Raw genomic sequence first — 57,671 nt, forward strand, 5'->3', positions numbered from 1 at the left:
GGCTGTGGGGGAGCATCGCAAGGCGGAGCGTCGCCCGCGTACTGGATGTACTCGGGTGATGCGACAACGCAGCGAGGTGCCGTGCCGGGCGTCGCGAGCCGGTGAACCTTTCCGGTCACAGCACTAGCTGCGGACCGTGAAGTGCAGGGCGTCGTCGAGGAACGGGATCTCCAGCCACGGCCTCGGCTGGGCCATCAGCGCCAGCAGGACGATCACACCGCCCAGCACGGCGTAGGTCACGATGTCCGTGAAGCGGGAGCGGACGGCGAGCATGCCGACGCGGGGCAGGAGCCAGCGCATGCCGGCGGCTCCGAGCAGCGCGACGCCGATCAGCAGCAGCCCGATCCGGAAGGCGTCGAACGCGGTCAGCAGCAGGCCGAGCCCGACCGCGGACAGCACGGCCAGCAGGGGCCACTGGCGTGCCGGGGCCGGAGCGTCGCCGGGCGCGGCCCGGCCGCCGCCCTCGGGGCGCGCGGTGTCCCTGGTGAACAGCGGGAAGCGGCGGGTGATCCGCCGCGGCCTGCCGTCCGCGTCCGGCGCCGAGACGGCGTCACGCACCTCGATCCCGGACTCCGGGGACCCGCTCTCCGCCGCCTCGTGCTCCGGCGACCCGGACTCCGGGGACCGGCTCTCCGACGCCCCGGACCCCGAGGAGCCGTGCTGCCCCGACGGCTCACGCTCCGGCGACCCGGACTCCGCAGGTCCGCGCTCCGGCGACCCGGGCTCCGCGGACCCGGCGCCCCGCCTGCCGCGCTCCGCCTCAGCCGACACTGCGCTCCGCCGCCTCGACCACGTTGACCAGCAGCTGGGCGCGCGTCATCGGGCCCACGCCGCCCGGGTTCGGGGAGATCCAGGCGGCCACCTCGGCCACGTCCGGGTGGACGTCGCCGACGATCCTGCCCTCGGCGTTGCGGGAGACGCCGACGTCGAGGACGGCCGCGCCCGGCTTGACGTCCTCGGCCCGGATCAGGTGCGGCACACCGGCGGCGGCGACGATGATGTCGGCCCGCTTCAGGTGGGCGGACAGGTCACGGGTGCCGGTGTGGCACTGGGTGACGGTGGCGTTCTCGCTGCGCCGGGTCAGCAGCAGCGGCATCGGGCGGCCGATGGTGACGCCGCGGCCCACGACCACGACCTCGGCGCCCTTGATCTCCACGCCGTGGCGGCGCAGCAGGGTGATCACGCCGTTGGGGGTGCAGGGCAGCGGGGCCGGCTCGTTGAGCACGAGGCGGCCGAGGTTCATGGGGTGCAGGCCGTCCGCGTCCTTGTGGGGGTCCATCAGCTCCAGGACGCGGTTCTCGTCGATGCCCTTGGGCAGCGGCAGCTGGACGATGTAGCCGGTGCAGGCCGGGTCCTCGTTCAGCTCGCGGACGACCGCCTCGATCTCCTCCTGGGTGGCGGTGGCGGGCAGCTCGCGCTGGATGGAGGCGATGCCGACCTGGGCGCAGTCGCGGTGCTTGCCGGCGACGTACTTGTGGCTGCCGGGGTCGTCCCCGACGAGGATCGTGCCGAGGCCGGGCGTGACGCCCTTCTCCTTCAGCGCCGCCACGCGGGCGGTCAGATCGGACTTGATCGCGGCTGCGGTGGCCTTGCCATCGAGAATCTGGGCGGTCATACCCCCATCCTCCCGGATGACCCCGGGCGGGTTCCAATCGGCCCTGTGACATCCCGCCCGCCCCGGGGCGGGCGGGACGCGATGGGAAGATCGTGCAGATTGCGACTGCACAACACCTTATTCCGGCGACTGGACAAAATATCGCCCCTCCTAGAACGATGAGCGGCGCAATGCTGCGGTTCTTGTTCGGGGGGCAACCGCTCAAAAGGTGACGTTCCTCCGCGCTGTCCGCTTCGTCCCCGCATGCGCAACGGAGGAAACCGGTCATGAGTTTCGGCCCGCCCGACAACCCCTACGGACAGCCGCAGAACCCCCAGCAGGGTTACGGATATCCCCAGCAGGGCCAGCCCGGCTACGGCCAGCCGCAGGCACCGGGCGTCCCGCCCCAGGGCGGCGTCCCGCCGCAGGGTGTCCCGCCGCAGGGCTACGGATACCCCCAGCAGCAGCCGAACTACCCGGGTCAGCCCGGCTACCCGGGCGGCCCCGCCCCCCGGGTCGCGTCGATGGGCCGCCGCTTCGGTGCCCGGATGATCGACGGTGTGGTGTTCGGCGTCGTCTACGCCGTCCTCGCCGTCGCGGGTTTCGCCGGCGCCGCCGACACGGCCCGGAACTGCGACCCGAACGCGGCCGACTACAGCACCTGCATCAGCAACGCCAGCTCGGGCCTCGTGGGCAAGATATACGCGGTGATCGGCGTGCTCGCCGTCATCGGCCTGCTCTACGAGTGGCTGATGGTCGGTCTGGTGGGCCGCACCCTGGGCAAGATGGCCGTCGGCCTGCACGTGGTGAACGCCGAGACGGGCGGGAAGCCGGGCCTGGGCAAGTCGTTCATCCGCTGGATCATCCCGATGGTCGGCTCGGTCGCCTGCGGCATCGGCCAGCTCCTGGTCTACCTCTCCCCGTTCTGGGACAAGTCCGGCCGTCAGCAGGGCTGGCACGACAAGGCCGCGGGCACCATGGTCGTCCAGAACTGACCGCCCGGTACTGACCACTTCACGCCATTCATCCCAAGGGCCGTGTCTCACCCCGTACAAGGGGGGACACGGCCCTGGTGCGTCGCCCTAGGCTGGATCCGGTAGCCGTCAGGCACGGGGAGACGCACCTTGTACAGCATCATCGTGGTACCTCCGCCGACCCCGGGGGACGAGCGGCGCGACGGCCGGCTGCGGCTCGCGCCCGGGGAGCGGCTCGCCTTCGGGCGCTCCGCCCCCGACAACGACCTGGTGATCACCCACGACGGCGTGTCCCGCCGGGCCGGTGAGATCACCGCCCAGGGCGCCTTCTGGATACTCAGCAACCTCTCCGCCCGCCACACCTACGTCGTGGAGAACCCGGAGGGCGCGGGCGAGCACATCAAGGTCGCCCCGGGGCGGCTGGACGCGCCGGTCCCCTTCGAGTTCTCCCGGATCGTGCTGCCCGCCGCGGGCGACCTGCTGACGATCGACGTCTGGGCGCCCCGCCACGACTACCTGCACGGCGCGGGCGGAGCGGACGGCGAGCCCACCGCGCCCGCCTTCTCCGTGGACCGCAGCAAGCGCTACTTCGCGGTGCTCGCCGCCCTGTGCGAGCCCCGGCTGCGGGGCGACCCGCACGCCCCGCCCCCGACCGTCGACCAGGTCGTCGAACGGCTGCGCCCCGCCTGGCCGGCCGCGTCCCGCACGTCGGTGCAGTGGAACATCGACTACCTGGCCGTGAAGCTGCGCCTGAAGCCCGGCCCGGAGAACGCGGAGAGCGGACCGCGTCTGCACGGCAAGAAGGAGTCGCTGGTCTCGCTGGCGCTCCGCTTCGACCTGGTACGGGAGGACGACCTGGCCGTCCTGGCCGCGCCGCAGGGCCGGGCACCCCGGTGACCGGGCCCTGGGCCGTCCCGGTGCCCCGCGGCTACCGGGTCGGCGTCTGGGAGGTGCGCCGGCCCATCGCCACCGGCGCCTTCGGCAGCGTCTACGAGGCCCGGCGCACCGGCGGGGACCCGGCACTGCCCGCCTCGGCGGCGCTGAAGTTCCTGCCGACCGGCACGGGCACCCCGCGCCATCTGGCCCACCTGCGCGAGCTGGCCGACCGTGAGATCGCACTGCACCGCAGGCTGCGGCGGCCGCGGCTGATCCGGATGTACGAGACGCTCACCGTCGACGACCCGGTCCGGCCCGGCCTGGACGGGGCCACCGTGCTCGTGCTGGAGCGGGCGCGGGACTCGCTGGCCGGCCTGCTGGAGGTCCGTCCGCGCCCGGCCGACGGGCCGGTCCTGCTCGCGCAGGTCTGCGAGGGCCTCGCACAGCTGCACCGGGCGGCCTGGGTGCACGGCGACCTGAAGCCGGCCAACGTGCTGCTGATGGCGGACGGTTCGGCACGGCTCGCCGACTTCAACATGGCGGCCGAACTGGAGGGCACCCACGCCTACACGCCGGCCTTCTCCACCCTCGACTACACCCCGCCCGAGCTGCTCTGGTCGGAGATCGGCGAACGCGGGCGCCGGATCCGGCCGTCCGCCGACGTGTGGGCCTTCGGCGTGCTCGCCCACCTCGTGCTCACCGGCTCCTTCCCGCTGCCCGGGGGCACCCCGACGGCCCGCCGCGACGCGGCCGCCGCCTACGCCCGCGGCGCGGACGAGCTGCGTCTCTCCCCCGAACTCACGGACGCCTGGCGGGAGATCGTGCAAGCCTGCCTCACCCGCACGCACGCCGGACGGATCGGCACCGAGGCGCTGCTGCGCCGGTCGCAGGCCGCGGCGGGCGCCGGACGGTCCCCGGGCGGCACGCTGCTGTCCCGGCTGCGCGGGGCCGTGCTCCCCCGCGGGCGCCCGCGGGGGCGCCGGGCCGGGATCGCGCTCGGCGCGGCGGCCGCCACGGCGGCACTGGCGGCGCTCGGCCACGGCGTCGGCGTGCGGGTCTGGCCCGGCGCGGGCGCCGGGAGCACCTCGGCCGCGGAGCCCGACGGGATCGGCGCCGCCGTGTACGGGGCCGCCGACCTGCGCACCGACCGGGGTGTGCCGCCCGCCTACCGGCTGCTGATCGTCCGCACGGCGCACGACTGCGGCCGGCCCGGGGTGACCCCGCCGCTGATCGCGGCGATGCTGAAGGTGGAGAGCGACTTCGACCCGGACCTCACCGACCCCGCCAAGGACGAGTACGGCATCGCCCGCTGGACGCCGAGCGTGCTGCGCTGGTGGATGCACCCCGACGGCACCCCCGCGCAGAGCGTCCCCGAACCCCCGTTCCCACCCGCCGAGTCGATCCCGGCCATGGGCCGCTACCTGTGCTGGATCGAGCCGCGCCTGGACCCGGGGCTGCCCGGCGACCTCCGGGTCCTGATCGCGGCCGCCTACCGCACGTCGTACGCGAAGGTGAACGACGCCCACGGGGTCCCCCCGAAGTACCGCGGCTACGCCGGACACGTCGCCCACTACCTCCAGGAGTACACGCCCCCGAGGAGGAGGTGACCCTGGGAGTTGCGAGGTACCCCCGCCCGCACGGCCCTGCCACGGTGGGACCGCACCGCTTCGGCGGTGGCAACAGATCCGCGCATCACCGTACTTGGGGGAAAGTCAGTGAATATGAAGAAGTCCGCCGCATTGCTCGTCGCGGCCACCGCGCTGATCGCCGGACCCACGCTCTCGGCCGCCTCGGCCCAGGCCGCGGACAACGCCGCCCGGACGCAGACCACGACCGCCGGCGCCGCGAACGTGCAGCAGCGCGTCGACGCCGTCCTCGCCGGACACACCGGCGGACGGCAGATCTCCGCCAACAAGGTCCACTTCGACGGCCTCGACGTCACGGTGTACCCGAAGGACCAGGCAGGCAAGGCGAAGGCGGCGGCCCTGAACTGCCGTTACGGCTATCTGTGCATCGATGTCCGGGGCACCGTCTTCAACTACTACAAGTGCCAGCTGTGGACCGTCTCCAACTGGTACGGCGACGGCGACTTCGTCAACAACCAGACGCCCGGCACCGTCGCCCGCTTCTACAACAAGGACGGCAGCCAGCGCTGGACGTCCACGGCCTACCAGGCCGGCCGTGCCACCTGGGACCCGATCTACTCGCTGCGTCCCTGCTGATCCGGCACGACCGCGGTCTCCGGCCCCTCCCGGGGGAGGGGCCGGAGACCGCTCGTCCGCGGACCGCTCAGTGGAAGAAGTGGCGGGTGCCGGTGAAGTACATCGTGACGCCCGCCTTCTGCGCGGCCTCCACGACCAGTTCGTCCCGGACCGAGCCGCCGGGCTGGACGATCGCGCGGACCCCGGCGGCGACGAGGATCTCCGGCCCGTCGGGGAACGGGAAGAACGCGTCGGACGCGGCGAACGCGCCCCGGGCCCGCTCCTCGCCGGCCCGCTCGACGGCCAGCTTGCAGGAGTCGACCCGGTTGACCTGGCCCATGCCGACGCCGACGGACGCGCCGTCCTTGGCGAGCAGGATCGCGTTGGACTTCACCGCCCGGCACGCCTTCCAGGCGAAGGCGAGCTCCGCCAGCTCCGCCTCGGACAGCGCCTCACCGGAGGCGAGGGTCCAGTGGGCCGGGTCGTCGCCCTCGGCCTGCAGCCGGTCGGCGGCCTGGAGCAGCGCACCGCCGTCGACGGGCTTGACCTCGACGGGCGCGGCCGGGCCCTCGGGGCAGCGCAGCACCCGGATGTTCTTCTTCCGGGTGAGCGCCTCCAGGGCGCCGTCCTCGTAGCCGGGCGCCACGACGACCTCGGTGAAGATCTCCGCGACCTGCTCGGCCATCTCCTTGCTGACCGGGCGGTTCACGGCGATGACACCACCGAACGCGGACAGCGGGTCGCAGGCGTGCGCCTTGCGGTGCGCCTCGGCGACGTCCGCGCCGACCGCGATGCCGCACGGGTTCGCGTGCTTGATGATCGCGACGCACGGCTCGTCGTGGTCGTAGGCGGCACGGCGGGCGGCGTCCGTGTCCGTGTAGTTGTTGTACGACATCTCCTTGCCGTGCAGCTGCTCGGCGACCGCGAGGCCGGCGCCGCTGCCGTCGGTGTAGAGCGCGGCGGGCTGGTGCGGGTTCTCGCCGTAGCGCAGGGTGTGCGCGCGCTCCCAGGTGGCGCCGAGGAAGTCGGGGAACTCCGAGTCGTCCACGGGGGCGTAGGACGAGGCGAACCAGGACGCCACGGCGACGTCGTAGGCCGCGGTGTGCTGGAAGGCCTCGGCGGCCAGCCGCTTGCGGGTGGCGAGGTCGAAGCCGCCCGTCTGTGCGGCGTGCAGCACGTCGGCGTAGCGGGCCGGGCTGGTGACCACGGCGACGGAGGGGTGGTTCTTGGCCGCGGCGCGGACCATCGACGGGCCGCCGATGTCGATCTGCTCGACGCACTCGTCGGGCGAGGCGCCGGAGGCGACGGTCTCGCGGAACGGGTACAGGTTCACCACGACGAGGTCGAAGGGTGCGACGCCCAGCTCGTCCAGCTGCCGCCGATGGTCCTCCAGGCGCAGGTCGGCGAGGATGCCGGCGTGGACCTTGGGGTGCAGGGTCTTCACCCGGCCGTCCAGGCACTCCGGGAAGCCCGTGAGCTCCTCGACCGGGGTGACGGGCACGCCGGCCCCGGCGATCTTCCCTGCGGTGGAGCCGGTGGAGACGAGTTCGACCCCGGCCGCGTGCAGCCCGCGCGCGAGCTCCTCGAGACCGGTCTTGTCGTAGACGCTGACGAGCGCGCGCCGGATGGGCCGCTGGTTGCTCTCGGCGGTCACTGGATAACTACCTTTCGTCCCTCAATGCGGTAGCCGTTGCGGGCGAGGCGCCCCACGACCTCGACGAGCAGCCTTCGCTCGACTTCCTTGATGCGCTCGTGCAGCGCGCTCTCGTCGTCCTCGTCCCGGATCTCCACCACGCCCTGCGCGATGATCGGCCCGGTGTCGACGCCGTCGTCGACGAAGTGGACGGTGCAGCCGGTGACCCTGGCGCCGTACGCGAGCGCGTCCCGCACGCCGTGGGTCCCGGGAAAACTGGGCAGCAGGGCGGGGTGGGTGTTCACGGTCCGTCCGCCGAAGCGGGCGAGGAACTCCTTCCCCAGGATCTTCATGAACCCGGCGGACACCACCAGGTCGGGCTCGTGGGCCGCCACGGCCTCGGCGAGGGCGACGTCCCACTCCTGCCGGGTCGCGTAGTCCTTCACCTTCCGCACGAAGGTGGGCAGCCCGGCGCGCTCGGCGCGCGCGAGTCCCTCGATGCCGTCGCGATCGGCTCCGACGGCGACGATCCGGGCGCCGTAGGCCTCGGCTCCGGCCTCGCCGATCGCGTCGAGGAGCGCCTGCAGGTTGGTGCCGGATCCGGAGACCAGCACGACGAGGCGCTTGGCCACGGGCTTGGCGGCCACGGTGGGGCCCTTTCTCACAGGGAAGCTGTTTGTACGGTCGTACGAATGCTTCGCGCCCCCGGATACGGGGAAGCCTACGAAGCGGCCGACCGCGGGCAACGATACCGGCACTCCGGACGGCCCCCGTGGGACGGGGGCGTGGCCGGCAGGTAGCGTCTGGGGAGAGCTGGTACGGGAACGCACTGCGCACACCGTGCGTTCATGGGGGGACGGGCCCCGGACCCAGAGCGTTCGGGCGTCCCCGGTCTCCCGTCCGCGGGGGCTCCCGACCCAGTCGCGACTCACCAAGGGGAAGACACTCACTTGATGCCGGACCGCCTGCGACTCCTCACGCTCGCCCCGCACCCCGCGCAGGGAGGCGAGCGCGGCGCCGTGCTGCTGCGGGAGCGCCCCTCCTCCCCGCCGGACGCGCCGTCGGGCGGGCGGAAGAGCGACGGACGGGGCGGCGGCCGGGGCGCCGAGGACAACCCCTTCGCCCCGCCCCCCGAGGGCACCCCGGACAGCCCGTGGCGCCCCCGCACCCCCGCGGACGGCGACGGCAGCGACGGCGACGGCGAGCCGGGCGGCTCCGAGGGCGACGGGCACTCCCCCTGGGGCCGCCAGTGGAGCGACCGGCAGCCCGGCCGGTCCCCCGGCGGCTTCGGCGAGCGGCCCCAGCGGCCCGGCGGCCCCCAGCAGCCGGGCGGCGGCCCCGGCCCCGGCCTGCGCTGGGACCCCACCGACCCGGCCCAGCGCCGTGCCCGCTACGCGCTGCTGTGCGGCATGTGGGCGTTCTTCTTCGCCCTCTTCGGCTGGGCGTACGTGGCCCTGCTGCTGGGCGCGCTGGCCGTCTACTGGGGCGGCAGCGCCCTGCGCGCCAAGCCGCGCGCCGGCGGCTCCCCCGGGCCCGCCCCCGAGGGCCGCCCGCAGACCACGGCGGCGATCAGCGGCCTGGTCACCGCCGTCCTCGCCATCGTCCTCGTCGCCGCGAACTTCACCGCGCAGATGGTCTACAGCGACTACTACACCTGCACCAACGACGCCCTGACCAACGAGGCCCGCCAGTCCTGCGACCAGCACCTGCCGAAGGAACTCCGCGGCGTCCTGGGCGTCAAGGGCTGACGACGCGTCCCCCGGGCCGCCGCCGCTCCGTCCCCTCGCCTACTCCGGGGGTTCGCCGGGCGTCTCGGGGTCCCGGTTGTCCGGGGTGGCCGGGGGTTTCGGGGATTCAGCGGGCTCGGCGGGCTTCGGCGGGTTCGCGGGTTCCGGTGACCGAGAGGGCCGCCGGGTCCCGTCCCGCTCCGGGTGCTGCGGAGTGTCCCCGGAGGACGGGGAGTCCGGCCCGGCCGGGGTGGTGCCCGCCGGGGACCGGGTGTCCGGCCCGGCGGGGGTCGCGCCCGCGGCGGGCCAGGAGCCCCATCCGGCGGGATCCTTGCCCGCCGGGAACGCAGGGCCCGGCCCCGTGGGAGTCGCACCTCCCGGGGACGAGGAGTCCCGTCCGGTGGGAGGCGTACCCGCCGAGGACGGGGAGCCCGGTCCGGTGGGAGGCGTACTCGCCGGAGGCGGGGAGTCCGGCCCTCCGGCGGGGGCCGCGGCGGCCCCGGCGTCCGCCGCCGCCTGCTTCAGGGCCGCCCAGCGCGCCTCCCGGGAGGCACCTTCGAACCAGGGGGACGGGCCGCTGCCCGGGGTCTCCACGGGGAGCACGTCGTACGGCTCCAGCGTGGGGTCGTAGCGCTCCGGCTCCGAGGCGGGCCGGGCGACGCCCGCCGCCGGGACCGCCGACTCCGCCCCGGCGGACCGGTCCCGCCGCCACGGCAGCCGCAGCCTCTCCCGGAGCCCGCCGCCGCCCGGGCGCACGGCCTCCGCGTCGCCCTCCCGGGGCCGCGCGATCCGCCGCGCGGCCGCGACCGTCGCTGCGGTCGCGGCCGCCGCGGGCCGCGGGCCCGGTGCCCAGGGCGTCGGGCGCGGCCCGGCGGCCGGCTCCACCAGTGCCCGGCCGCCCCGGCAGCGCCACGCCCGCAGCGCCAGCGCCGTCGGCACCGCCACCGCAGCCGTCCACAACAGCGCGGCCGGTCCCACCTGCCACGCCACGGGCCCGAACCGGGCGAGCGCGCCCGCGCCCAGCGGGCCGCCCGCCGGCGCCGCGAGCAGGGCCAGCGCGGCCGCGCACAGCGCACACGCCAGTGCGGCGGCGCCCACGGTGCGCCGGCACGACCAGGCCACGCCCGGCCGCAGCACCGTCCCCTTGGCGCCGTCGGCGCGCCTCTCGCGCACCGCGGCCCCGGCGACGAACCAGCCCATCGTCAGCCCGGCCGCGACCGGCACGGCGGCGCACGCCCAGTTCGACGGCGTCCCGGGCCCCGCCCCCGGCACGGCGGCGAGCAGCGGGAACGGCGGCAGTTGCGGAGCCGGCGCGGAAACGAGTGGGTTCACCACATGGCCGGTGCCGAGCACGAACCCGGGCCCGAGGGAGTAGGCGACGGCCCACAGCAGCGCGTTGGGCAGCAGCGCCAGGCACAGCAGCAGCACCGCGAACCGCCCCGACCACCCCTCGGTCAGCCGCACGAACGCGGCCTGGGTGGCCGTGCCGTGCAGGACGAGCGACGCCCCGAGGACCACGGCCCCGCCGCCGAGGAACACCACGCCCCCCGCTCCCGCCGCCCGCGCGGCGGCACCGAGGCGGGCACGCGGACCGGTCCCCAGCAGCAGCCGCCGCGCACCGGGCGGGAGCCGGCGCAGCGCCCGGTCCAGCGGGGCGCGCGGACAGCCGTACGCCGTCCACACCCCGCTGCCGGCCGCCGCCGCGGCGACCAGGGGCGGGCAGAGGACGGTCGTCACCCAGGACGGGCGCAGCGGGCCGCTCTCCGCGTACGCCGCGGCCGCGGCGCCGACGGTGAGGTAGCCGGCGAGGACGCCCGCCCACGCGGTGCGCGCACGGACGAGCGGCCCGCCGTCGCCCCCGTCGGTCGCGTCGCGCGCCGCCCGGTGCAGCAGTGCGGCCGGCAGCGCCGGCAGGAGCAGCGGGATCACCCCGACGGGCGCGGGCACCCCGGTGAGGGTGTCGGTGCGCACCAGGTCGGCGCCGTGGGCGAGCAGCCAGAGCGACGCGGCGACGTGCAGCGCGCCGCCCGGACCGCTGTCCGGGTAGGGCGAACTGATCCACAGTCCGATGACGAGCACGGCGAACGCACCCAGCCCGAGCCCGGCCGCGATCGCCCCGCCGGCGAGCGCGGCGCCCAGGCCGGGCGAACGGTCCCGCACCCGGGTGCGCAGGGGCGGCAGCGGCGGACGTCGAGGGGGCGTCTGAGTCACGCCGCCATGCTCCCAACGACACGCCCCTTACCGGCGCAACAGGCGAACCTCCGTAGTGTCGCTCAATATACGTTTATGTACCTATTCACGCGAAGGGACGCATGATGAAGCGGACGCACCGTCAGGATGCATCGCGTCGACGCAAGCTGACGGGACGTCTGCCGAAGGCCACCGAGCCCGCCCCCCTGACCCCCGCTCAGGCCTTCGACGCGCTCTACGCCTTCTGCGCCCCCGCCCTCGTCCGGCAGTCCTACCTGCTCACCGGACGCCACGAGCGCGCGCGGGAGGCGGTGGAGCAGGCGTTCCAGCTGGCCTGGCAGCGCTGGCCGGAGGTGGCCCGCGACCGGGATCCGGCGGGCTGGGTGCGGGCGGTGACCTACGAGTGCGCCCTCTCCCCCTGGCACCGGTTCCTCCCCCGCAACCGGGTCCCCGACCCTCCTCCCGACCCCGCCGACCGCGCGCTGCAGTCGGCCCTGATGAAGCTTCCACCCCCGTACCGCCGGACGCTGGTGCTCTACGACGGTGTGGGCCTGGACCTGCCGGAGACGGCCGCGGAGACGGAGGCGAGCACACCGGCGACGGCGAACCGCCTCATGCACGCCCGTGAGATCGTCGCGGCCCGGCTGCCCGAACTGGCGGACACCGCGGAACTGCACCGGCGCCTGGTCCGGCTGGGGTCCGCGGACCGCTCCCGGGCACCGCTCCCCGCCACGGTGCGGACGGCCGGCGAGGCGCGGACCCGCTTCTGGACGCGCTCCGCGATCGCCTTCACGGTCACCGTCGTCGGCGCGACCGCGCTGACCCTGCGGATCGCGCCGACGCACTACGAGGCGCCGGTCTCACCGGGGCACATGGTGGCGGGCCTGCCGCCGCAGGGCGCGCTCGGGCCGCTGTCGCCCAAGGAGCTGGCCCTGCGCACGAGGCTGCGCGCGCAGGCGCAGAGCGGTCCGGAGCGGCTGCTGCCCCTGGCGCGGTGACTGCACCCGCGCGACGCGTGCGCACGCGACAGGTGCACGACAGGTGCACGCGGAAAAGGCGGTGGGCCCGCCCCCCAAGGGGGCGGGCCCACCGGCCTCGGTCGGTACCGCTCAGCCGGCGAGGATCTCGCGGGCGAGCTTGGCCGTCTCGGTCGGGGTCTTGCCGACCTTGACGCCCGCGGCCTCCAGGGCCTCCTTCTTGGCCTGGGCCGTGCCGGAGGAGCCGGAGACGATGGCGCCGGCGTGGCCCATGGTCTTGCCCTCGGGCGCGGTGAAGCCCGCGACGTAGCCGACGACCGGCTTGGTCACGTTCTCCTTGATGAAGGCCGCGGCCCGCTCCTCGGCGTCGCCGCCGATCTCACCGATCATGACGATCAGGTCGGTGTCGGGGTCGTCCTGGAAGGCGGCCAGGGCGTCGATGTGCGTGGTGCCGATGATCGGGTCGCCACCGATGCCGACGGAGGTCGAGAAGCCGATGTCGCGCAGCTCGTACATCATCTGGTACGTCAGCGTGCCGGACTTCGAGACCAGGCCGATGCGGCCCGGCTTCGTGATGTCGCCCGGGATGATGCCGACGTTCGACTGGCCCGGGGTGATGATGCCGGGGCAGTTCGGGCCGATGATGCGGGTCTTGTTGCCCTTCTTGCCGGCGTACGCCCAGAACGACGCCGAGTCGTGCACGGCGATGCCCTCGGTGATCACGACGGCCAGCGGGATCTCGGCGTCGATGGCCTCGTCGACCGCGTCCTTGGTGAACTTCTCCGGCACGAAGATGACGGAGACGTTGGCGCCGGTCTTCTCGATGGCCTCCTTGACGGTCCCGAAGACGGGTACCTCGGTGCCGTCGAAGTCCACGGACTGACCCGCCTTGCGCGGGTTCACGCCGCCCACGACCTGGGTGCCGTCACCCAGCATGAGCTTGGTGTGCTTCATGCCGGTGGCGCCGGTCATGCCCTGGACGATGACCTTGCTGTCCTTGTTGAGCCAGATAGCCATGGTGTGTTGGTGTCCTCGTCCTGAGTGCTTACTTGGCGGCGTGGGCCAGCTCGGCGGCCTTGTCCGCCGCGCCGTCCATGGTGTCGACGCGCTGCACCAGCGGGTGGTCGGCGTCCGTGAGGATCTTCCGGCCCAGCTCGGCGTTGTTGCCGTCGAGGCGGACGACGAGCGGCTTCTCGACCTTCTCGCCGCGGTCCTCGAGGAGCTTCAGCGCCTGCACGATGCCGTTGGCGACCTCGTCGCAGGCGGTGATGCCGCCGAAGACGTTGACGAAGACGGACTTGACGTCCGGGTCGCCCAGGATGATCTCCAGGCCGTTGGCCATGACCTGGGCGGAGGCGCCGCCGCCGATGTCGAGGAAGTTGGCGGGCTTCACGCCGCCGTGGGCCTCACCGGCGTACGCGACGACGTCCAGGGTGCTCATGACGAGACCCGCGCCGTTGCCGATGATGCCGACCTCGCCGTCGAGCTTGACGTAGTTGAGGTTCTTCTCCTTGGCGGCGGCCTCGAGCGGGTTGGCCGCGGCCTTGTCGTGGAGCTCCTCGAAGTCCGGGTGGCGGAACTCGGCGTTGTCGTCCAGGGAGACCTTGCCGTCGAGGGCGATGACCTCGCCGGAGGCGACCTTGGCCAGCGGGTTCACCTCGACCAGGAGGGCGTCCTCCTTGATGAAGGTGTCCCACAGCGTGATGAGGACGTGGGCGACCTTGTCCGCGACCTCGGCCGGGAACTTGGCGGCCTCGACGATCTCGCGGGCCTTGGCCTCGTCCACACCGTCGATGGCGTCGATCGCGATCTTCGCGACGGCCTCGGGGCGGGTCGCCGCGACCTCCTCGATCTCCATGCCGCCCTCGACGGAGGCGATGGAGAGGAAGGTGCGGTTGGCACGGTCGAGGAGGAAGGAGACGTAGTACTCCTCGACGATCTCCGGCGCGGTCTCGGCGATCATCACCTTGTGGACCGTGTGGCCCTTGATGTCCATGCCGAGGATGTCCGTCGCGCGGGCGACGGCCTCGTCCGGGGTGGCGGCGAGCTTCACGCCACCGGCCTTGCCACGACCACCGACCTTCACCTGCGCCTTGACGACCGACTTGCCGCCCAGCCGCTCGGTGATCTCGCGCGCCGCCTCAGGCGTGTCGATGACTTCACCGGCCAGCACCGGTACACCGTGCTTGGCGAAGAGGTCCCTCGCCTGGTACTCGAACAGGTCCACGCGCTTCCGTCCCTATCAGTGATCTCGCGGTTCGTTGGATGCGTGGGCGTGCCGCGAGGGCAACGTGACGTCCGCTCTGTGTCACAAGGGAGGCGCACACGGTGTCCGTACGCGCGGCATGTCCGTCTCGCAGGTTATCGCCGCTCCCCGGGCGGCTCTAAATCGCAGGTCACACCTGAGCGGTGATACCTGTCACATGATTCAGGCTACGTGCCGGGGCCGATCGGGGCGCGCAGGGCCTCACCGGGCTGGGGTTGGCCCGGTGAGGCCCCTCGTGCGCTCCGGGGAGGGCGACGCCGGATGCGCCGCCCCTTCCGGGTGCTGGGCCGGCCGGTCCCCACCCCAATGGGGACCGGCCGGCCCGGCCGCGGGGGTCCGGCCGGGCGGCCGAAAGGCTTTCGGCCGCCCGGTCCCGTCTCCTCGCGGAGTCCGCCGGTCACCGCTCGCCGGTCCCCGCCGGGGGACCTGCGTGCGGCTGCGCGTACGACTGCCCGCGCGGGGCCGCCGTACCGCAGGGTGCGTACGGCGGCCCGTCGGGGGCGCCGTACGGCTCGGGTGCGTACGGCCTCCCGCGCGGGGCCGTCGTACGCATCGGGCGCGTACGACCTCCCGGGCAGGGGCGCCGTACGCATCGGCGTCCGTGGCGTCCCGCTCCCGGCGGGCGCCGCGGACAGGGGGTCACACCCGGTACGGGTGCGCGTCCAGGGGGTGCTGCGCGTACGCCGGGGCGACCGCGCGGGGGACGCCGTCGGCGCCGGTGACGGCGTCCCCGGCGAGCGGACCCGCGCCGTCCGCGGCCGTGCCGGCCAGGTCGTGGACGAGGGGCACCGCCTGACCGACGGCACCGCGGCCGGCCCCGCCGGTCACCCCGCCGTCGAAGGACACCGTGCCGCCCGCGACACCGTGCGCGGTCGCCGTGGCGTGCCCGGCCACGTCCCGCACGACCGGACCGACGGCACCGTCCACGTTGCCGACCGCCATGTCGACGGCCGAGTGGGCGGCCGAGTGGACGGCGGGCCGCACGGCCCCGGCGACGTCGTACGCGGACGGCGGCACCCCGTGCGCCACCCCCGCCCCGAGCGACACCGCCTGCCCGGCGGCGCCCTGCGCGAGCGTGCCGCCGGTGACGGCGGAGACGGTGCCGCGCAGAACGTCGGCGACCCGGCGCCGGCCGACCGTCCCGGTGACGGTGCCGCCCGCCGAGCCGGTCGCGGTCGCGGTCGCGGTCGCGGTCGCGTCGGCGGCGGGCGTGGTGGCGTGCGCGTCCGGGACGGACAGCCCGGAGGCGGGCAGCTCGTCCGCGCCGGCCGCGGCGGAGCCGAGGGTCCGGGCACCGGTGACGCCGGCGGCGATGACGATCGAGCGGCGGAAGTTCTTGTTCATGCGTGGGTCAGGTCCTTCGGTGTCCGGGACGCCCGGCGGGACCTTCGCGGTCCGGGGCACCCGGTGAAGCGGTTCGGAAAGGTCCGGCGCCTGTCGCGGTCGAGGTCCGGCCCGGTGGTGCGGGGACCGGGGGACGCGTGTCACGGCTCCGGCGGGTCCGTCCGGGCGGCCACGGGAGGAACGGCGGCGCTCCGGACGGCGGCAGACCTGTCTCCGTCCCGCGCGGCAGTGTCCGGCGGGGCGGGCGGCCGGCATCCGCTAGCCGGGGAAGACGGGGATGGGCCGGTGCCGGTCCCGGGGCCCGGCGGAGTCGGCGGGAGCGGCCGCGCCGGGCAGCAGCGGCAGCGGGGCGATGCCGGCCAGGGCGACGGCCTGCGCGTCGGCGTACCGGGGCGCACCGTTGCCGACCGCGGACTGGGTGACCAGCGTGCCGTCCGGGCCGCCGGTCGGCGCCTGCGGCATCGGCGACCGGCCGGTGCCGGGGGCGCGGAGGTCCACGACGCCCGGCAGGGACACGAGGCTCACGGACCGCGGGCCGAACTCGGCGTCGGACGGCCGGTGTCCCGCCGTGACACCCGACCGGGAGACCGGACCGCGAACGGTGGGGACGGGCGCGGCGGCCGGTCCCGTGCGCCGTGCACCTCGCGCCGGGTCGGCGGGCGGCGGAGGCGTCTCGCCCGGCCGCCCTGACGCACCGGGCACGCCCGGAAGGCCGGGGAGTCCGGGTGCGGGCGCGGGCGCGGCGGGCGCGGGGGCGGCGGGAAGTACCGGGAGCAGAGCCGCCGGCGACACCGGCACCTGCGCCGCGGCCAGGTCCCGCGTCACCGAACCGACCAGGTCCCCGACGGGCCGCGGAACCAGTCCGGTCACCGTCTCCACGACGCCGCCGGCCGTCGCACGGACACCGGCGCCCCCGGCCCCCGCACCGTCGAGCACCGAGCCGCCGGACGCGGGGCCGCCGGGGCGCCGGGCGCCTACGGCATCGGGTGCGCCGGTGCGGCGCGTGGAGGCGGGGGCCGGTACGGCCCCGGCGGCCGCCGGGGCGTCTCCGGCTCGCGCGGAACCGCCCGGACGCGGATGGCCCACGCGGTACGAAGTGGCCTCCGGACGCGGAGCGCCCGTCGGAGACGAAGGGGCGTCCTGGCGCCGGGGGGCGTGCGGGCCGGCCACCGAGCGCGGGCCGTCCGCGGCGGTCGCCGACAGCGACGTCACCGCAGCAGTGGCGCCGCCGCTGGGACCCGTGGCACCGGCGGCACGAACTCCGGCGGCACCCGTGGCGCCGACCGAGGGCGCCGCCGGCCGGTCGGCCGCGTGCGCCTGCTCCCCGCAGAGGAAGCCGACGGTGAACAGGACGCCCACGAGCAGGCCCAGGTGCACCGCACGCCGGCAGGCCGCCGTGCGCATCACACGCAGGGCGGCAGCGGGCAGGACTGCGGGCCAGGCCAAGAGCGGGCGTCCTCCCGTGCTGCGGAACGAGTGCCGGTGCGGTACGCGTCGCCAGGGGTGCGACCGCGGTCCGGTGCGGCGGTGCACGCAGGCACCGCGATGGGACGCCGAATCCTCGCACGGGACTCCGGAGGTGGCGCAAGCCCCCTGTTACCGATGGGTAAGCATGTCCGTTTTGCCGGCTGCTCCCGTCGACAAGTCGTCAGCGGACCGCCGCTCGAACCCCGTTCGTCATACGGTGTCCGGTATCGGCAGCGGGCGCTTCTCCAGGGCCGCCGCCATCATCTCCGGGAACAGGTCGGGCGTGCAGGCGAACGCCGGTGCACCGAGCGCCCCGAGCGCGGCAGCGTGCTCCCGGTCGTAGGCCGGCGCTCCCTCGTCGGACAGCGCGAGCAGGGTCACGAACTGCACCCCCGACGCCTTCATCGCAGCCACCCGCTTCAGCATCTCCTGCCGGATTCCCCCCTCGTACAGGTCGCTGATGAGGACGACCACGGTCTCCGCGGGCCGCGTGATGCGGGACTGGCAGTACGCCAGCGCCCGGTTGATGTCGGTGCCGCCGCCGAGCCGGGTGCCGAACAGCACGTCGACCGGGTCGTCCAGCTGGTCGGTCAGGTCCACGACCGCCGTGTCGAAGACGACCAGCCGGGTGCTGATCGACCGCATGGACGCCAGCACCGCGCCGAACACGGACGCGTGGACCACGGACGCCGCCATCGAGCCCGACTGGTCGATGCAGAGGACGACCTCCTTCTTCACGGACCGGGACGCCCGGCCGTACCCGACGAGCCGCTCCGGCACCACCGTCCGGTACTCCGGCAGGTAGTGCTTGAGGTTGGCCGCGATCGTGCGGTTCCAGTCGATGTCGTGGTGGCGGGGGCGGTGGATGCGGGCACTGCGGTCCAGGGCGCCGGTGAGCACGGCCCGGGTGCGGGTGGCGAGCCGCTTTTCCAGGTCGTCGACGACCTTGCGCACCACGGCCCGCGCCGTCTCCCTCGTCGTCTCCGGCATCGCCTTGCTCAGCGACAGCAGCGTGCCGACGAGGTGCACGTCCGCCTCCACCGCTTCGAGCATCTCCGGCTCCGTCAGCAGCGCGGCCAGGCCCAGCCGGTCGATGGCGTCCCGTTGCATGACCTGGACGACGGAGGACGGGAAGTAGCTGCGGATGTCGCCGAGCCAGCGGGCCACGGCGGGGGCCGAGCCGCCGAGCCCGGCCGCACGCTCCCGCCCGGCCCGCGGGGCGTCCCCCTTTCCGTAGAGGGCGGCGAGCGCCCCGTCCATGGCGGCGTCCCGTCCGGACAGGGTGCATCCGGTGCCGTCGGCCGGGTCTCCGCCGAGCACCAGCCTCCAGCGGCGGAGCCGCTCCCGCGCCGCCTCGTCCCTCACCTCGCGCGCCCCCGTCCCCGCCCCCGTCTCCGTCATCGCACCGCTCCTTCCACGGCGTTCATCCGTACACCGCCGCCGTCCCCTGCGGCCCGTCTCCGCCCGGTCTCGGTCCCCGCCCGAGCCGACGGTGCCGACCCTGCCGTTGCCGCAGCCGTCCGGTCCTCCCCCACGCCGTGGCCGGCGTGCGTGCCGTGCACGCCCCGGGTGCCCTGAGCAGGGAGGTCCGGGTCCGCCGCCCCCGGAGCGTCCAGCCCCAACAGCAGCCCCAGCACCGGGAGCACGGCGTCCGCGCGGCCCTCGTCGAGGCCGGCGCCGAAGCCGGGCGGACCGGCGGACGGCGCGGTACCGGACCCGGCGCCACCGGCCGGACCGCGCCGCACGAGTTCGCCCAGCGATCTGCGCACCCCTGGTTCGTACGCCGCGAAAGTCCGGCGGAGCAGCGGCAGGACGTCCGTGAACGCCTCCGCGGGCACGCCGGTCAGCCAGGCGTCGACGAGGCCGAGCAGCCGCTCGTCGTGCAGGAGCAGCATCCCGCCGTCCCCGACGAAGCCCTCGATCCAGGCCGCCGCGTCCGTCGGCGGGGTGCCCGGGGAGAGCACCAGTCCCATGACCCGCGCCGCCCACTCCTGCTCCGTCCCCCCGTCGTCGAGCAGGAGGCGTGCCGCGCGCCCCCGGACGACGCCGGGAACGGTGTCCCGGTCCGCCAGCGTCCGCAGCACGGTGTGCCAGCGGACGCGCACGTCGCCGGGGCCGGGGCCACCGGGTGCCGCGGCGGGCGTGTCGCCGAGCAGGCCCACTGCGGTGTGCACCGCGTCCACATGACGGCGCATCTCCTGCGCCGCGTCCGCGTCGAGTCCGGCGCAGGCCGGGGGCAGGCCGACGAAGACCCGCTCGGCGAGCCCCGCGGCGACCTCGGTCAGGGCCCGGGTGGCCGTGCCGCGCACGTCGCCGTAGCGCAGCGCGCGGACCAGAGCGGGCAGTGCCTGAGCCAGGTGACCGACGTCGGCGTCCAGCGCCGCCCGGTCGGACAGCACCCGCATCACCACGGGCAGCGCGTCCGCGAGTCCGGCCAGGAGGCACTGCTCGGCGAGCGCGGTGACCGCGGCCAGGGAGCCGGCCGCGACCGCGTCCGCCTCCGCCTTGGCGGCCGCGGCGGCCGGCACGGTGGTCCCCCACCCGCCGGCCTCGGCGACCCGCACCGACAGCTCGGGCTCCCAGCGCAGCCGCCAGCTCTCCCGGAAGGTGCCCGTGGTGCCACGGGAGACCGCCGGCTCGCCCCAGGCGACGCCGAGCAGGCGCAGCCGGTGCAGCAGCCGGCTGCGTCCGGCGTCGGTCTCCTTGCGCAGGTCGAGCTCCACCTCCCGCTCCCGCGCCTCGGGTCTGAGCCGCAGCCGGCGCTGAAGCCGGGTCAGATCGCGCTGCAACGGCACCGCGGGGGCCGTGTCGGGGACCTCCCCCAGCACGTCTCCGACGACGAGCCGGTCGCGCACCAGCGCCAGCGGGACGTCCGAGCCGTCGCACATCACCGCGCGCACCGCCTCGGTGGTCTCGCCCAGTCCGGGCAGCGGCCGGCCGCGCAGGGCGGCGAGCGTCCCGGCCAGGCGGACCGCCTCGATGACATGCGCGGAGGACACGATCCGGTCCTCCTCGCGCAACAGCCCCGCGACCCTGGTCAGCCACCGCTCGACCGGCCGGTCCGGCGCGTCGAAGAGATGGGCGTACCAGCCGGGCGAGTCGATGCCCGCGCCGTAGCCGCTGCTGCGCGACAGCCTGCGGTGCGTCCAGGGCACCCAGGTCATGTCCGTCCTGGCCCTGGGCAGTCCCTTGAGCAGCGCCCGGTCGGCGGCCACGGCGGTCCTCCGGCGCAGCGCGGGCACGTGCCACGCGCCGCACACCACGGCGACGCCGTCGCCGAACTCGCGCCGCGCCGCGCGCACCCGGAGTCTCATGTGGGCCTCACGGACGAGGTCACGGGGGTCGCCCCCGGCGCCGCAGGTCTCGCGCAGCGCCTCCATCGCCTCCTCCAGGGCGGCGAACGGGGCGAACGGGTCCCCGGAGTCCGCGCCCCGGTGCTCGACGGCGTCCTCCCACCAGCGCTCGGGATCGTCGTACCCGGCGGCCCGGGCGAGGGCGGCGAGCGGGTCGACACGGACCGGGTCCGCGGCTGCCCGTTCCCCGGCCTCCGCGGCCGTCGTACCGGTCGTGTCCACCGCCTCCGCTTGGGCCGCTCCGGCTGCTTCGGCCGCGCCGCCGTCCTGCGGCTCCGCCTGCTCCGCCCCCGGCCCGGGCCGCGTCGGCGGATCGCCCGCCGCCCCGCCGCCGTCCGGTCCGGCGCCACCCGGTCCGGCGCCGATCGCCCCGGCGCCGTCCGGTCCGGGGTGCGTCCCGCCCGGGGGCTCGGCACGGATCCCGTCCGGTGCCGCGGGCGGTCCCCCGGTGTCCTCGGGCGGCCCCGCCAGGGTGTGGGCGGCCGGGAGGTCGATGAAGCGGACGGGGACCTCGTGCTCCAGGGCCCAGCGCAGGGCGACCCATTCCGGGGAGAACGCGGCCAGCGGCCAGAAGACCGAACGGCCGGGCTCGTCCACGGCGTGGGCGAGCAGGGCGACCGGCGGCCGCATGCCCGCGTCGGCGGCCAGCGGGACCAGCGCGTCCGCCTCCGGCGGGCCCTCGATCAGCACGGCACTCGGCCGGGCGGCCTCCAGCGCGGCCCGGACCGCCCGTGCGGAGCCGGGCCCGTGGTGCCGGATCCCCAGCAGCAGCGGCTCCGCGCCGGGCCCGCCGCCGGCCCGGTCAGCGCCCGCCACGGCGCCCCCCGCGGCTTCCCCGGCATCCCGCGCGGGCGCGGCGCCCTCCGCGGCCCCCCGTCCAGCCGGGGTCCTCGTCCCCGTGCCACCGCACCGCCGTGCCCTCCTCCTTGGGTCCGCCTGCAGGTCCGGTCGCCGTGCCGGCGGCGGGTGCGTCCGCCCGTCCGCCGCCGGTCATGCGCTCACCTCCCGGCACGCCCGGTAGAAGTCCTTCCAGCCGTCCCGCTCGCGGACCACCGTCTCCAGGTACTCCTGCCAGATGACGCGGTCGGCCGCCGGGTCGCGCACGACGGCGCCGAGGATGCCCGCGGCGATGTCGCCGGGGCGCAGGACGCCGTCCCCGAAGTGGGCGGCCAGCGCCAGCCCGCCGGTCACGACGGAGATCGCCTCGGCCGTCGACAGCGTGCCGCTCGGCGACTTCAGCCTCGTACGGCCGTCGGCGGTGATGCCGTCGCGCAGTTCGCGGAAGACGGTGACGACACGGCGGATCTCGTCGATGCCGTCCGGCGCGGCCGGCAGGTCGAGGGAGCGGCCGATCTGGTCGACGCGCCGGGAGACGATGTCGACCTCGGCCTCGGGGGTCTCGGGCAGCGGCAGCACCACGGTGTTGAACCGGCGGCGCAGCGCGCTGGACAGCTCGTTGACCCCGCGGTCGCGGTCGTTGGCCGTGGCGATCAGGTTGAAGCCGCGGACCGCCTGCACCTCGTCGCCCAGCTCCGGGATCGGCAGGGTCTTCTCCGACAGGATCGTGATCAGGGTGTCCTGCACGTCGGCGGGGATGCGGGTCAGCTCCTCCACCCGGGCCGTCGCCCCCTGCGCCATCGCCCGCATGACCGGGCCGGGCACGAGCGCCTCGCGGCTGGGACCGTGGGCGAGCAGCCGGGCGTAGTCCCAGCCGTAGCGGACGGCCTCCTCCGGGGTGCCCGCGGTGCCCTGCACGAGCAGGGTGGAGTCGCCGCTGACGGCGGCGGCCAGATGCTCGGACACCCAGGTCTTCGCCGTGCCGGGCACGCCGAGCAGCAGCAGGGCCCGGTCGGTGGCGAGGGTGGTGACGGCGACCTCGACGATGCGGCGCGGGCCGACGTACTTCGGCGTGATCACCGTGCCGTCGGGCAGGGTGCCGCCGAGGAGGTAGGTGGCGACCGCCCACGGGGACAGTCTCCAGCGGGCCGGGCGCGGGCGGTCGTCCTGCGCGGCGAGCGCCGCGAGTTCGGCGCCGAAGGCGTCCTCCGCGTGTGGCCGCAGCACCTGCTGCGAGCCCGCGGCGGGCCGGCCGGAAGGGCCCGCGACGGTGGCCGCGGACAGGCCCGCGGGTGTGGACGCGGAGTGCTTCCGACTCGGTTCGACAGACGTCGGGTCGACGGACACGGACATGGCTGAGGCCCCCTCCAGCTCGGCCGGTTCGGATCTGTCACCCACCGTGCACCACGGCACTGACAATGCGCTCCGACCTGCGAAAACTTGCTCGCCGAGTCGATTGTCAGTGGGGGCGCCTACCTTCGATCCCATGACACAGCAGGGGGTGCGCAGGACTGCGGACCAGGTGCTGGCGATGGCGCCTGACGACGCGTCACGCACGGCGGGCCGGAGGCTCGGCACGGCCGGGCCGTGGTCCGGCGCGGGCAGGGACGGCGAGGGGGCGGTGTGGGGGCTGTGCAGGGGCAGCGGCAGCAGGCCGTACCGGACGGCGGTGGACCTGGGGGACCCGGCCGGGCCGGCCTTCTCGTGCTCGTGCCCGAGCCGCAAGTTCCCGTGCAAGCACGCGCTGGGACTGCTGCTGCTGTGGGCGGGCGACGACGGCGCGGTCCCGTCCGGGCAGGCGCCGGAGTGGGCCGCGCAGTGGGTGGCCGGGCGGCGGGGCAGGGCGGAGACCAGGCACGCGGCGGCAGCCGCGGGTGCGGCGGGGGGCGGGCCCGCGCCCGCAGACCCGGAGGCCGCCCGGCGCCGGGCCGAGCGCCGGGCCGAGCGGATCACGGCGGGGGCGACCGAGCTGGAGCAGCGCCTGGCCGACCTGCTGCGCGGCGGCCTGGCCGCGGCCGAGCAGGCGGGGTACGGGCCGTGGGAGGAGGCCGCGGCCCGGATGGTCGACGCGCAGGCACCGGGGCTGGCCGCGCGGGTGCGGGAGCTGGGGGCGATCCCGTCGTCGGGGCCGGGCTGGCCGGCGCGGCTGCTGGAGGAGTGCGCGCTGCTCCACCTCCTGGACCAGGGCTGGCTGCGCCGCGAGGGGCTGCCGGAGGACCTGGCGGCGACGGTCCGGGCCCGCATCGGCCTGCCAGGCGGTCCGGACGGCCCTCCACTGCGGGACCGCTGGCTCGTCCTCGCCCAGTACGACACGGCGGACGCGAAGCTGACCACGCGCCGGATCTGGCTGCACGGCACCGCCTCCGCGCGCACCGTCCTGCTCCTGTCCTACGGCGCGGCCGGCCGCGCGCCGGCCCTGACGCTTCCGGTGGGCCTGGTGCTGGAGGCGGAGGTGTCGGCCCGGCCGGGCACCGGGGGGCTGCGGGTGACGCTGGGCGAGCAGCTCGTGCCCGCCGCACCCACCCGGGCCCGCCCGCCCGGGGAGCCGACGGCGCACGCGACGGCCCGCTACGGCGCGGCCCTGCGCACGGATCCCTGGCTGGACGCGGTGCCGGTGACCCTCGGCCGGGTCATCCCCGTGCCGGTGCCGGACGGCGACTCCTGGCAGCTCGCGGACGCCGACGCGGGCGGGGCGCTGCCGCTGACCGCGACGGCCCGGTCCCGGCCGGGGCTGTGGCGGCTGGTGGCGCTGTCGGGCGGTGCGCCGGTGACGGTGTTCGGCGAGTGCGGCCACCGCGGCTTCACCCCGCTGACCGCCTGGCCGGAGGGCGAGGGAGAGGCGGTGAACCTGTGCTGACCCCGGAGCGGCGGTGACTGTGTGCCGACCCGGCATCCACCTGCAGTGACGTTCGCCCGCACCCCGCCCGCCGGGGCGAGGGGGCACTCCCCCGCCGAGGCGTCCCGATGTCGCCCGTGCGCGGCGGACAGTCACCCGAGCGGAGCACACCGACCGGTGGGCGCCCCGCCGGAGGCGCACATTGGCAGCATCGGCGTTGCGCGCACCACCCGCCGCGAACGCCCCGGCGCGCACCACACAGGGCCCACCGATTCGCCCTTTCTCGTCCGATCCGCGCATTTGTTCCGCTCCACGGGAAACCCGGTTGCACGTGACCCTTCAACCACTCCCCGGCCCCCGGCTACGGAAAGGAAGCCCATGATCAGGACCTCCGCCCTCGAGGAGGCGCCCGCGTCGGGTGCCTGGGAGGAGTTGGTCACCACAGCCCTGCTGGGCACGGACCGCCGTGCGCCCCGAGGCGGGGCGGGCGGGGAGGCCCCGGCGGCCCTGCTGGACGCCGCGGCCCTGGCCGCGGTGCGGCGGCGGGCGGGGCTGCTGCCCGCCCCGGCCGCAGCGGGCCCGGCGCCCGCACCCGCCGACCCGCGTCCATCGCTGCCGGCTGCCGCCGCCCGCCGGCTCGCGATGCTGCTCGCCGAGCGGCCGGGCACCGGCGCAGGCGGCCGCCGGGGCATGGCCCCGGACCTGGTGGAGCTGCTGCCCCAGTGGCTCGCGGCTGCCAACGCGCGCGGCTTCGCCGCACCCCCGCAGGCGCTTCCCGCCCTGCTGGACGCGGCCCGCGGCCGCTCGGACCTGAGACCGGCGGCGCTGGCCTTCGCGGGCCCGCGGGCACTGTGGCTCGCCCGGCTCAACGGGGACTGGCGCTTCGCCCTGCGCGCGGCCACGGACGGCGGTTCCGGGCTGCCCGGCCCGGAGGACGCCGAGGCGGTGCGGCAGCTGTGGGAGGAGGGCCTGTTCGCCGAGCGGGTCGCCCTGCTCACGGCGGTCCGCGCGCACCGGCCCGCGGCCGCGCGGGAGCTGCTCGCCGCCACCTGGCCCGCGGAGCGTGCGGAGGACCGGCTGATGTTCCTGGACTCGCTGCGCTCCGGGCTGGGCCCGGACGACGAGGCGTTCCTGGAGCAGGCGCTGTCGGACCGCAGCCGCAATGTGCGGGCCACGGCGGCGGAGCTGCTGTCGGCGCTGCCCGGGTCGGCGCTCGCGGCCCGGATGGCGGACCGGGCCGGCGTCTGTGTGGCCCTGGACCGCACGCTCCCGGAGCCGGCGCTGGTCGTCGAGGCACCGCACGAGTGCGATGCGGGCATGGAGCGGGACGGCGTCGCCGCGAAGGCCCCGGCCGGCCGGGGCGAGCGGTCGTGGTGGCTGGGACAGCTCGTGGAGGCGGCACCGCTCCGGTCGTGGCCGGCACGGCTGGGCGGGCGGACTCCGCGGGAGATCGTGGCACTGCCGGTCGCGGACGACTGGCGGGCCGAGCTGCACGCGGCGTGGTGCCGGGCCGCGGTGCGGCAGCGGGACGCGGAGTGGGCGCGGGCGCTCCTCGGGGCTCCCGCCGCCCGTGACGCGAACGGGCCGGGCGCGGTGTCCCTGGCCGAGCGGGCCGGACTGCTCGGCACGCTGGACTCCGCGGAACGGGCCGACTGGGTGGCCGGTTTCATCGCGGCGCACGGATTGTCCGAGGCGTTTCAACTGCTCGGGGTGTGCGCGGTGCCGTGGACCGCACCGCTGGGACGAGCGGTGGTCGACGCGCTCAACATCGCGCGGGATGCGGGGAGTTACCCATGGAGTTTCAGTGGAGTGATGGGACTGGCCGAGCGGTGCCTGGACCCCGCGGAGGCGAACCGGCTGGACGGCCTGCTGGCGGTGCCGGAGGAGCCGGAGGACGCCTCGCCGGGGGCCGGCGGGTACTGGTCCGAGGCGTTCCAGCGCCTGGTGACGACCCTGCGGCTGCGCAGCGCGATGCTGGAGGAACTGGACGCGGCACCGCCCGGCTGACGGCCGGGGACGACCGCCCCCCGGGGACTACCGAACGGGGCCCCCGGACCCGGCGCCCGCCACGCCGCGGTCCCCTCACGTGGGGTGAGAGGGACGGACGGGAGCGGTGTCCGACCCGGAAGAAGCAGCGGACCCTGACCGGGCTGCCCATCCCGGACGCCCGGCGGCCCGGCGCCCGGAGGCCCGGCCGCAGGCGGCCCTCCGGCGGACGGCTCCCCGGCGGACGGCCGATCCTGGACGTCCGGTGGTTCCTAGGCTCCGGCGGGCTGGCGGACGTTCGCCCGGACCCAGTCGACGATCGACTGGGTGGTGGCGCCCGGGGTGAAGATCTCCGCGACGCCCTTGTCCTTCAGCGGCGCGATGTCCGCCTCGGGGATGATTCCGCCGCCGAAGACGACGATGTCCTCCGCGTCCCGCTCCTGGAGCAGTCCGATCACGGCGGCGAAGAGGGTGTTGTGCGCGCCGGAGAGGATGGACAGCCCGATCGCGTCGGCGTCCTCCTGGATCGCCGTGTCGACGATCTGCTCGGGGGTCTGGTGGAGCCCGGTGTAGATGACCTCCATGCCGGCGTCGCGCAGCGCCCGCGCAATCACCTTGGCGCCCCGATCGTGGCCGTCGAGCCCCGGCTTGGCCACCACCACGCGGATCGGACCGGCTGCCACACCCATCACTGCCTCCATGAAGCGACTACATCCATCCGTACCGTCAAGCGCCGCACAAGTCGAGCGCATCGAGCATGCCGGGCATACCGCACGATTCCCGCAGTACACCCCGCACCGCACCGGGTGCACCGCTGTGACACGGATGCCTCGCACCACATTGTGCGAGGAAGTGAACGAACGTTATCGCCAGCATCCCGCAACAGGCAGTTTCACGGTGCACACAGAGGGGGAAATCACACGGTGGGACACGTTCGCCGCGCACTGTTCCACAGCGCCGCGGCCCCCGCGCCGCAGGTATCGGCGGCATGGGGACCGCAGCAGGAGCAGTCGCCAAGGGAGCCGGAACGAGGCCGCCGCACCACCGCGCCGCCGACCGCGCGCCGCGGTGGTACTGCGCATCGGCCGGGGTTCGAAGGGCACACAGGGCAGGTACGGCACGACCGCGGGGAGCCCCGGCGCCACACCGGCGCAGGACCCCGCCACCCCACCGGCGCCGAGCGCGCCGCGGGCCGGATCCACCCCGCGGGCCCTTCTCACGCCCCGTCGAGCACCTCGGTCGCGACTGCCCACGAGGACACACGGGGGACAGGGCCGTCCTCCCGTGTGTCGACAGGAGGTCGGCCATGAAGGTCACGAGCGTCGCAGATCCCCTCGTTCCGCTCTGCCAGCGCCTGCTGCCGGTCAGACTGGCGGGGCTGTCCCTGTCCCTGCTGAAGGCGACCGCGCTGGAGCTGGCGATCCTCGCGGGACACCTCCTGCTCTATCCGTCGGGCATCATCCAGGAGCGCCGGGCGGCCGCCGACCTGCTCGCCGCGCCCGACGGTGCCGCGCAGCTGCCGACGGAGGCCAAGCCGCCGGTCGTCCTGCTGCACGGGTTCATCGACAACCGCTCGGTGTTCCTCCTGCTGCGCCGCAATCTCGCCCAGCACGGCCGGCAGCGGGTGGAGTCCCTCAACTACTCGCCGCTGACGTGCGACATCCGCACCGCCGCCGAGCTGCTCGGCCGGCACATCGAGGAGATCTGCGAGCGCACCGGCAGCGTGCGGGTGGACGTGGTCGGGCACAGCCTCGGCGGCCTGATCGCCCGGTACTACGTGCAGCGGCTCGGCGGCGACCTCCGGGTCCGCACCCTGGTGACCCTGGGCACCCCGCACTCCGGCACCCGGGTCGCCCCGCTGGCCAACGCGCACCCCATCGTGCGGCAGATGCGCCCGGGTTCGGAGCTGATCGAGGAGCTCGCCGAGCCCGCGCCCGACTGCCGGACGCACTTCGTCAGCTTCTGGAGCGATCTGGACCACCTGATGGACCCGCTGGAGTCGGCCTGCATCGACCACCCCGACCTGTCCAGGGAGAACGTGCAGGTGAGCGGCATCGGCCATCTCGCGATGCCGGTGCATCCGGCGGTCGCGGCCGGGATAAGGCAGGCCCTGGACACCCTGCGGCCGCAGGACCGGGCCGCCGGGGCGCGCGGTGGCCTGACCGTGGCCTGACCGTGGCACAGCGGCGCGCGGGGCCTGCCGTCCGGCGGCCCCGCGCCCACGCGCCCCCGGTACGCCACACCACGACGGCGGCCCCGCGGGACGAGCGGGACCACCGGCGCCCCGGTTCACGGGACCGCCCTCACTCCGGTTGACGGGATCGCCCCGCACGGAGCGCCCGGACGTCACGTCCCCGCCCCGAACGAACCCCGAACACAGGACCAAGCGCGTCCGCAGTCCCCCGAAACACGGCCGATTGCCCGTTTCCCCCGCACGGGAAACCTGCGGAAGATTGTCGTGCCCGCGGACCGCCGGGTACAGTCACCGCACTGCTCTGGCAGCCCCTGTTGTCGAGGCGAAAGAGAAGTCGGTGAACGACCGCCATCCGTCGGGGACCGCTACCACCCCGGCTCCGGCCTCCGATGCCGCCTCGGCGCCGTACGCGCCCTACGGCGGACCGGGCGCCGCGTACGGCGACTTCACCACGTACGGCGACTACGACGCCAACGGTTTTCCGACCGGCGCACACACGACGACGGCGTTCGCGACGGACCCCCTCTTCGGTGAGCTGTCCGGCCACGGCGACACCGGCACCGGCGCCCACGGCACCGCCCACTGGACCACGGGCAGCCACCAGCCCCTGCACCACGACGCGTACCCGGCCGCACAGCACGCCGTCCACGACACCGGCGCCTACGCCACGGCCGCGTACGACACCGGCGCCTGGGACACCGCCGCCTGGGCGGACGGCCGGCAGACGCTCGGCGCCGTCCCGCAGCAGGGTGCGCCGGTCGACGCCACCGGCCAGTGGGACGCCCACGCCTGGCAGCAGCCCGACGCCCCTGCACCCGTCCCCGACGGCACCCAGCAGTGGGAGTGGGGCACGCAGGCCTTCGACACGGGCACGTTCGACACGGGCGCCTTCGCCTCGGCGACCTTCGACACGGGTGCCTTCGACGCCGCGCAGTGGAACTCCGATGGCGCAGAGGGGACTTCGGTCCCCGAGGCGTTCGCCGCCTACGAGCATCAGGGCGAGGCCGCCTTCGACGCGCCGGCCACGGCCGTCCTCGAGCAGGCGGCCCCGGCCGGCCACGACGAGCCCGCCGAGCCCTCCGCGGAGGAGGGCGACCCGGCCGGCACCGGTGAACTGCCCACCGCCGGACCGCTGCTCGAGGGCCAGGAGGAGGTCACCCCCTCACCCCGGGCCGCCGCCCGGGCCGCGTCCCGGTCACGGCGCCGGCCGCCCGCCAGGCGTTCCGCGCTGCTGACCGTCGCCGTGCCCTCGGCCTGCGTCATGGGCGTCGCCGGGATCGCTGCCGCGTCCGTCGGGAGCCTGACCGACGACACCAAGGACACCGCGGCATCCGTGCCCGACGCGCACGCCGTGCAGCCGTCCGCCGCCAACAACAAGCTGGACAGCCAGCTGCAGAGCCTGTCCGCCGGCGCGGACGACTTCGCCGACCGGGCCAGCCGCACCCAGCAGCGCATCGACCTGCGGGCCCAGCAGGTGGCCGCGAAGAAGAAGGCGGCGGAGGATGCGGCCCGCAAGGAGCGGCTGCGGCCCAAGTTCGTCCTCCCGGTCACCCAGCGCGGGCTGAGCGCCTACTTCGGCCAGGCGGGCGTGAACTGGATGTCCGTGCACACCGGCATCGACTTCCCGGTCTCCTACGGGACGACGGTGATGTCCGCGATCGACGGCACGGCACGGACGCAGTGGAACAGCGCCTACGGGAACATGCTCATCGTGACCGGCAAGGACGGCACGGAGACGTGGTACTGCCATCTCTCCAGCTACCGGGTGGCCTCCGGCACCCCGGTGAAGGCCGGCCAGCCGGTCGCGTACTCGGGCAACTCGGGCAACTCCACGGGCCCGCACCTGCACTTCGAGGTCCGGCCCGCCGGAGGACCCCCGGTGGACCCGCTGCCGTGGCTGCGCAGCCACGGCCTGGACCCCACGTAGGCCGGGCCGGAACGTCCGCCCGCACGCCACCCGCATACGGCAGAAGACGGCAGAAGGCCCCCGCCACGACGGCGGGGGCCTTCTCCGCGGGGCCGGCCGGCTGACCGGCCGGCCGCTAGAGCTTCTCCACCGGTGCGTACCGCAGCAGCAGCCGCTTGGGCTTGGTGTCGCCGAAGTCGATGGTGGCCTCGGCGTTGGTGCCCGTGCCCTTGACCGCGACGACCGTGCCGAGGCCGAACTGGTCATGGGTGACCCGGTCGCCCACCGCCACCGACACCACCGGCTTCTCGGCCGTCCGCCGGGTGGCGAAGCCGGAGGCCCCGGACGCCGACGAGCGGGATCGGGACGAGGACAGCGACGCGGCCACCCCGGACGCCGGGCCGGAGGCCACCGGCGCCGGAGCCCCGGTGCGCTTCCAGTCCACGTGGGCCGCCGGGATCTCCTCCAGGAAGCGGGAGGGCGGGTTGTACGACGGCTGGCCCCAGGCGCTGCGCACCGCCGACCGGGTCAGGTAGAGCCGCTCGCGCGCCCGGGTGATGCCGACGTACGCCAGGCGCCGCTCCTCCTCCAGCTCCTTGGTCTGGCCGAGCGAGCGCATGTGCGGGAAGACGCCGTCCTCCATGCCGGTCAGGAAGACGACGGGGAACTCCAGGCCCTTGGCGGTGTGCAGGGTCATCAGGGTGATGACGCCGTCGCCGTCCTCCTCGTCGGGGATCTGGTCGGAGTCGGCGACCAGGGCAACCTGCTCCAGGAAGTCGGACAGGGTGCCGCCCGTGGCCCCGCCCCCCGCTCCCGCGGCCGTCCCGCCCTCGGCTGCCTCGCCGCGCTCCTGCTCGAACTCCAGTGCCACGGCGGCCAGTTCCTGGAGGTTCTCGATACGGGTCTCGTCCTGCGGGTCGGTGGAGGCCTGCAACTCGGCCAGGTAGCCCGTCCGTTCCAGGACGGCCTCCAGGACGGTGGCCGGGCCGGCGCCCGACTCGACGACGGTGCGCAGGTCCTCCATCAGCGTGTTGAACCGCTTGACCGCGTTGGTGGACCGCGCGGCCATGCCGTAGGCCTCGTCCACCCGGCGCAGCGCCTGCGGGAAGCCGATCTTCTCGCGCTGGGCCAGCGCGTCGATCATCGCCTCGGCGCGGTCGCCGATGCCGCGCTTGGGCACGTTGAGGATGCGGCGCAGCGGCACCGAGTCCTCGGGGTTGGCGAGGACGCGCAGGTAGGCCAGGACGTCCCGGACCTCCTTGCGCTCGTAGAACCGGACGCCGCCGACGACCTTGTAGGGCAGGCCGACGCGGATGAAGATCTCTTCGAAGACACGGGACTGGGCGTTGGTGCGGTAGAAGACGGCGACGTCGCCGGCCTTGGCGTCGCCCGCGTCGACGAGGCGGTCTATCTCGTCGGCGACGAACTGCGCCTCGTCGTGCTCGTTGTCGGCGACGTAGCCGGTGATGCGCGCGCCGGTGCCGGCGTTGGTCCACAGGTTCTTCGGGCGGCGGGACTCGTTGCGCTCGATGACGGCGTTGGCGGCGGACAGGATGGTCTGCGTGGAGCGGTAGTTCTGCTCGAGCAGGATCGTCGTCGCGTCCGGGTAGTCCTCCTCGAACTGGAGGATGTTGCGGATGGTCGCACCGCGGAAGGCGTAGATCGACTGGTCGGCGTCGCCGACCACGCAGAGCTCGGCGGGCGGCAGGTCGTCCTGGCCCGGGGGCACGTCCACCGGGTGCTCGGAGGTGTCGACCAGCTCGCGCACCAGGGCGTACTGGGCGTGGTTGGTGTCCTGGTACTCGTCGACGAGGACGTGGCGGAAGCGGCGACGGTAGTGCTCGGCGACGTCCGGGAAGGCGCGCAGCAGGTTGACCGTCGTCATGATCAGGTCGTCGAAGTCGAGGGCGTTGGCCTCGCGCAGCCGGGACTGGTAGAGCGCGTAGGCCTGGGCGAGGGTCTTCTCGAAACCGTCGGTCGCCTGCGCGGCGAAGTCCTCCTCGTCGATCAGCTCGTTCTTCAGGTTGGAGATCTTGGCGCTGAAGGACTTCGGCGGGTAGCGCTTGGGGTCGAGGTCGAGGTCCCGGCAGACCAGGGCCATCAGGCGCTTGGAGTCGGCGGCGTCGTAGATCGAGAAGGACGAGGTGAAGCCGAGCCTCTTCGACTCGCGGCGCAGGATGCGCACGCACGCGCTGTGGAAGGTCATCACCCACATCGCCTGGGCGCGCGGGCCGACGAGCGCCTCGACCCGCTCCTTCATCTCTCCGGCGGCCTTGTTGGTGAAGGTGATCGCGAGGATCTGGCCGGGGTGGACCCCACGCTCGCCGAGGAGGTGGGCGATGCGGTGGGTGAGCACGCGGGTCTTGCCGGAGCCGGCGCCGGCGACGATGAGCAGCGGGGACCCGGAGTGGACCACGGCTGCGCGCTGGTTGTCGTTCAGCCCGTGGAGGAGGGTGGCCGGGTCGACCGCGGGGCGGGCCGCGCCGTCGCGGTAGTAGGCGTCCCGGTCCGGCGGCGCGTCGAACTTCCCGCCGAACAGATCGTCCGGGAAGGGCTCCGGAGCGTGATCGTCCTCGGGCGGCGGCGGGGGTTCCTCCGCGTGGCCCCGCGGGGCCTGGAGGTCCGCCAGGAAGCTGTCGTCAAAGAGGCTGCTCATCGCTCTCCGAGTCTAGGGCGCCGCACCGACAGCCCGTGGCCGCCCGGGGAACATCACAGGCACCCGGCACGCCCCTCCCGCCACGGCACGTCGCGGGGCGGACGCCTCACGCAGTGCATCCACACCGTCACGGCCTGGGGATTTCGTACCCGGGTCACGAAAATGTATCGGGCATATCGCTCATCAACCTTCACAGAAGGCACACGAGTTGGCTAGCGTGCGGTCGGGCCGCACGACCCTCTCCGGCGAACGTCGCCGGGCCGCGCGGCCTCCGCCGAGTCCGGTGCCGCCGCCATGCGCACCGGAGCCGGGGACCCACATCGACCCCGGGGTGAATCGGTCCGCACCGCGCCGCGCGAAGGACCGTAGGGCCAACCTTCCGAAGCATCCGCCCGAACCCGACAGCTAACCCGGTAGGCGGACGATGGAAGGAGCCGCCTCCCTTGGCGTCGCACCGCAAGTCCCGCCCCGCGGGCACAGGCGTGGCAGGTCTGCGCACCCCGGCCCTGGCCACCGCCGCCCTCACCTCCGTGGCCCTGCTCACCCAGTCGGCCGAGGCCGCCCCGCCCGGCGGCGGCAGGCCCAGCGTGGAGGAGGTGGAGAAGAAGGTCGACGACCTGTACCGCCAGGCGGAGTCGGCGACCGAGAAGTACGACGAGGCCAAGGAGCGGACCGCCAGGCAGCGGGGGCGCGTGGCCGCCCTCCTGGACGACGTGGCCCAGCGCACCGACCGGCTGAACAAGGCCCGGGAGAAGCTCGGCTCGTTCGCGGCGGCCCAGTACCGTACCGGCACCTCCGCCTCCGACACCGCGACCTTCCTGCTGGCGGACACCCCGCAGGACTACTTCGACCAGTCGCAGCTGATGAGCCGGCTCACCGAGCACCAGAAGCGGATGGTCGACGACTACGGCGCGCAGATGTCCTCGACGCTGCGCAAGCGCCGGGAGGCCACCCGGAGCCTGGAGACGCTGACGGCGTCGCAGGGCGACATCCGCACGGCCAAGGCCACCGTGCAGAAGAAGCTCGCCGACGCCCGCGAGCTGCTGTCCCGGCTGACCGCCGAGGAGAAGGCGCGGCTGGCCGCGGCGGAGCGGGAGAAGCAGCAGGAGGCGGCGCGCAGGGCCGCGGAACTGGCGAAGCAGGAGGCGGCCCGGCGGGCCGCGCAGCAGGACACCGCACCCTCCGGCACCCCCGGCACCTCCGGGTCGGGTTCCGGTTCCACGGGCACGGCGGGCTCCTCGGCCTCGGCCAAGGCCGGCAAGGCGCTCGCCTTCGCCCGCGCCCAGATCGGCAAGCCGTACGTGTGGGGCGCGACCGGACCGGGCTCCTACGACTGCTCCGGCCTCACCCAGGCAGCCTGGCGGGCCGCCGGCGTCGCCCTGCCGCGCACGACCTACGACCAGGTGGACACCGGGACGACGGTCCCGCTCTCCCAGGCGCAGCCCGGCGACCTCGTGTTCTTCTACGACGACATCAGCCACGTCGGCCTCTACATCGGCGACGGCATGATGATCCACGCCCCGAAGCCGGGCGCGTACGTGCGCGAGGAGTCGATCTACTACGACGGCGAGTCCGCGATCCACAGCGTGGTGCGGCCCGCCTGAGCGGCCGGGGCGGGGCGGCGCGTTGGCCCGGGCGGGTGACCGGCGGGCGGCCGGGCGCGCCGGGCCGGGGGTTTTGCGGGCGCCCGCGCGCGTGGCCCGGCCGCGCGGCGCGGGCCGCTCCATAGCATCGGGCCATGCCCGGCACCTCTCCCCTGCGCGCCTGGTGGGCGCGCCGTCCCCCGGCGGCCGGGGCCGCCGTGATGGCCACCGGCGTCCTGTCGGCGGCCCTGTACACGGCGGGCGACAGCGCGCTCTCCCTGGCCGCCCTCGCCCTGGCGTGCGCCGTCTGGCCGGCGTTCGTGGCGCTCTGCGCGTGGCGGCTGCTGCGGGCCCGGGCGGTGTGGGCGGCGCAGGCGCGGACCCCGGCCGCGCTCACCGGGGCCGCCGGGACGGCGCTGCTCGGCACGGGGTTCGCCCTGCACGGCGCGCATCTCGTGGCGGCCGTGCTGCTCGCGGGGGCGGCGCTGCTGTGGGCGGGGCTGCTCGTGCCCGTCCTGCGCGCCGGTCGGCGTCCGGCGTCCGGCCCGGTCTTCCTGGGCTGCGCGGCCACCGAGGGCCTGGCCCTGCCGGCCGCCGTCCTGGCCCGCGCGGAGCAGACGCCGTGGCTCGCGCACGCGGCGATGGCGCTGTTCTGGCTGGGGGTCGCCCTGTACGTCCTCGCGCTGACCCGCTTCGACCCCCGGCAGGTGACCGAGGGGCGCGGTGACCAGTGGCTCGCGGGCGGGGCGCTCGCCCTCGCGGCGCTGGCCGGGGCGCAGCTGCTGGCCGCCGCCGGCACGCGGATGTACCTGTGGGACAGCGACGACGACGGGGTGCTCCGCTCCGTCACGGTGACGCTGCTCGTGCTCGCCCTGTGCTGGTACGTCGTCCTGCTGGCCGCCGAACTGGCCTGGCCGCGGCTGCGCTACGACGAGCGCCGCTGGTCGACCGTGTTCTCCCTGGGCGCGACGGGGGCGGCGGTGCTGTCCGTCGCCGCGGTGCTCCGCGTCCCGTCGCTCACCGGCTCCGGGCAGGTGCTGCTGTGGATCGCGGTGGCGGCGTGGGCGGCCGTCGCGGCGGCCACGGTGGCGCGGGCGCACACGGAGTGCCGGGCGGACCGGTGACCGCGGCCCGCGGGATGCCGGACCGTCAGGTCCACAGCACGGCGATGAAGACGTTCACCGTCGTCAGCAGCCCGACCAGGCCGAACAGCCGCTTGTCCACGGTCTCCTCGTCCCGCTGCACGTAGACCAGGCCGAGGATCACGATCAGCAGCGCCAGCTTCACCCCGATCTTCACGGTGTCGACGGAGTGGCCGTCGGCCTGGTTGAGGCCGACCAGCACGGCGCCGGTGACCAGCATGGTCAGCGCGCCGTGCAGCATTCCGGGGACGAAGCGGGCCGTTCCACGGCCCATCGCCTTCATCTGGGTGAGGAAGCCGCCGAGCAGTGCGGCGATGCCGACGATGTGCAGGCCGACGAAGAGATGGATGAGTACGTCCATGGGTGGGGAGCCTAATCAGGGCCCCGCGGCCCGACGACACCGGGCCGCTCCGCGGGCGGGCGCCGTGCGCCGGTTGCATATATGCGCACGCCCCCATAGCACCGGGCCACCGTCCGCAGCCGGGGAATCCTCCGCTTCGGTCATCACTCTGCGTGAAGTCGACGGCCCCGCGTCGCCATTGCGGTCACATGACGTCACCTCATGATCTCCTCCCGTCACTTCCGCACATGGAGTTACCGGACCGACACGGAGCGGCATAACGTCCTGCCCCAGGTGACCGGCTCCCCACCGCCGCCCAGGGCCAGGGGCGGCAGTCGGACACCACCGCCGAGAATGTCCGGCGGCGGCGTGCTCCCCCTGTGCGGGCCGCCGCCGGACGCGCACCGGCACCGTGGTCGGACGAAGGGACGTGACGGGTCCAGGTGGCAGCGCACCGCAGGCACCGACAGCGCACGCCGGGCGGCGGCACGGCCCGTACGGCGGTGACGATCGCCCTCGCCGGCGCGGCCACCGCCACGGGCTTCGAGGGGACGGGCCACGCGGACCCCCAGCCGACGCCGGGCCAGGTCCGGGCGAAGGTGGAGCGGCTCTACCAGGAGGCGGAGACCGCCACCGAGCAGTACGACGGCGCCCGCGAGAAGGCCGACGCGGCCGAGGGCCGGATCCGGACGCTCGGCGACCGGGCCGCCCGCGCGCAGCAGGAGCTGAACACCGCCCGGGACGCGCTCGGCACGGTCGCCGCGGCGCAGTACCGGGACGGCGGCTTCTCCCCCACCCTGCACCTGATGCTCTCCGACGACCCCGGGCAGTACCTCGACGGCGCCGAGTTCGCCGAGCGGGCGGGGGTGCGGCAGTCGGCCGCGGTGGCCCGGGTGCGCCGCCGGCTGCGGGAGATCGACCAGCTGCGCGCCGCCGCGCACGACGAGGTGACCTCGCTCCGTGCGCACCAGGCCGAGCTGAAGCGGCAGAAGGGGACGGTCACCGGCAAGCTGGCCGAGGCCCGCCGACTGCTCGCCCGACTCTCCCCCGGGCAGCGGGCCTCGGTCGGCGGGGACGGCGGCACCGGCCGGGCCTCCCGCTTGGCCGGGGACGTCCGGGACGCGCTCGGCGCCGCCGGATCGGCCGCCGCCCCCACCTCCCGCGCGGCGGCGGCCATCACCTACGCCCAGCGCAAGCTCGGCAGCCCCTACGTCTGGGGCGCGACCGGCCCCGACGCCTTCGACTGCTCGGGCCTGATCCAGGCCGCGTACCGCTCCGCCGGGGTCTCGCTGCCGCGCACCACCTACGCCCAGATCAACGCGGGACGCCGGGTCTCCCGGTCCGAACTGCTCCCGGGCGACCTGGTCTTCTTCTACTCCGGCATCAGCCACGTCGGCCTGTACATCGGCAACGGCATGATGATCCACGCGCCCAACCCGTCGGCCCCGGTCCGCGTCGCGCCGATCGACCAGATGCCGTTCGCGGGGGCGACGCGGGTGGCGTGAGGCCCGCCGGCCCTCAGGCGCCGCGGGCGTGCGCGACGAACGCGGTCCAGGCTGCCCCGGCGACGGCGAAGCGGGAGCCCTGCGGGCCGGGTTTCGAGTCCCGGACGTGGACGGTGTGGGGGCAGGGGGCGACTTCGTTGACCGTCTCGTCGTCCAACGGCGGACAGCTTCCCCCGATCAACGCCCGCGCGTACTCCTCCGTCTGCAACAGGCCCGGAATCAAAAGCGGTTCGCAGCAGGCGAAGCTGCCGACCACGGCGCCGAAGGACAGGGTGGCGACGGCCGCGTCACCCGCGGAGCGCGGGCCGGGCACGCGCGCTGTTCCGGGCGCAGGCGGTGTCCTGAGGTCCGCCCGGCGAGGCGACGGACGCGGCGGAACTGCTGCTCAGCGAGCTGGTGACGAACGCGTACCGGCACGCGGAGGTGCCCGGCGCGAGATCCGGGCCCGATGGGAGGTCACGGAGGACCGGGTCCGCGTCACCGTGGCCGACGCGGACGGTGCGCTCCCCGGGGCGAGGACGGCGGGCGCGGACGACGAGTCCGGGCGCGGCCTCGCCCTCGTCGCCGCCCTGGCGGACGACTGGGGAGCGGCCCGCAGGGCGTGCGGCGTGGGCAAGGAGGTCTGGTTCCTGCTGGTCCTGCCCCCGGCGGCCGGGCCGTCGGGGGGCGTCGGACCGGGCGTCAGACCAGGCGGCGGGCCGTGGCCCAGCGGGTCAGCTCGTGGCGGTTGGAGAGCTGGAGCTTCCTGAGGACCGCCGAGACGTGGGACTCGACCGTCTTCACGGAGATGAAGAGCTGCTTGGCGATCTCCTTGTAGGCGTAGCCGCGGGCGATCAGCCGCAGTACCTCCCGCTCGCGCTGGGTGAGGCGGTCGAGGTCCTCGTCGACGGGCGGCGCGTCGGTCGAGGCGAAGGCGTCGAGGACGAAGCCGGCCAGGCGGGGCGAGAAGACGGCGTCGCCCTCCTGCACCCGGAAGACCGAGTCGACCAGGTCGGCCCCGGTGATCGTCTTGGTCACGTAGCCCCGGGCGCCGCCGCGGATCACGCCGATGACGTCCTCAGCCGCGTCGGACACCGAGAGCGCGAGGAACCGCACGGGCCGCTCGGCGTCGGCCATGAACGCGGAGCAGCGGCGCAGCACTTCGACTCCGCCGCCGCCGGGCAGGTGGACGTCGAGGAGGACCACCTCGGGGCGGGTCGCGGTGATGACGGTGACCGCCTGGTCGACGTCGGCGGCCTCCCCGACCACCTCCACGCCGGTCTCCTCGGTCCGGCCGATCTCGGCCTGGACGCCCGTACGGAACATGCGGTGGTCGTCGACGAGGACCACCCGCACGTGCCGCCCGCCGGGGACCCCGGCCTCCTGCGCCGCTCCCGGCGTGCCGTTCCCCTCGGTCGGGTCGCTCATCACGTGTCCTCCGCCCTCTCCATCTCCAGCTCGACCTCCGTGCCGCCACCGGGCACCGCGCGCAGCCGCGCCGTGCCTCCGTGCCGTTCCATGCGGCCGATGATCGATTCTCTGACGCCCATGCGGTCGGCGGGTATCGCGTCCGGGTCGAAGCCCGGCCCGCGGTCCCGGACGGACACGAAGACCGTCCTGCCCTCGACTTCGGCGTAGACCTGCACGGCACCCCCCTCGCCACCGTACTTGGCGGCGTTCACCATCGCTTCCCGCGCGGCCTGCATCTGCGCGCCGATCCGGTCGTCGAGCGGGCAGTCGCCGACGACGACCACCTCGAGCGGGACGCCGTGCTTGTCCTCCACCTCGGCGGCGTTGCGCTTGACCGCCTCGGCGAGGGTGGCCGGCTCGTCGGCCTCGTCCTTGCCGGTGCCCTCGGGCTTGTAGAGCCAGGCCCGCAGGTCGCGTTCCTGGGCGCGGGCGAGGCGGCGCACCTCGCCCGGGCTCTCCGCGTTGCGCTGGATCAGGGTCAGGGTGTGCAGCACCGAGTCGTGGACGTGGGCGGCCACCTCGGCGCGTTCCTGGGCGCGGATGCGCATCAGGCGCTCCTCGGACAGGTCCTGCGTCATGCGCACCAGGTACGGCCCGGCGAGCAGGGTGACACCGACGAGGACCGCGAGGGCGGCCTGCAGGACGGAGCCGAGGTGGGTGCCGGCGCCCTGGAGGACGAAGATCCCGGAGACCCCGGCGGTGACCAGCAGGACACCGCCGACGGTCCGCAGCAGCGTGAGCGTGCGGCGGCGCCGGCCGACCTCGGCCCAGCGGGCGCGGCGCGCGTTGTCGGCCTGGCGCCACACGAGGGCGACGCCCGCGCCGACGAGGACGGCGGGCAGCAGGTACGCCTTCGCGCCGCCGCCGAGGTTGACGCTGCCGACGAAGACCGACGCGACGACGACCATGAGGAGCAGGGCCACGATCTGGCCCTTGTCCGGCCGGCGGGCGACGAGCCGGCGGCGGCCGTCGGCCGAGGTCTCCGTGGCGACGGGGGTGGGGGCCCGCTGGTCGCCGACGCCGCCGACGCCGAGCGGGACGAAGAACCAGAAGGCCGCGTACAGCAGCGCGCCGAGCCCGTCGGCCATGAACAGGCCGACGAAGACGAGCCGGACCCAGACCACGGGCAGTCCGAGGTGCCCGGCGAGACCCCGCGCGACACCGCCGAGCCAGCGGCCGTCGCTGCTGCGGTAGAGCTTGCGCGGGGGCCGCGGATCGTCGAGGGGCAGGCTTGCGGCGTCCGGCATGCCACCGATGGTCACATGCCCGTGCACGGGGAGCATCAGGGTCGGCCCCGGAGAGTCCCCTGATCTTCCCCGGTGCCGCGGAATCCCCCCGAATTCCCGGCGCTCGCCCGGGCGTCCGCCGCGGATCAGGGACGAATCAGGGTTCGACCAGGGTCGTCCCGGCTGCCGCGGCGGCAGCGCGCCCGTCACCATGGACCCATGACGAACCAGGGCGCGCCGGGACCGGGCGGACGGCCGGGTGCCGCCGGCACGGCGCACCCGGGCGGAGGGCCGGGCGTGACAGGAGCGGCGGGGCGGCAGGAGTCCGGCGATCCGGCGGCGGGGGGCCGTGCGGCGGAGCCGGGCACCCCGGACACGGCGCCGCCGCGGCTGCGGCGGGACCGGCGGCACCGGATGATCGCCGGGGTGTGCGCGGGGCTGGGGCGGCAGTGCGACATGGACCCGGTGATCTTCCGGATCACGCTGTCCGTGCTCGCCGCCACCGGTGGCATCGGCCTCATCTTCTACGGCTTCGCGTGGCTCCTCGTCATGGAGGACGGCGAGGAGGAGAACGAGGTGCGCAAGCTCCTCACCGGCCGCGTCGACGGGCCCACGCTGGCGGCGGTGCTGTTCGCGCTGGTCGGCTGCGGGGTGTTCCTGTCGATGCTGCGCAACGGCGGGGTGCTGGCCTTCGCCGTCGTCGTCTCCCTCCTGCTCGCCGGCGCCGGGTACTGGTCGCTGCACCGCGGGGCGCCCGACCAGGAGTCCGCCCCGGGGGCCCGGCAGGGTGCGGGCCTCGCCGCCCAGGCGGTGGCCGACGCCCCGCCGGAGGCGCAGGCGCCGCCGGTCCCCGCCGCCCACGCCTCCTGGTGGCGCGACCCGATCGTGAAGGACGGCACCCACGTCGGCGGCACCGGATACCTGTGGGGGCCGCAGGACGTCCGGGATCCCGGCGTCGCGGCGCCCGGCCGGGACCGCGCCGCCCACGACGGCCGGCTCGGGCGTGCGGGGCGCGTCGCGGTGGCCCGGGACCGCGGCCCGCGCCGCATCGGCGGCCCGGTGTTCCTGCTCGCCCTGGTCGCGGGCGGCCTCGGCACCGCCCTGACCTGGGACGGCCATCCTCTCGGCACCAGTCTCCAGACCGGGCTGGCGTGCGCCCTCGCGGTCTTCGGGCTGGGTATCGCGCTGAGCGCGTTCGTGGGCCGGACCGGCGCGGGCACGGTGTTCTGGGCCGTCGTCACCGCAGCCCTGCTGGCCGGATCGACGGCGCTGCCGCAGGACGTCTCCACGCACTGGGCGCGCCGGACCTGGCAGCCCGCCACCGCGGCCGACGTCCGCCCGGCCTACGACTTCGGCACCGGCGCCGGCACCCTCGACCTGACCCGGGTGCGGCCCGGCGCCGGGCGGACGGTGAGCACCCGGGCGGAGATGGGCGCCGGGCGGCTGCGGGTGGTCGTCCCCGCGGACGTGACCGTGCGGATGGCGGTCGACGTGGGCGTCGGCGACATCCAGCTGCCGGGGGACGGCCCGAAGGACGTGGACGTCGCGCCGGGCCGGCATCGCCGGGTGACCCTGCCCCCGGCGGCCGGCACCCGTGACGCGGGCACCCTCGGTCTCGATCTGCAGATCGGCCTCGGACAGGTGGAGGTGAGTCGTGCTGCGTCATGACGTCCAGCCCGGGAGGCTGGTGGCCGGGATCTTCCTCACCACCACCGGGGTGGTCTTCGCCGGGGACGCGGCCGGGGCCTGGCGGATCCCCTGGTTCGTGGTGGTGCCCCTGGTCGTGGGCGGTCTGAGCCTGGCGGCGGCGGTCGGGGTCCTGCACCGCGGCCGAAGGCGCCGCCGCGCGGTGCGCGCCCCGGCGGGCACCCCCGGCCGGACCCGAACGGGCTGACCTACCGGCCGTCGTCCCGCCTCCGGCGCCGGGCCCGCAGCGCCGCGTCGAGGGAGAACTCCGGCGCGCCCGCGAGGACCAGGGGCAGCCAGGCCATCAGGTAGGCGAGGTCGTTGCCGTAGTAGTAGGGGCTGGTCGACCAGCTGACGGTGAGCCACAGGCTCAGCGAGATGAGCGCGCCGCCGAGCGCGGCGACGCGACCGAGCAGTCCGAGCAGGGTGCCGGCGCCGACGGCCAGTTCCCCGAGGGCGATGGCGCAGCCGAAGCCGACCGGGTTGTGCAGGGCCAGGTCGACGAGGGCGGGGACGGCGGCGGAGTCGCGGATCGCGTGCATGGTGTCGCCGATCGACCCGGGGCCGGAGGCCTTCAGGAAGGCGCCGTCGGTGAGCTTGTCGACGCCCGCGTAGACGAAGGTGACGCCGAGGAAGAGGCGCAGCGGCAGGAGGGCGTGGCGCGCGGCGGCCGCGCGCAGGTCACCGCCCCGGCCGCCGTAGGAGATCTGCGTGTCCGCGCGCATACCGTGAGTCATCGCTGCCAGCCACCTCTCACCGCGGTGCCGATGGGCCCTCACCGACGATACGTACGCCGGGGGGCGGGAGTTCAACACGGAAGGCCGTTTTTCGGCGTGTCGGCGTGTCGGTGTGCCGGCGTCCGGCGTCCCGTGTCCGGGGCAGGGCGGCGGGCGGCCGGGGAGAGGACGGGCGGCGGAGGTCAGTCCGTGACGTCGATCGTGTACCGGTTCGTCTCCGCGCCGGCCGCGGTCACCACCTGGACCTCGACCCGGCCCGGCTCCACCTCCGCCGGGACCGGCACGGTCAGCACCGTGTCCGTGGGGTTGCCGAAACCGCCCGCGACCGGCACCAGCGGCACGTGGACGTGGACCGTCCCGATGCGGACCACCATCCGGGACAGCCGGTCGGCCCCCTGCGCCCCCGGCGGCACGAAGCCCGCCCCGCGGATCTCGATGTCGTCGCCGGTGCGGATCGGCCCGTCCAGGTCGCCCGCCTCCCGGGACCGCACCACGGACAGGATCACCGCCCGGCCGCCCTCGGCGTACTTGCCGGCCAGGTAGGTGGCCGCCGACACCAGCACCACCACCGCGAGCCCCCACGGCAGGTCGGGCAGCCGGTCGGGGCGCCGGGCCAGCCGGACCGCGGCGAACGCCACCGCCACGGCGGCGACCGCGACGTACTGGATGTCGGTGAGGGCGCCGCGCCCGGCGTCGTCGGTGAGCAGGTCCGCCGCCCGGGGCCGGTCCCCGGGCACCTTCTGGAGCCGCTGCCCGAGGACGCGCAGCCCGACCACCCGGCGTGCCAGCACCGCGACCCCGCACACCACGGCGAGCACGGTCACGAGGCCCGCGCCGCGCGCCAGGTCCAGGCCGGAGATCAGCGCGTCGCGCTCCGCGGGGTCCGAGGCCAGCACGAGCCGGCCCACCAGGACCAGCACGGCGTACGCCACGAACAGCACCCACACCGCGGCCACCGCCCGGGAGGTGGACAGGCGGTTGTCCTCGCCGATCACCGGGGCCAGCGCACCGCCGCGCATCCGGTGGAACCAGGAGGCCGCCGCCACCGCCCCGGTGAACACGACCCCGGCCAGCAGCCCCGCCGTGCGTGCCGCGGTCCAGCCGGTGCCGACGGCGGTGAGGGCCTGCACGAGGAGCAGCAGCACCAGCGCCGCGCCGACCGCGCCGGCGGTGCGGTGCCACAGCCGCGCGAGCCACGCCCCGCCCTCCGCCCGGCCGCGGGCGGCGACCAGCTCCGCGGACTGGGTCAGCTCCTCCGACACCCACTGCCGCGAGGCCGACGCCGAGTGGGCGACCGCCGCGGGCAGTCCCTGCCCGGCGGCGAACGCATCGCGCTGGACGAGGAAGGCGGCCACCGCGCGCCGGTGCCCCTCACGCGCCCCGAGCGGGCAGTCACCGCAGGTGCAGCCGCCCTCGTGGGCCGCAGGCCCGGTGCCGCCCCTCGCTTCCTGTACCGCCACGCCCGACGCCCGCCTTCCTCGACACCTTCCGAACACCCTTGTCCAGCAAGCGAATTGTGCCCTACCGAACCGGGCCTCGCGGACCGCCGGTGAGGTCGGCGCGGGTGACGCCGGGGCCCGGCGCGTTGACCGGCTGGGAGAATCCGGGCATGGCCGAGATCATCCAGCGCGACGGGACCTGGGCCTTCGACGGGAGCACGGTCCGCATCACGCCCGGGCTGCACCGGTCCGTGCCGCTGTTCCGGCGGGCCTGCGGGGAGATCGCCGTACCGCTGGAGGCCGTGTCGGGCGTCGACCACGAGCCGGACGGCGGCCGCGGCCGGCTGCGGCTGCGGCTGCGGGCGGGCGCCGACCCGCTGCTCGAGGCGACCGGCGGGCGGCTGCCGGAGGCGGCCGACCCCTACCGGCTGCGACTGGACCCGCGCCGGTCGGCCGCCGCCGGATACCTCGCCGGGGAGATCCGCCGGGCCCTGCTGCTGGACCGGGTCCCCACCGGGCCGGCCGGGTCCTATCTGCTGGCCGGGCCGCCGGTGCCGGTCTCGGTCCGCACCTCCGACGGCACCGTCTCCTTCGACGGGGCGCGGGTCCGCATCGACTGGGCCGCCACGTCCGACCGGGCCAAGCGGGCGCTGGGCCCGCGGGTCATCGCCCTCGGCGACCTGACGGCGGTGCAGTGGAGGCCCACCTCCCCCCGCGCGGAGGGCCTGCTGCGTTTCGTGACCCGGGAGACGGCGGTCCGCGCGCTGCCTCCGGAGCGGGACCCCGGTGCGCTGGACCTGTGGGGCAGCGCCCGCCGGGACCTGCTGACGGCGCTGGTGGCGGCCGCGGTCACCGCCCGGCTGCCGCACCCGTCCACCCGCGCCGCGGGCCCGCCGCCCGGACGGCGCGGCCGCCCGCTCGTCCCGTCGGCGCGCACCGGGCGCCACGACGTGCTGCTGCGCCGGCTGCGCGCACTGGGCGAGCTGCACCGGGACGGCGTCCTCACCGACGAGGAGCTCGCCCGGACCAGGGCGGCGGTGCTGCGCGGTAGCGCCTCGGCCGCCGCGGGCGCGCCCGCCGAGGGCACGGTCAGCTGAGGAGGTCCGGCTCGGCGCGGCTGATGTCCTGCCACAGCGGCTGGTAGTTGATCCAGGCCACCAGGTCGCCGCCGAGCTGCTCCCGGGTCGCCACGGCGAGCTTGTGGTCGATCAGGACCGGCCGGCCCGCGGCCCGCGCGGTCAGCTGCACCTGCGCGGAACGCTCCATCGACAGGAACCACCAGGCCGCCGCGTCCACCGAGTCCCCGACGGTGAGCAGCCCGTGGTTGCGCAGCACGAGCGCCTTGCGGGTGTCCAGCACGGACGCGATCCGGCGGCCCTCCTCGGCGTCGACGGCGACCCCGGTGTAGGCGTCGTACAGGGCGTGGTCCTCGTAGAAGGCGCAGCTCTCCTGGGTGAGCGGGTCGAGGAGCTCGCCGAGGGCGGCGAGGGCGCGGCCGTGCACGGAGTGGCAGTGCGCGACGGCGACGACGTCGGGGCGGGCGGCGTGCACCTGGGCGTGCACGGTGAACGCCGCCTGGTTGACGTGGTAGCGGCCCTCGATCACCTGCCCGTCCTGGTTGGCGAGGACCAGGTCGCTCACGGTGACGTGCCGGAAGGGCATCCCGAAGGGGTTGACCCAGAAGCACTCGGTGAACTCCGGGTCCCGGGCGGTGATGTGACCGGAGACGCCGTCCTCCAGCCCGGCCCGCCCGAAGATCCGCAGCGCCCCCGCGAGCCGTTCCTTGCGGTGCCGCCGTTCGTCCTCGACCGACTCGTGCATCGGCGGCATCGCGAACTGCAGCCGGTCGGTGGGCAGGGGCGGGGGCGGAGTGGGGCCGTGCATGGGTCCTCCGGCACTGGGTTCCGTTACGCGCCGGAAGCTACCGCCGGTACGGCCAGGATGACAGCGCTGGTTTGTAAAGATGACGCGCACACCCGACACGCGGCAGGAGATGTCCGTTTCCGGGCCGGGCACCGCCGTCCGGCCGGTGAACGGGAAAGAGGTGGAACCGCCGGGCGGTTCCACCTCCTGCGCACGCTCAGGCGGGCCCGAGCGGGACGGCTACTCCCACTCGATGGTGCCCGGGGGCTTGGAGGTCACGTCGAGGACGACGCGGTTGACGTCGGTGACCTCGTTGGTGATCCGGGTCGAGATGCGGGCCAGCACCTCGTAGGGCAGCCGCGACCAGTCGGCGGTCATGGCGTCCTCGGAGGAGACCGGACGCAGCACGATCGGGTGGCCGTAGGTGCGGCCGTCGCCCTGCACGCCGACGCTGCGGACGTCGGCGAGGAGGACCACCGGGCACTGCCAGATCTCGCGGTCCAGGCCGGCCGCGGTCAGCTCCTCGCGGGCGATGGCGTCGGCCTCGCGCAGCAGGTCCAGGCGCTCCTTGGTGACCTCGCCGACGATGCGGATGCCGAGGCCGGGGCCGGGGAAGGGCTGGCGCTGGACGATCTCCTCGGGCAGGCCCAGCTCCTGGCCCACCATGCGGACCTCGTCCTTGAAGAGCTTGCGGAGCGGCTCGACGAGCTGGAACTCCAGGTCCTCGGGGAGGCCGCCCACGTTGTGGTGGGACTTGATGTTGGCGGTGCCGGTGCCGCCGCCGGACTCCACCACGTCCGGGTAGAGGGTGCCCTGCACGAGGAACTCCACCGCCGGACCCTCGTCCGCGATGATCTCGGCCTGGGCCTGCTCGAAGACCCGGATGAACTCCCGACCGATGATCTTCCGCTTCTCCTCGGGATCGGAGACCCCCTTGAGGGCGGTGAGGAAGCGCTCCTCGGCGTCGACGACCTTCAGCTGCACGCCAGTGGCGGCGACGAAGTCCTTCTCGACCTGCTCGGTCTCACCCTTGCGCATCAGGCCGTGGTCGACGTAGACGCAGGTCAGCTGGGAGCCGATGGCCCGCTGCACCAGGGCGGCGGCGACCGCGGAGTCCACACCGCCGGACAGGCCGCAGATGGCGCGCCGGTCGCCGACCTGCTCGCGGATCAGGGCGACCTGCTCGTCGATGACACTGCCCGTGGTCCAGGTGGGCTCGAGGCCCGCGCCGCGGTACAGGAAGTGCTCGAGCACCTGCTGGCCGTGGGTCGAGTGCATGACCTCGGGGTGGTACTGGACGCCGTAGAGCTTCTTCTCGTCGTTCTCGAAGGCGGCGACCGGGACGACGTCCGTGGACGCGGTGACGGTGAAGCCCTCGGGGGCGGCGGAGCAGGCGTCGCCGTGCGACATCCACACCGGCTGCTCGGCGGGGGTGCCCTCGAACAGGGTCGAGCCGGGCTTCGCGACGTGCAGCGGGGTCCGGCCGTACTCGCGGGCACCGGTGTTGTCGACCGTGCCGCCGAGGGCGGTCGCCATCAGCTGGAAGCCGTAGCACATGCCGAAGACGGGGACACCGGCCTCGAAGATCGCGCGGTCCAGGCGCGGGGCACCCTCCGCGTAGACCGACGAGGGGCCGCCGGAGAGGATGATCGCCGCCGGGTTCCTGGCGAGCATCTCGGCGACCGGCATGGTGCTCGGCACGATCTCGCTGTAGACCCGGGCCTCACGGACGCGACGGGCGATGAGCTGGGCGTACTGCGCACCGAAGTCGACGACCAGGACGGTGTCGGGGGCGGCGGCAGCGGGAGGCGCTGATGACACGGGGTGCCTTCCGGCGGTGGGGCGGGTCCTTGTGCCACCCGATTCTACCGAGGTGCGTGCGGGCGCCGAGCCGTCCCGGGCGGACCGCGGCCCGCGTGAGACCCGTCTCACGATCCGGGCCGTGTTGGAGCGGGCCGCGGACCGCGGCATACTGGATGCATGCTCACGCACCCGACCTTCCGCTTTACCTATGGCATCCGGCCCGCCGGCTGCCATGGTCGTGCTGCTTGAGCCAACGCCAAGCGACTTCCCAGGCGCCCCGGGCCGACAAGGCCCGGGGCGTCTGTCGTTCTCCGGGTCCTGCCGCTCCGGGGCACCCTCCGAACCGACGAGGAGCCCCGACATGACCGCCACCGCCGCAGAGAAGACCGGCGCCCGCACCGAGGACGCCGCGGACCTGATCACCGGTGCCCGGGAGCGCATCGACGCGCTCGACGACCGCATCATCGGCCTGGTCCAGGAGCGCATGGCCGTGTCCGCCGTCATCCAGCAGACCCGGATCGCCTCCGGGGGCCGGCGGGTGAACCTCTCCCGCGAGATGGACGTCCTCTCGCACTACCGGGACGCCCTCGGCAGGCCGGGCACGGCCCTGGCGATGACCCTGCTGGAGCTGTGCCGGGGCCGGGTCTGACCTCGCGGCGGACGGGTCGTCGCCGCCCCGCGCCGCACCGGACCGTGCCGCGCGCGCCCGCTCCTCCCCGCTCCGCGCCCGGCCGCCCCGCGCACGTACGTACGCATCGGCTCTCACCCGTACGGCGCGTGACCGCAGGTCGCCCCGTCTCGTTGACCGGGATGTCCGTGCCAGCCAGGGGCGGGCCCAGAAAGAACCACGCGTGGCTCTCCGGGGCGATGAGGCGTGCGGATCGTGCCGCGCGCCGTGGGACCTCGCCCCGGGGACGTGACCGGACGGCAGGGGACAGCAGCCCGGTCACCCAACCAGACGGCCGGCTCCGGGGACGCCCGGGGCCGGCCGGCGGACAACAGAAAAATGCACAAACCAGGGCCGAACGGTTGCGGGCACCCCGTTCGTCCAGCACGATGCGCAGCAGGCCCTCGCGCCCCAAGTCCCCGAGCAGGCCGTCGCATTGGAGCACGCCGCCCGAGGCCGGGACCGTCCGCGCGCCGATCGCGCACCGGGCTCCGACCGAGGGCACGGCAGACCAGCGGCGCACCCCCCGGCGCCGCTCCGCAGGCACCGCCGCTGCCCTGACGGCGGTGCTGACGCAAGAAGGGCCCCGCGGCACATCGTCCCGGGGGGCCCTTCGCCGCACCCGGACTCCGGAGTGATGTACGCCACACGGAGATTCCCCGGTGTTCCGCACAACCCTTCGACGGGCTGCCGGGTCACACCAGCAGAACCAAGGGCCACACCCGCGCCCCACACGCGGAGGCCTCCCGACGCGCACCGCCCACCCGCGGAGCGCCGGAATCTCCGAGGTCTTCATGAAGCTTCGCCATGCCCTGGGCGCGGCGGCCGCAGCCGCGGTCATAGCCCCGCTCGCCCTGCTGTCCGCGCCGGCCGCGTTCGCGGAGGAGCCCGCGAGCGAGTCGCCGAGCGCCTCGGTGTCCGCGCCGGCGTCCGCCGACGTCACGCCGGCCACCAGCGCCCCCGAGTCCACCCCGGCGAGCAGCGCGCCCGCCTCCACCCCGGCGAGCAGCGCCCCGGCGTCGACGCCGGCGAGCAGCGCCCCGGCCACCGGTTCCGCCCCGGCGTCGACGCCGCCGAGCCGCTCCGCGGAGCCCACCGCCGACCCGACGCCGTGCACCGACACCCTCGACGACCCGGACTCCCAGCTGTCCCTGTCGGTCTCCGGGCTGCCCGGCAAGATCGTCGCGGGCAGCGGCTGGCACCCCTTCACGCTCACCGCGGCCAACCACAGCTCGCAGTCGCTGGGCCAGGTGCAGTGGCTGGCGATCGTCGACAACGACTCGATGAGCGAGCACGAGAAGGACTGGCTGAGCACCTACGCCCGCCTGGAGTACCTGAACCCGAAGACGAAGACGTGGGAGTCGCTCGCGGACCAGGTCGGCAACGGCATCTACTTCGGTGAGACGCCGCTCGGCCCCCGGCAGACGGTCGCCATCCAGCTGCGCGTGGACATCACCGCCCACGCTCCCGCGGGCGGCGGCTACACCGTGGGCCTCGGCGGCTACGTGGACCAGGAGAAGAACTGCGTCCACAACGCCTTCGCCTACTACGAGTTCACCGTGCTGAAGCCGGGCACTCCCAACGACCGTCCCGGTCACGCCAAGCCCGGCAAGGGCTCCCACCCCACCGGCGGCAAGCAGCCGCAGGGCGGCGCCGAGGAGATCCCGCCCACCGGCAGCCTGGCCCACACCGGCGCGGACTCCGCGCTCCCGATGATCGGCCTGGTCGGCGGTGCCGCCGTGGTGGCCGGCGCGGGCACGGTCGTCCTGATGCGCCGCCGCCGGGCCGGCGCGGACGCGTAGGCGGCCCGAGGGCCCACCGCGGGGAGGACCCGCCGCACGAGGAGAAGGACCTGCGCCGGGAGGGGGGCGCAGGTCCTTCTCGCGTTCCGGTCACGGCTTCTCGCCGGTCACTGCTCCGTGCCGGGCTCCGGTGTACCGGTCACTGCTCCGTGCCGGACTCCGGTGTGCCGGTCACTGCTCCGTGCCGGACTCCGGTGTGCCGGTCACTTCTTCGGCGGCACCGCCGGCATCCCGAGGAAGGGCAGCCGCAGCGCGCCGAAGGCGTCCGCGGGGACCACGGGGGACTTCGGCTCCACCGGCTCCAGGCGCACATAGGCCGCGCCCGGCGCGGGGCGCCGGTCGGCCTCGCCCTTGTTCGGCCAGAACGACATCGCCCGCTCCGCCTGGGCGGTGATCGTCAGGGACGGGTTGACGCCGAGGTTCGCCGACACGGCGGCACCGTCGACCACGGAGATGCCGGGGTGCCCGTACAGGCGGTGGTACGGGTCGAGGACGCCGTTCTCCGCGGAGGCGCCGATCGGGCAGCCGCCGAGGAAGTGGGCGGTCAGCGGGGTGCCCATCAGCTCGCCCACGTTCGAGCCGGCGAAGCCGTTGATCTCCGCGGCGAGCGCGTTGGCGCCCTCGGTGGCGGCGCGGATCTGCTTGGGGTTGGGGGACCCGTGGCCCTGGCGGGCGGTGAGCAGGCCCTTGCCGACGCCGTCCGGCTTCAGGTACGTCGTCAGGGAGTTGTCCAGGGACTGCATCACCAGGCCGATGATGGTCCGCTCCGACCAGCGCCGGTTGGACAGCGAGCGCAGCAGCAGCAGCGGGTGGCGGGCCGCGTTGCGCAGCCAGGCCACCACCCGGGACGAGCCCTCGGCGTAGGGCACCTGGAGGATCGACAGGCCGCCCATCGAGTTGGATCCGCGGCCGTAGCGGACCGGTTCGATGTGGGTGTCGGCGTCGGGGTGGACGGAGGAGGTGATGGCGACGCCCCGGGTGAAGTCCGCCTTCTGCTCGCCGGTGGCCTTGCGGTAGCGCCGGTCGTCGGTCTGGGCGCCCACCAGCGCCTCGGAGTTGGTGCGGGTCAGCTCGCCCAGGCGCGCCGAGAGGTACGGCAGCTGCCCGCCGGAGCGCATGCGGTGCAGCAGCGTCTGGGTGCCGTAGGTACCGGCGGCCAGGACGACCCGGCGGGCGGTGAAGAGCCGGCCCCCGCCCTTCCGCCGGTCGTCGGTGGGGAGCGTGGCGATCGCGTACCCGCCGCGCGAGTCGTCCGTGACGGAGACCACGGTGGTCATGGGGTGCACGACCGCGCCGGCCTTCTCGGCGAGGTGGAGGTAGTTCTCGTTGAGGGTGTTCTTCGCACCGTGCCGGCAGCCCGTCATGCACTCGCCGCACTCGGTGCAGGCCCTGCGCTCGGGTCCGGCCCCGCCGAAGTAGGGGTCCGCGACCGGCTGCCCCGGCGCGGCCTCGGCGGATCCGTCGGCGTCCCGGCCGTCCCCGAAGAACACCCCGACCGGGGCCATGTGGAAGGTGTCGCCCACCCCCATGCGCTCCGCCGCCGCCTTCAGGTGCACGTCGGACGGCGTCATCGTCGGGTTGAGCCGCACGCCGAGCATGCGCCGCGCCTGGTCGTAGTACGGCGTGAGCTCCTCCTGCCAGTCGGTGATCTCCCGCCACTGGGGGTCGTCGAAGAACGCCTTCGGCGGTACGTAGAGGGTGTTGGCGTAGTTGAGGGAGCCGCCGCCGACTCCGGCGCCGGCCAGCACCATCACGTTGCCCAGCAGGTGGATGCGCTGGATGCCGTACATGCCGAGCTTCGGGGCCCAAAGGTAGTTCTTCAGGTCCCAGGAGTTCTTCGGCAGCGACTCGCGGGTCCAGCGGCGGCCCGCCTCGAGCACGCCGACGCGATATCCCTTCTCGGTCAGGCGGAGCGCGGAGACCGACCCGCCGAACCCCGATCCCACCACGACGACGTCGTAGTCGTACCCGTCCTCGTCCCGGGTCTGGACAGACTTCTCCTGCGACACGTGCTCTCCTCGTTGAGAACGGGGGCGGTCCTGCGCGCCCCGGCCGGGGTCCGGCCGGAGCACGGTCCTGCGGTCTTGCGCTTGCGGTCGTGCGGTCCAGCAGTCGTGCGGTCTAGCGGAAGCGGAAGGTCTTCATCAGCTTCAGGCTGCGGCTCATGAACTCCGCGTACTTCCGGTCGTCCATGCCGAGCGAGGGAGCCATCGGCAGCAGCCGCTGGTGGGCCACGGTCTGCGCCTCGGTGTACTTGAGGATGCCCTCGGAGCCGTGCCGGCGGCCCAGGCCCGAGTCCTTCATGCCGCCCATCGGCGACTGCACGCTGCCGTAGGCGGGGGCGTAGCCCTCGTTGATGTTCACGGTGCCCGTGCGCAGCCGGGCGGCGACCGCGCGGCCGCGCCGGGCGTCCTTGGTCCACACGGACGAGTTCAGGCCGTACGGCGTGGAGTTGGCGCGCTCGACCGCCTCGTCCTCGGAGCCGAAGCGGTACACCGAGACCACCGGTCCGAAGGTCTCCTCGGTGCACACCGCCATCGGCGCCTCCACCCCGTCGAGGACGGTCGGCTCGAAGAAGAAGGGGCCGATGTCGGGGCGGGCGACCCCGCCGGCGACGACCCGGGCGCCCTTGGCGACGGCGTCCTCCACATGGCGCCGCACGGTCTCGAGCTGACGCTCGCCGACCAGCGAGCCCATGTCGGCGCCGTAGGCGAGGGAGGTGCCGAGCCGCAGGGCCTTCGTGCGGGCGGCGAAGCGCTCCAGGAAGGCGTCCGCGACCGACTCGTGGACGTACAGCCGCTCGATGGAGATGCACAGCTGGCCCGCGGAGGAGAAGCAGGCGCGCACCGCGCCCGCGGCCGCCTTCTCGATGTCGGCGTCCTCCAGGACCAGCATGGCGTTCTTGCCGCCCAGTTCGAGGGAGACGCCGACCAGGCGGGCGGCGGCGCCCTGGGCGACCTCGCGGCCGGTGCGGGTGGAGCCGGTGAAGGAGACGTAGTCGGCGTGCCGGACCACCTCGGGGCCGACGACCGGGCCGTCGCCGAGGACCACCTGGAAGACCTCGGCGGGCAGCCCGGCCTCGATCAGCAGGTCACGCGCCCACAGGGCGGTCAGGCAGGTCTCCGTGTCGGGCTTCATGACGACGGCGTTGCCCGCCGCGAACGCGGGCAGCGCGTCGCCGACCGACAGCTCCAGCGGGTAGTTCCACGGCGCGATCTGCCCCACCACCCCGCGCGGGTGGCGCAGTTCGGTGACCCGGGTGAGCGTGGGCATCGCCCCGGCGTGCCGCTTGGGCCGCAGGTAGGCGGCGGCCCTGCGGCCGTAGTGCCGGGCGGCCACGGCGACGGCCTGGACCTCCTCGTGGGCGTGCAGGCGCGCCTTGCCGGTCTCCAGCTGGATCAGGTCGAGCACCTCGGCCTGGCGGGCGAGGACCAGGTCGTGGAAGGCGAGCAGCACCTCGGCGCGCCGGCGCACCGGGGTCTGCGCCCACAGGGCCTGCGCGGCCCGGGCCCGCTCGAAGGCGGCGGCCACGTCCTCGGGCGTGGACTCGGGCAGGTCGGCGAGCTTCTCACCGGTGAACGGGGTGTGGTTGGCCGTCCGGCCGGACCCGGCGACGCCCTTGGTGAGCTGGGCGACCAGCTCGGGCGTCACCACGTCGGCGGCGGTCCGGGCGCCCGCGGGGGCGGGGGCCGGGGGATTCGTGCCGGTCTTCGTGCCGGTCTTCTCCGGGGCCTGCGAGTCCGTCATGACGCGCAGGGTATGCCGCGGCGGAGGCTTTGTGTACCCGTCGGTAATGGGGATTCACGGACCGCTCACACGCCGCCAGTGTTCACTGGCAACGAATGCGCTGATCAGGGCGTTGTGCGGGGCGGTCGACGAGGGCCACTCCACACCCGGTCCACGGCCGCACACCCCGCGCACACCGCGCGCACATCCGCGGGCGGCCGGGGCGGGCCCCGTCAGGCGGCGTCCCACCCGGCCACGCGGAATCGGCCGCCCTCCCGCCGCACCTCCACCGCGCCGGACCCGCCGAAGTGCGCCGGGACGACCAACTCCCTCTCGTCCGCCGCCTGTTCGAGGATCCGGCGCCTGCTGGCCGCGGCCCCGCGGGCGTCCAGGCAGAAGCAGCTGTTGCAGTCCGGGCGGACGACCTGCACCGGGCTGTGCAGCAGGTCGCCGACGAACACCGCCCGCTCCCCCCGCGAGGAGAGCCGCAGCACCGACGAGCCGGGCGTGTGCCCGGGCGCGGCCTCCAGGGTGAGCGCGCCGTCGATGCGGTGCTCCCCCTCCCACAGCACGGACAGCCCGGCCCGGTGCACCGGCGCCACGCTGTCCTCGTACATCAGCCGGTCGTCGGGGCGCGCCCCGCCCGCGTAGCCGTTCGCCGGGCCGAAGTGGTGGTCGTCGGCGGCCGGGACGAGGTACCGCGCCCGGGGGAAGGCGGGCACCCACTCCCCGCCCGCGTCCCGGGTGTTCCAGCCCACGTGGTCGCCGTGGATGTGGGTGTTGACGACGACGTCGACGTCCTCGGGGCGCACCCCGGCCCGCTCCAGCCGGCCGAGGAAGTCCCCGTCCCGCCGGTGGAACAGGGGCGTGCCGGGCCGCTCCCGGCCGTTGCCGACGCCGGTGTCCACCAGGACGGTCCGCCCGCCGCCGCGCACCACCCAGGTCTGCAGGGCCACCACGACCCGCTCCCCGCCCGCCTCGAGGTGGTCGGGCACGAGCCGGTCCCCGTACTCCCGCCACACCTCGGGCTCGCAGTCCGGGACGAAGGCCCGGGGGGCCACGTGCGGCCCCTCCCACTCGACGACCCGGAACACCTCGAAGTCCCCGATCACGAACCGCTGCACGCTGTCTTCGGTCATGACCCCGACTCTATGGGGGGACCGGTGAGCGTTCCCATGCCTCAGGGAGTCGTCCGGATATGCGAGCGTCTCACCGGTGCGCCACCGGCCCGCTACGCTCGGGCCATGGACGTGGTGAGCGACGCGATCTCCGCGGTACGGGTCGGCCGGCCCTCCTCGAACCGGATCCGGGTGGACGGCCGCTGGTGCACCCGCTTCGCCCCCTACGACGGTGCGGGGTTCCACGTCGTCCTCGCCGGCACCTGCTGGCTGCTGCCCGACGGAGGCGCGGACCCGGTGACGCTCGGCACGGGCGACGTCGTGCTGCTGCCGCACGGAGCCGGACACGTGCTCGCCGACGGACCGGCCGACCCGGACCGGGTGGCGCGGGCCGTGCCCTTCGAGCGGCTGCGCGGCGCCGGGGCGGGGTCCGGCGGCCCCGGAGTGGAGCTGCTGTGCGGCAAGTACCGGCTCGACCGCAGCCGGACGCACCCGCTGCTGGCGGAGCTGCCGCAGACGGTGCACCTGCCGCACCGGGCCGGCGGCGACCCCGGACTGCGCGCCGCGGTGGACCTGCTGGCCCGCGAGCTGGACGAGCGCCGCCCGGGCTCCTGCCTGGCCCTGCCGAGCCTGCTGGACCTCCTGCTGATCTACCTGGTCCGGGCATGGATGGACCGGGCCGAGACGGGCGCCTGGCCGGCGGTGCTGGGCGATCCGGTGGCGACGGCCGCCCTGCGGGCCCTGCACGCGGACCCGGCGGCCGCCTGGACGACCGGCCGCCTCGCCGCCGCGGCGCAGGTCTCCCGCGCCACACTGGCCCGGCGCTTCGGCGCCCTCGTCGGCCGGCCGCCGATGGCCTACCTGACCTGGTGGCGGCTGACCCTCGCCGCCGCCCGGCTGCGGGACACGGACGCCCCGCTGGCGACGATCGCCCGGGAGACCGGGTACAGCAGCCCCTTCGCGCTCTCGCACGCCTTCAGCCGGGAGTTCGGGACCACCCCGGGCCGCTACCGCGCGGCGAAGGAGGCCGGAGGACCGGACCCGGGACGCTGACGGCCGGACCGCCGGGCGGGCCCCGGCCGTCACGGTCCCTCGTCCCGTCAGGGGCGGCCGATGTCCAGGTTGGCGATCGCCTCGCGTGCGACGTCGCGCCCGCGCTCCGTGAAGTCGCCCTTGCCGGGATAGCCGACGACGAGCTTGTACAGGTCGCCCGAGGCGCTCCGGTAGTAGAGGATCCGCAGCTCGCGCGGCAGCGGGTCCTGGCTGTCGTCGGTGACGTAGGCGACCGTGTTCTCGGCCGCCTTGCGTCCCCTGTACGTCGACTCCCGGGGCGCCGTCCGCGGGTTGTGCGGCATGTCGAGCGAGGAGTCCCCGGACTGCTCGAACGTGCCGTTGTCGTCGTACATCTGGGCGGCCGCGGAGTCCTTGATCCGGTGGCCGGAATCCTCCGACCTCGGCATCAGGGTCAGCACGACCCGGATGCTGCCGCTCAGGTCGCTGTAGGACACCCAGTGGGTCCGGTCCGTCTTCCGGTCGGGCGCCGCCCGCTGGTAGCCGGCGGGCACCGCGAGGGTCGCGGCGACGTCCCGCTCCTCGTGCCGCTGCCAGCCGTCGGGCAACGGCCCGGCGAACGGGCGGGCGGCCAGCAGGTACGCCGCGGCCGCGGCCGCGACGGCGACGGCGCCGAGGCCGAGCCGGGCCCGGCGGCCCGGACGGCGGCGCGGCGCGGCGGCCGGGCCCGGCTCCGTCCGCACCTCCCGGGTGGGCTCCGGAGCGGGCGGGGCGGCGGCCGCCGTCAGCAGGGCGCGCACCCGGGTCGCGTCCGGGCGGTGCGCCGGGTCCTTGCGCAGCAGGCCGGTGACCGCCTCGGCGAGCGGACCCGGGGCGGCCGTGGGCGGCGCGGGCTCGGCATTGAGCACCGACTGGAGGGTGGCGGGGGTGTTGCTGCGGCGGAACGGGGAGACACCCTCGGTCGCGGCGTACAGGACCACGCCCAGCGACCACAGATCGGACGCGGGGCCGGCCCGCCGGCCCAGGACCCGCTCCGGGGCGATGAACTCGGGCGAGCCGACGAAGCCCCCGGTGTCGGTGAGGCTGGTCTCGCCCTCGATCTGCGCGATGCCGAAGTCGGTGAGCACGATCCGGCCGTGCCGGCCGAGCAGGATGTTGTCCGGCTTCACGTCGCGGTGCAGGACACCCGACGCGTGCGCCGCCTCCAGCGCGCCGAGCACCTCCAGGCCGGTGCGGGCCGCCTCCCGTGCGTCCAGCGTGCCCTCCCGCAGGGCGTCGCCCAGCGAACGGCCCTGCACCAGCTCCATCACGATCCACGGCTGCCCGTCGACGACCGCGACGTCGTGGACGGTGACGACCGCGGGGTGGTCGAGGCGGGCCGCCGCGCGGGCCTCGCGGCGCATCCGCTCGAAGGCGTTGGCCCGTTCGCGCTCGGGAAGGTGGTCGGGAACGCGGGGTTCCTTGACGGCGACGTCGCGGTCCACGGTCTCGTCCCGGGCCCGCCACACGGTGCCCATCCCGCCGTGCCCGAGCCGGGCGAGCAGCCGGTACCGCCCG

45 protein-coding genes, 1 pseudogene and 1 riboswitch (1 of these 47 running past the window's edge) are annotated in these 57,671 nt (G+C 75.1%); of the genes and pseudogenes, 19 read left to right on the plus strand and 27 right to left on the minus strand.

The genetic code is table 11. The features are described 5' to 3' along the window. Positions 1 to 123: 123 nt before the first annotated feature. Positions 124 to 564 (minus strand): DUF3017 domain-containing protein, encoded by a 441-nt coding sequence (locus P3H78_RS20980; RefSeq protein ID WP_438828009.1) that lies wholly within the window; start codon positions 562 to 564, stop codon positions 124 to 126. A 196-nt stretch (positions 565 to 760) separates the two neighbouring features. Beyond that, positions 761 to 1,615, minus strand: coding sequence for a bifunctional methylenetetrahydrofolate dehydrogenase/methenyltetrahydrofolate cyclohydrolase (locus tag P3H78_RS20985; protein ID WP_276110623.1), 855 nt, complete (start codon positions 1,613 to 1,615; stop codon positions 761 to 763). A gap of 266 nt (positions 1,616 to 1,881) precedes the next feature. On the opposite strand from P3H78_RS20985, the gene P3H78_RS20990 reads away from it, so the two are divergent. From P3H78_RS20990 to P3H78_RS21005, 4 genes are all read left to right on the plus strand, one after another. Then, positions 1,882 to 2,589 (plus strand): RDD family protein, encoded by a 708-nt coding sequence (locus tag P3H78_RS20990; protein ID WP_276110624.1) that lies wholly within the window; start codon positions 1,882 to 1,884, stop codon positions 2,587 to 2,589. A gap of 129 nt (positions 2,590 to 2,718) precedes the next feature. Next, positions 2,719 to 3,465, plus strand: a complete 747-nt coding sequence (locus P3H78_RS20995) for an FHA domain-containing protein (RefSeq protein WP_276110625.1) — start codon at positions 2,719 to 2,721, stop codon at positions 3,463 to 3,465. Beyond that, positions 3,462 to 5,051 carry a serine/threonine protein kinase gene (locus P3H78_RS21000; protein ID WP_276110626.1) on the plus strand — a complete coding sequence of 530 codons (1,590 nt, stop codon included), beginning with the start codon at positions 3,462 to 3,464 and terminating at the stop codon, positions 5,049 to 5,051. Before P3H78_RS20995 ends, P3H78_RS21000 begins: the two co-directional genes overlap by 4 nt. A 114-nt stretch (positions 5,052 to 5,165) precedes the next feature. Beyond that, complete coding sequence (locus P3H78_RS21005; RefSeq protein WP_276110627.1) at positions 5,166 to 5,666, plus strand: hypothetical protein; 501 nt, start codon at positions 5,166 to 5,168, stop codon at positions 5,664 to 5,666. 67 nt (positions 5,667 to 5,733) lie between these two features. Here P3H78_RS21005 and purH read toward each other — a convergent pair whose 3' ends face one another. Both purH and purN read right to left on the minus strand, forming a co-directional pair. Beyond that, a complete protein-coding gene (purH, locus tag P3H78_RS21010; protein ID WP_276110628.1) occupies positions 5,734 to 7,299 on the minus strand; it encodes a bifunctional phosphoribosylaminoimidazolecarboxamide formyltransferase/IMP cyclohydrolase in 1,566 nt (521 codons plus the stop codon). Beyond that, complete coding sequence (gene purN / locus P3H78_RS21015) at positions 7,296 to 7,925, minus strand: phosphoribosylglycinamide formyltransferase (protein WP_276110630.1); 630 nt, start codon at positions 7,923 to 7,925, stop codon at positions 7,296 to 7,298. The genes purH and purN overlap by 4 nt, the downstream gene beginning before the upstream one ends. 306 nt (positions 7,926 to 8,231) lie before the next feature. Here purN and P3H78_RS21020 point away from each other — a divergent pair, with 306 nt between their 5' ends. Continuing rightward, on the plus strand, positions 8,232 to 9,026 hold the full coding sequence (locus tag P3H78_RS21020; protein WP_276110631.1) for a hypothetical protein: 795 nt from the start codon (positions 8,232 to 8,234) through the stop codon (positions 9,024 to 9,026). Between the two features lie 39 nt (positions 9,027 to 9,065). Here the strand turns inward: P3H78_RS21020 and P3H78_RS21025 are convergent, their stop codons facing one another. Further along, the gene (locus tag P3H78_RS21025) at positions 9,066 to 11,216 is read right to left on the minus strand and encodes a cell division protein PerM (protein ID WP_276110632.1); all 2,151 of its coding nucleotides are present in this window, start codon (positions 11,214 to 11,216) and stop codon (positions 9,066 to 9,068) included. 101 nt (positions 11,217 to 11,317) lie between these two features. Here P3H78_RS21025 and P3H78_RS21030 point away from each other — a divergent pair, with 101 nt between their 5' ends. Beyond that, positions 11,318 to 12,193: an RNA polymerase sigma factor gene (locus tag P3H78_RS21030; RefSeq protein WP_276110634.1), complete on the plus strand. Its 876-nt coding sequence runs from the start codon at positions 11,318 to 11,320 to the stop codon at positions 12,191 to 12,193. 111 nt (positions 12,194 to 12,304) lie between these two features. On the opposite strand, the gene sucD is transcribed toward P3H78_RS21030, so the two are convergent. The 7 genes from sucD to P3H78_RS21065 form a co-directional block, all read right to left on the minus strand. Continuing rightward, positions 12,305 to 13,189: a succinate--CoA ligase subunit alpha gene (gene sucD, locus P3H78_RS21035; protein ID WP_276110636.1), complete on the minus strand. Its 885-nt coding sequence runs from the start codon at positions 13,187 to 13,189 to the stop codon at positions 12,305 to 12,307. Between the two features lie 28 nt (positions 13,190 to 13,217). Then, positions 13,218 to 14,399: an ADP-forming succinate--CoA ligase subunit beta gene (sucC, locus tag P3H78_RS21040; RefSeq protein ID WP_276110638.1), complete on the minus strand. Its 1,182-nt coding sequence runs from the start codon at positions 14,397 to 14,399 to the stop codon at positions 13,218 to 13,220. Positions 14,400 to 15,077: 678 nt separating this feature from the next. Further along, positions 15,078 to 15,782 (minus strand): hypothetical protein, encoded by a 705-nt coding sequence (locus P3H78_RS21045; protein ID WP_276110640.1) that lies wholly within the window; start codon positions 15,780 to 15,782, stop codon positions 15,078 to 15,080. 258 nt (positions 15,783 to 16,040) lie between these two features. Beyond that, positions 16,041 to 17,228, minus strand: coding sequence for a hypothetical protein (locus P3H78_RS21050; protein ID WP_276110641.1), 1,188 nt, complete (start codon positions 17,226 to 17,228; stop codon positions 16,041 to 16,043). A gap of 231 nt (positions 17,229 to 17,459) precedes the next feature. Then, positions 17,460 to 18,650 carry a VWA domain-containing protein gene (locus P3H78_RS21055; RefSeq protein WP_276110642.1) on the minus strand — a complete coding sequence of 397 codons (1,191 nt, stop codon included), beginning with the start codon at positions 18,648 to 18,650 and terminating at the stop codon, positions 17,460 to 17,462. Then, on the minus strand, positions 18,647 to 21,418 hold the full coding sequence (locus P3H78_RS21060; protein WP_313884417.1) for a DUF5682 family protein: 2,772 nt from the start codon (positions 21,416 to 21,418) through the stop codon (positions 18,647 to 18,649). The genes P3H78_RS21055 and P3H78_RS21060 overlap by 4 nt, the downstream gene beginning before the upstream one ends. 174 nt (positions 21,419 to 21,592) lie before the next feature. Beyond that, positions 21,593 to 22,792 carry an ATP-binding protein gene (locus tag P3H78_RS21065; protein WP_276110643.1) on the minus strand — a complete coding sequence of 400 codons (1,200 nt, stop codon included), beginning with the start codon at positions 22,790 to 22,792 and terminating at the stop codon, positions 21,593 to 21,595. Between the two features lie 133 nt (positions 22,793 to 22,925). Here P3H78_RS21065 and P3H78_RS21070 point away from each other — a divergent pair, with 133 nt between their 5' ends. Next, on the plus strand, positions 22,926 to 24,296 hold the full coding sequence (locus tag P3H78_RS21070) for an SWIM zinc finger family protein (protein ID WP_276110644.1): 1,371 nt from the start codon (positions 22,926 to 22,928) through the stop codon (positions 24,294 to 24,296). Positions 24,297 to 24,653: 357 nt separating this feature from the next. Then, positions 24,654 to 26,282, plus strand: coding sequence for a DUF5691 domain-containing protein (locus P3H78_RS21075; protein WP_276110645.1), 1,629 nt, complete (start codon positions 24,654 to 24,656; stop codon positions 26,280 to 26,282). Between the two features lie 251 nt (positions 26,283 to 26,533). On the opposite strand, the gene icmB is transcribed toward P3H78_RS21075, so the two are convergent. After that, positions 26,534 to 26,950, minus strand: a complete 417-nt coding sequence (gene icmB, locus P3H78_RS21080; protein WP_276110646.1) for a coenzyme B12-dependent isobutyryl CoA mutase small subunit — start codon at positions 26,948 to 26,950, stop codon at positions 26,534 to 26,536. 617 nt (positions 26,951 to 27,567) lie between these two features. On the opposite strand from icmB, the gene P3H78_RS21085 reads away from it, so the two are divergent. Both P3H78_RS21085 and P3H78_RS21090 read left to right on the plus strand, forming a co-directional pair. Further along, positions 27,568 to 28,434, plus strand: a complete 867-nt coding sequence (locus P3H78_RS21085; protein ID WP_276110647.1) for an esterase/lipase family protein — start codon at positions 27,568 to 27,570, stop codon at positions 28,432 to 28,434. 358 nt (positions 28,435 to 28,792) lie between these two features. Continuing rightward, positions 28,793 to 30,382: a peptidoglycan DD-metalloendopeptidase family protein gene (locus P3H78_RS21090; protein ID WP_276110649.1), complete on the plus strand. Its 1,590-nt coding sequence runs from the start codon at positions 28,793 to 28,795 to the stop codon at positions 30,380 to 30,382. A gap of 115 nt (positions 30,383 to 30,497) precedes the next feature. Here the strand turns inward: P3H78_RS21090 and pcrA are convergent, their stop codons facing one another. After that, the gene (gene pcrA / locus P3H78_RS21095) at positions 30,498 to 33,017 is read right to left on the minus strand and encodes a DNA helicase PcrA (RefSeq protein ID WP_276110650.1); all 2,520 of its coding nucleotides are present in this window, start codon (positions 33,015 to 33,017) and stop codon (positions 30,498 to 30,500) included. 277 nt (positions 33,018 to 33,294) lie between these two features. Then, positions 33,295 to 33,452: riboswitch (cyclic di-AMP (ydaO/yuaA leader) on the plus strand. Positions 33,453 to 33,460: 8 nt separating this feature from the next. Between pcrA and P3H78_RS21100 the strand changes: the two genes are divergently transcribed. Together P3H78_RS21100 and P3H78_RS21105 are read left to right on the plus strand one after the other, a co-directional pair. Further along, positions 33,461 to 34,621, plus strand: coding sequence for a C40 family peptidase (locus P3H78_RS21100; RefSeq protein WP_276110651.1), 1,161 nt, complete (start codon positions 33,461 to 33,463; stop codon positions 34,619 to 34,621). A 134-nt stretch (positions 34,622 to 34,755) separates the two neighbouring features. Further along, positions 34,756 to 35,724, plus strand: a complete 969-nt coding sequence (locus P3H78_RS21105; protein WP_276110652.1) for an SLAC1 family transporter — start codon at positions 34,756 to 34,758, stop codon at positions 35,722 to 35,724. 25 nt (positions 35,725 to 35,749) lie between these two features. Here P3H78_RS21105 and P3H78_RS21110 read toward each other — a convergent pair whose 3' ends face one another. After that, positions 35,750 to 36,103: a hypothetical protein gene (locus P3H78_RS21110; RefSeq protein WP_276110653.1), complete on the minus strand. Its 354-nt coding sequence runs from the start codon at positions 36,101 to 36,103 to the stop codon at positions 35,750 to 35,752. Between the two features lie 422 nt (positions 36,104 to 36,525). Between P3H78_RS21110 and P3H78_RS21115 the strand changes: the two genes are divergently transcribed. Further along, the gene (locus P3H78_RS21115) at positions 36,526 to 37,587 is read left to right on the plus strand and encodes a C40 family peptidase (protein ID WP_276110654.1); all 1,062 of its coding nucleotides are present in this window, start codon (positions 36,526 to 36,528) and stop codon (positions 37,585 to 37,587) included. 13 nt (positions 37,588 to 37,600) lie between these two features. On the opposite strand, the gene P3H78_RS33555 is transcribed toward P3H78_RS21115, so the two are convergent. From P3H78_RS33555 to P3H78_RS21130, 4 genes and pseudogenes are all read right to left on the minus strand, one after another. After that, the gene (locus tag P3H78_RS33555; protein ID WP_438828010.1) at positions 37,601 to 37,744 is read right to left on the minus strand and encodes a DUF397 domain-containing protein; all 144 of its coding nucleotides are present in this window, start codon (positions 37,742 to 37,744) and stop codon (positions 37,601 to 37,603) included. Continuing rightward, positions 37,721 to 37,819, minus strand: a pseudogene (locus P3H78_RS33560) (Scr1 family TA system antitoxin-like transcriptional regulator); the annotation flags it as partial. The gene P3H78_RS33555 and the pseudogene P3H78_RS33560, both read right to left, overlap by 24 nt. A 449-nt stretch (positions 37,820 to 38,268) precedes the next feature. Beyond that, a complete protein-coding gene (locus P3H78_RS21125) occupies positions 38,269 to 38,994 on the minus strand; it encodes a LuxR C-terminal-related transcriptional regulator (protein WP_276110657.1) in 726 nt (241 codons plus the stop codon). Continuing rightward, positions 38,994 to 40,283: an ATP-binding protein gene (locus P3H78_RS21130; protein ID WP_276110658.1), complete on the minus strand. Its 1,290-nt coding sequence runs from the start codon at positions 40,281 to 40,283 to the stop codon at positions 38,994 to 38,996. Before P3H78_RS21130 ends, P3H78_RS21125 begins: the two co-directional genes overlap by 1 nt. A gap of 198 nt (positions 40,284 to 40,481) precedes the next feature. Here P3H78_RS21130 and P3H78_RS21135 point away from each other — a divergent pair, with 198 nt between their 5' ends. Both P3H78_RS21135 and P3H78_RS21140 read left to right on the plus strand, forming a co-directional pair. Next, a complete protein-coding gene (locus P3H78_RS21135) occupies positions 40,482 to 41,930 on the plus strand; it encodes a PspC domain-containing protein (RefSeq protein WP_276110659.1) in 1,449 nt (482 codons plus the stop codon). After that, positions 41,917 to 42,156 (plus strand): hypothetical protein, encoded by a 240-nt coding sequence (locus P3H78_RS21140; RefSeq protein ID WP_276110660.1) that lies wholly within the window; start codon positions 41,917 to 41,919, stop codon positions 42,154 to 42,156. The genes P3H78_RS21135 and P3H78_RS21140 overlap by 14 nt, the downstream gene beginning before the upstream one ends. Position 42,157: 1 nt before the next feature. Here P3H78_RS21140 and P3H78_RS21145 read toward each other — a convergent pair whose 3' ends face one another. Together P3H78_RS21145 and P3H78_RS21150 are read right to left on the minus strand one after the other, a co-directional pair. After that, positions 42,158 to 42,685 (minus strand): TQO small subunit DoxD, encoded by a 528-nt coding sequence (locus P3H78_RS21145; protein ID WP_276110661.1) that lies wholly within the window; start codon positions 42,683 to 42,685, stop codon positions 42,158 to 42,160. Between the two features lie 182 nt (positions 42,686 to 42,867). Next, on the minus strand, positions 42,868 to 44,145 hold the full coding sequence (locus P3H78_RS21150) for a hypothetical protein (RefSeq protein ID WP_276110662.1): 1,278 nt from the start codon (positions 44,143 to 44,145) through the stop codon (positions 42,868 to 42,870). Positions 44,146 to 44,294: 149 nt separating this feature from the next. Here P3H78_RS21150 and P3H78_RS21155 point away from each other — a divergent pair, with 149 nt between their 5' ends. Further along, a complete protein-coding gene (locus tag P3H78_RS21155) occupies positions 44,295 to 45,221 on the plus strand; it encodes a DUF4429 domain-containing protein (protein ID WP_276110663.1) in 927 nt (308 codons plus the stop codon). Here the strand turns inward: P3H78_RS21155 and P3H78_RS21160 are convergent. Further along, positions 45,214 to 46,008 carry a class II aldolase/adducin family protein gene (locus P3H78_RS21160; RefSeq protein WP_276110664.1) on the minus strand — a complete coding sequence of 265 codons (795 nt, stop codon included), beginning with the start codon at positions 46,006 to 46,008 and terminating at the stop codon, positions 45,214 to 45,216. The two genes, P3H78_RS21155 and P3H78_RS21160, sit on opposite strands and share 8 nt — an antisense overlap. A gap of 219 nt (positions 46,009 to 46,227) precedes the next feature. Then, complete coding sequence (gene guaA / locus P3H78_RS21165) at positions 46,228 to 47,808, minus strand: glutamine-hydrolyzing GMP synthase (RefSeq protein ID WP_276110665.1); 1,581 nt, start codon at positions 47,806 to 47,808, stop codon at positions 46,228 to 46,230. Positions 47,809 to 48,091: 283 nt separating this feature from the next. Here guaA and P3H78_RS21170 point away from each other — a divergent pair, with 283 nt between their 5' ends. Continuing rightward, the gene (locus P3H78_RS21170; protein WP_438828011.1) at positions 48,092 to 48,439 is read left to right on the plus strand and encodes a chorismate mutase; all 348 of its coding nucleotides are present in this window, start codon (positions 48,092 to 48,094) and stop codon (positions 48,437 to 48,439) included. Between the two features lie 812 nt (positions 48,440 to 49,251). Further along, the gene (locus P3H78_RS21175) at positions 49,252 to 50,259 is read left to right on the plus strand and encodes an LPXTG cell wall anchor domain-containing protein (RefSeq protein ID WP_276110666.1); all 1,008 of its coding nucleotides are present in this window, start codon (positions 49,252 to 49,254) and stop codon (positions 50,257 to 50,259) included. A 203-nt stretch (positions 50,260 to 50,462) separates the two neighbouring features. On the opposite strand, the gene P3H78_RS21180 is transcribed toward P3H78_RS21175, so the two are convergent. From P3H78_RS21180 to P3H78_RS21190, 3 genes are all read right to left on the minus strand, one after another. After that, complete coding sequence (locus P3H78_RS21180) at positions 50,463 to 52,268, minus strand: GMC family oxidoreductase (protein ID WP_276110667.1); 1,806 nt, start codon at positions 52,266 to 52,268, stop codon at positions 50,463 to 50,465. A 112-nt stretch (positions 52,269 to 52,380) separates the two neighbouring features. Continuing rightward, positions 52,381 to 54,006 (minus strand): succinic semialdehyde dehydrogenase, encoded by a 1,626-nt coding sequence (locus tag P3H78_RS21185; RefSeq protein WP_276110668.1) that lies wholly within the window; start codon positions 54,004 to 54,006, stop codon positions 52,381 to 52,383. A 212-nt stretch (positions 54,007 to 54,218) separates the two neighbouring features. Next, positions 54,219 to 55,124 carry an MBL fold metallo-hydrolase gene (locus P3H78_RS21190; RefSeq protein ID WP_276110669.1) on the minus strand — a complete coding sequence of 302 codons (906 nt, stop codon included), beginning with the start codon at positions 55,122 to 55,124 and terminating at the stop codon, positions 54,219 to 54,221. A 105-nt stretch (positions 55,125 to 55,229) separates the two neighbouring features. On the opposite strand from P3H78_RS21190, the gene P3H78_RS21195 reads away from it, so the two are divergent. Continuing rightward, positions 55,230 to 56,156: an AraC family transcriptional regulator gene (locus P3H78_RS21195; RefSeq protein ID WP_276110671.1), complete on the plus strand. Its 927-nt coding sequence runs from the start codon at positions 55,230 to 55,232 to the stop codon at positions 56,154 to 56,156. A gap of 47 nt (positions 56,157 to 56,203) precedes the next feature. On the opposite strand, the gene P3H78_RS21200 is transcribed toward P3H78_RS21195, so the two are convergent. Further along, positions 56,204 to 57,671, minus strand: the 3' portion of a protein-coding gene (locus tag P3H78_RS21200; protein WP_276110672.1) for a serine/threonine-protein kinase. The gene runs 206 nt beyond the window's last position; only the last 1,468 of its 1,674 coding nucleotides appear in the window; its start codon lies beyond the right edge, outside the window; the stop codon is at positions 56,204 to 56,206.

The sequence above is a fragment of the Streptomyces tropicalis genome (genome assembly GCF_029269835.1).
GTDB lineage: Bacteria > Actinomycetota > Actinomycetes > Streptomycetales > Streptomycetaceae > Streptomyces > Streptomyces tropicalis.

Coding starts and splice junctions, on each gene's coding strand:
- P3H78_RS20985 (WP_276110623.1), bottom strand. CDS start 1,615: ATGACCGCCCAGATTCTCGATGGCAAGGCCACCGCAGCCGCGATCAAG.
- P3H78_RS20990 (WP_276110624.1), top strand. CDS start 1,882: ATGAGTTTCGGCCCGCCCGACAACCCCTACGGACAGCCGCAGAACCCC.
- P3H78_RS21005 (WP_276110627.1), top strand. CDS start 5,166: ATGAAGAAGTCCGCCGCATTGCTCGTCGCGGCCACCGCGCTGATCGCC.
- P3H78_RS21020 (WP_276110631.1), top strand. CDS start 8,232: ATGCCGGACCGCCTGCGACTCCTCACGCTCGCCCCGCACCCCGCGCAG.
- P3H78_RS21030 (WP_276110634.1), top strand. CDS start 11,318: ATGATGAAGCGGACGCACCGTCAGGATGCATCGCGTCGACGCAAGCTG.
- sucD (WP_276110636.1), bottom strand. CDS start 13,189: ATGGCTATCTGGCTCAACAAGGACAGCAAGGTCATCGTCCAGGGCATG.
- P3H78_RS21045 (WP_276110640.1), bottom strand. CDS start 15,782: ATGAACAAGAACTTCCGCCGCTCGATCGTCATCGCCGCCGGCGTCACC.
- P3H78_RS21055 (WP_276110642.1), bottom strand. CDS start 18,650: ATGACGGAGACGGGGGCGGGGACGGGGGCGCGCGAGGTGAGGGACGAG.
- P3H78_RS21065 (WP_276110643.1), bottom strand. CDS start 22,792: ATGTCCGTGTCCGTCGACCCGACGTCTGTCGAACCGAGTCGGAAGCAC.
- P3H78_RS21070 (WP_276110644.1), top strand. CDS start 22,926: ATGACACAGCAGGGGGTGCGCAGGACTGCGGACCAGGTGCTGGCGATG.
- P3H78_RS21075 (WP_276110645.1), top strand. CDS start 24,654: ATGATCAGGACCTCCGCCCTCGAGGAGGCGCCCGCGTCGGGTGCCTGG.
- icmB (WP_276110646.1), bottom strand. CDS start 26,950: ATGGGTGTGGCAGCCGGTCCGATCCGCGTGGTGGTGGCCAAGCCGGGG.
- P3H78_RS21085 (WP_276110647.1), top strand. CDS start 27,568: ATGAAGGTCACGAGCGTCGCAGATCCCCTCGTTCCGCTCTGCCAGCGC.
- pcrA (WP_276110650.1), bottom strand. CDS start 33,017: ATGAGCAGCCTCTTTGACGACAGCTTCCTGGCGGACCTCCAGGCCCCG.
- P3H78_RS21105 (WP_276110652.1), top strand. CDS start 34,756: ATGCCCGGCACCTCTCCCCTGCGCGCCTGGTGGGCGCGCCGTCCCCCG.
- P3H78_RS21110 (WP_276110653.1), bottom strand. CDS start 36,103: ATGGACGTACTCATCCATCTCTTCGTCGGCCTGCACATCGTCGGCATC.
- P3H78_RS21125 (WP_276110657.1), bottom strand. CDS start 38,994: ATGAGCGACCCGACCGAGGGGAACGGCACGCCGGGAGCGGCGCAGGAG.
- P3H78_RS21130 (WP_276110658.1), bottom strand. CDS start 40,283: ATGCCGGACGCCGCAAGCCTGCCCCTCGACGATCCGCGGCCCCCGCGC.
- P3H78_RS21135 (WP_276110659.1), top strand. CDS start 40,482: ATGACGAACCAGGGCGCGCCGGGACCGGGCGGACGGCCGGGTGCCGCC.
- P3H78_RS21145 (WP_276110661.1), bottom strand. CDS start 42,685: ATGACTCACGGTATGCGCGCGGACACGCAGATCTCCTACGGCGGCCGG.
- P3H78_RS21155 (WP_276110663.1), top strand. CDS start 44,295: ATGGCCGAGATCATCCAGCGCGACGGGACCTGGGCCTTCGACGGGAGC.
- P3H78_RS21160 (WP_276110664.1), bottom strand. CDS start 46,008: ATGCACGGCCCCACTCCGCCCCCGCCCCTGCCCACCGACCGGCTGCAG.
- P3H78_RS21175 (WP_276110666.1), top strand. CDS start 49,252: ATGAAGCTTCGCCATGCCCTGGGCGCGGCGGCCGCAGCCGCGGTCATA.
- P3H78_RS21185 (WP_276110668.1), bottom strand. CDS start 54,006: ATGACGGACTCGCAGGCCCCGGAGAAGACCGGCACGAAGACCGGCACG.
- P3H78_RS21190 (WP_276110669.1), bottom strand. CDS start 55,124: ATGACCGAAGACAGCGTGCAGCGGTTCGTGATCGGGGACTTCGAGGTG.
- P3H78_RS21195 (WP_276110671.1), top strand. CDS start 55,230: ATGGACGTGGTGAGCGACGCGATCTCCGCGGTACGGGTCGGCCGGCCC.